The sequence below is a fragment of the Prosthecobacter sp. Pr1 genome, assembly GCF_057652315.1.
On sequence record NZ_JBYFBS010000021.1, the window covers coordinates 56,131 to 112,328 of the forward strand.

The window sequence follows — 56,198 nt, forward strand, 5'->3', positions numbered from 1 at the left end:
CGGGCATCCAGGGGTCCACCACGACGACTTTGCGCGGGTCATTCACCTGCACCCTGCGGTCTCTTTCATCGGAGATCGTCACCGCATCTGGCTCGGCGATGAAGACGTAGGTGTGGTCGATCTGGTTGCCACAGGCGAGGATGATGAGGCTGCCATCCGGGATGTCCACGCCCAGGCTCTGCAGTGACTGCGGGTCTGTGAGCAGTGCAAAGCTCGTGTAGGCATGCTCGGCGCACTTGCCCGTGCCTGTGGCGGCGGATTTGTAGCAGTCTGTGAGGACGCTGGAGCTGTCCTCGCCATAGTGGAGCATTTCCTCCACGTCGATGCCGCTTTTTTGCTTCCGCTCATGGTCCACTGCGACGAGCTGCTTGTAGCGGCTGTAGTATTTTGGACCGAGGTGCTGGCCGTTGAGGTCATTGTCCTCTGACTTGGCCACATTGAAGAGTTCTTCGCGTTTGTTGTAGAGCAGGACGTTTCTGCCGGAGGTGCGAAGCACGTCCGGGGCCTGGTTGGGCGCGCCGTCAGTGATGACGGACTTCACGGCGGCATTCACCGCCTGGGCGCAGTGCAGACTCTGCATCGTCTGCGGGCTCACCTCCAGATTGCGGGCCTCTGCCGGGCGGATGTCGATGCAGTCGAAGGACACGTGTGGCTCTGGCTCCAGCCCGGGCCGCAGCTCCTTCAGGCTCTGGCCGACGATCTGATGGATGGTGCCGGGATTCTGCTGCATGTTCTGGAGCATCTGGGCCGCGCGCTCCGGCGGCGCGTGCAGCAGGTGATCCCGCAGCGCCTTGAGCCCCTCCCAGTCTGGCACCGGCTCCGGGTCTGCGGCGGCGGCGGCCACCAGGATGGCGCTGATCTGCTTGCATTTTTTCCGCTCCATGAGGCTCTCTTTGAATGAGACCTCAAACTTGAGCAGAGGCTCCAGCCCCTGCTCGGTGCGCGGGTCCGCCCTCATGACCGGGCCGCCCTGCTCTGCGGTGAGCGGGCCCAGCGCCTTCCAGATCTTGTCCTCAGAGATTTTGACTTTCATAGCACACAGTTTTTTTGGGGGTGGGTGGGGGCGCACAGGCGCAGCCGCGCATGCAGTGCCGGGGAGGGAGCGCCTTGCGTGGGTGATCAGGATGTCACGTGAGATTATTTAAGAATAAACCACGGCATTCCAAGTCATTTTTCACAAGCCGGTGATGAAAGTGACCCACGCAGAGGCGCAGGGTGCTGACGGTGATGCATGCGGGTGCGCCGAGGAAATGGGCGCGTGTGGTGATCCAAGGAATCGCGGAGCACGGGGTGCGGGCCCGGCTGTGCGGCGGGAGTGTGCGGGTGAGGGATGATCCCCCGCGTCCCAGGTGCGATGGGTGGGTGCGATTTTTTTCGCCTGTCATTTTCGCCTGCCTCCGCCACTTTCGCTGACTTATGACGCCGACTCCCGAATCTTATGCGCAGATCGTGCGTGACCTCGCGACGCTGCGTGCCTCGGTGCCCATGGCCTTTGAGAGTGATGAGGCGGAGTATGAGTGCAGTGCGGTGATGACGGAGGCGGAGGTGCTGGAGTTTGAGAGGGCGCATGGGGTGCGGCTGCCGGAGGAGTACCGGGCGTTTCTCATGTGCGTGGGAAAGGGCGGCGCGGGGCCGGGCTATGGGGTGTTTGACCTGGGCGAGTGCGATGAGGGGTTTGATTTCCGCGCGTGGCAGGAGGGGGATGGTTTCGTGGGCACCTTGCGGGTCCCCTTCCCTCACGCGGCGGCGTGGAATGATCTGTCGGGCATGCCGGAGGATGCGCTTTCTGAAACGGACGAGGCGGCGTATGAGCGGCAGCGGGCGGCGTTTGAGGAACGCTACTTTGCGCCGCTGGACGGGGCCATCCCGATCTGCCATCTGGGCTGCGCGCTGCGCCAGTGGCTCATCGTGTCCGGCCCGGAGGCGGGCCATGTGTGGGAGGACCGGCGCGCGGATGATGAGGGGCTCTCGCCGCTGCAAACGCGTGGAGGGGAGAGGGTGAGTTTTTATATGTGGTATCGCGGGTGGCTGGATGAGGAGATGGGGAAGTGGGTGAGGTAGGGGGAGGGAACGTGGGTGTGCGGGGTGTGTGCTGGGAGCGCCGACATTTTGTCGGCTCTGGGTGCCGCTCCGCCGCAGGAGGGAGCGCTGTGTTTTCGCGGGGCTTTGGGTGAAGGCGGTGTGGCGGGGACGTTCGCCGGAGCCGACAGCATGTCGGCGCTCCCAGTGATGAGCGCTGTGTTTGCGCGGGGCTTCGGGCGGGGTCGGTGTGGCGGGGACGTTCGCCGGAAGCCGACAGCATGTCGGCGCTCCCAGTGATGAGTGCTGTGGTTTCGCGGGGCTTTGGGTGAGGGCGGTGTGGCGGGGACGCTCGCCGGAGCCGACAGCATGTCGGCGCTCCCAGTGATGAGTGCTGTGTTTGCGCGGGGCTTTGGGTGAGGGCGGTGTGGCGGGGACGTTCGCCAGAGCCGACAGCATGTCGGCGCTCCCAGTGATGAGCGCTGTGTTTGCGCGGGGCTTTGGGTGAGGGCGGTGTGGCGGGGACGTTCGCCGGGGCCGACAGCATGTCGGCGCTCCCAGTGATGAGTGCTGTGGTTTCGCGGGGCTTTGGGTGAAGGCGGTGTGGCAGGGACGCGCGACGGAGCCGACAGCATGTCGGCGCTCCCAGTGATGAGTGCTGTGGTTTCGCGGGGCTTTGGGTGAGGGCGGTGTGGCAGGGACGTTCGCCGGGGCCGACAGCATGTCGGCGCTCCCAGTGATGAGTGCTGTGGTTTCGCGGGGCTTTGGGTGAGGGCGGTGTGGCGGGGACGCGCGACGGAGCCGACAGCATGTCGGCGCTCCCAGTGATGAGTGCTGTGTTTGCGCGGGGCTTTGTGTGAAGGCGGTGTGGCGGGGACGTTCGCCGGAGCCGACAGCATGTCGGCGCTCCCAGTGATGAGGGGCGCTCAGCCATGAGCTTTGCCTGGCGCTGCGTTCCTCCAAACGAGGGCCTTATTTCCTGCCCGCGCTGCTCCACCGCCATGCTTTGGCTTCCGCACACAGCCCTGCTTTCACGGGGTTTTGTTCGATGTACCGCGTCACGTTCGCCAGATGCTCCGCATCTCGAATGTAGCGGTCATGATAGTCGCGCTGCCAGACGGTGCCGGTGCGTCTGAGATGGGCATTGATTTGCCTGGCGGTCCACGTCTTCCATGATTGCACGATGCCGCCCAGCGGCCAGCCCTCCTGCGTTTCAATCAGGACATGCACATGATTGGGCATGATGGACCACGCGAGCAGCCGGTAGCGTGCAGGGTCGAAATGCAGGAGGGCGTCTTCGACGATGTGTGCCATCGCATCCTCACGCAGCCAGCAGGCGCCATGCCCGGCATCGATCCAGGCCTCCATGCGACGCTTCTTTTCCAAATCACGCACGAGGTCGGTTTCATGCGCCAGCTCCAGCTCCCAGCGCTGAAGCTTCTCGGCGGGCAGCGCATCGGCGAGACGAAAGGTGACCGCCTGGATCAAGCCGGGCTGATCCAAATGCGGCAGGTAATCGCGGGAGTGCCAGCCACGATGAGATCCAAGAAGCATCGGCCATGGATGCCGCTTGAGGAAGGGGTTTCAACTGGCTTTGGTGCTTCTTTCATGGTGCCCGTTCTACACTGGGAGCGCCGTGCGGCGCGGTGCTGGAGTCTGTACTGGGAGCGCCGACATTTTGTCGGCTCTGGGTGTGGCTCCGCCGCAGGAGGGAGCGCTGTGGTTTCGCGGGGCTTTGGGTGAGGGCGGTGTGGCGGGGACGCGCGACGGAGCCGACAGCATGTCGGCGCTCCCAGTGATGAGTGCTGTGTTTGCGCGGGGCTTTGGGTGAGGGCGGTGTGGCGGGGACGCTCGCCGGAGCCGACAGCATGTCGGCGCTCCCAGTGATGAGGTGCCTGAACAAAACGGATGCAGGCCAAGGCGTGTATGGCATGTGTGCGACATCGAAGGCTTCACACAAGCTGTCGCCTGAGCTATGACGTCCGGCTTCACAACCCATCCCCTGCCCTTTTTCCGACCATGCTGACTCAGGCCGTCATCAAGCGCCGCAAGGATTGCTCCGTGCTGATGTTTATCGCGTTCATGCTGATCCTTGAAGCGGTGATCGCGCTGCCGGGATTTCTGTATTTCTATTTTTGGGAGGGAGCCGGGCTGCCGTTTTCCGCCTTCATCGGATTGCTGCTGGGGAATATGGTGCTGTCTCTGCTGGAGGGACTGGGTGAGGTGGTGGCGTTCGTGCGTGGGATGTTCCGCCGCCCTGACAGGACGAAGGCAGGCAAGGCGAAGTCCAACCACGGAGGTGCAGATGCCCCTGTGTAACGATCAGGCGCCGCACCCGGCGGGCGCAGGCGGAGGCAGCCCGTACGCCCGTGCCATGCTGGAGTGCTGGCGGGGCGATGTGAAGGCGACGTACACGATCCTCCGCGACGATGGCTTCCAGGCAGCGGTGCCCGTGGCGGCGGCTTTTGCGGGGCCGCCCTTCAGTCCGCTGGAGCAGCTGGCCATGGAGCGCTGCTGCGGAAGCATTCTCGATGTGGGCGCGGGTGCGGGGCGTCATGCGCTGTTTTTGCAGCAGCAGGGCCATGACGTGACCGCGCTGGAGCTGGAGCCTGAGCTGGCGGGTGTTTTGTCTGAGCGTGGCGTGATCAAGACGCGGACGGGGAGTGTGTTGACGCTGGCGGGAGGACCGTTCGACACGCTCCTCATGCTGATGAACGGCTTTGGGATGGTGGGCACGGTGGGGGGTGCGGCGGCGTTCTTTAAGAATGCGCGGAAGCTTCTGGCGAAGGACGGGCAGATTTTATGCGACTCGCTGGATGTGCGGCAGACGCTGAACCCGGTGCACCTGGCTTATCAGGAGAGGAACCTGCGCGAGGGCCGCCCTCCGGGGCAGATGCGTTTCTGCATCGAGCATCAAGGCTGGCGCGGCGAGGCGTTTGACTGGCTGCACCTGGACTTCGACAGCCTGCGCGATCTGGCGCGGGGCCACGGCTGGTACGCCGAAGTGCTGGCGCGCGAGGACGATGGGCACTATCTGGCGCGGCTGCGACTGATGTGAGGTGTTCGTCCTGCTACAAAATTTCTTCCACCCAAAACCCCCATGAATCCAGCACCATCACCAACATCACCACCGACACCTGCGCCGGAAAGTCCTTCAGCCGTGTGGAAGTTTGAGCGTGCGGGGATGCTCATTTTCTTCAGCGTCCTCATGGTGTCGCTCTACGCTGCGCATGCGTGTCAAGAGCCGGTGATGCAGTGGCTGGGGCTGCACGGGGGAAGCCCGGGGGATGCTCCGCCGTGGTATTTCATCACACGAGATTTTGCGCAGGGGATCTGCAGCGGCGGGGCCCTGCTGCTGTGCGTGCTGGTGGCGGCGTTCATGTGGCGATGGTGGCCAGGCTACGCCGCCATGCTGGTGTGGATGCCGCTGCTGTGGCTGGGGCAGGACGTGGCCCGGAGCTGGATCATCCATCAGGCATGCCCGGGGCTGCTGGAGGGCCAGCGCATCACCAGCCGGTGGCCCACGTTTCAAAGCTACCTGTACGATCATGACATCGCAGGGGCGAACACTGCGGTGATGGCCGGCGCGCTCTTGCTTTCCGTTGTCCTTTCGCTGGGGGATGTTTATGTGCGGCGCAGGCTTGCGGCGCGGAGAGCCACACGAGCCTGAAACGAAACCTGCGCCCATGAAACCGCACGCCCCGCTGATGCTGCTCCTCACGGGGATGGCGCGCCTTGGCAGGCGAATTTCCGCGTGTGAGAGCATCGGTGCATTTTGTCAAGTTTTTGCACACTGACCCCATTTTTCCCGGCGAATTTCCGCGTGTGAGTGCATCGGTGCATTTTGTCAAGTTTTTGCACACTGCCCCCCTTTTTCCTGGCGGCGGATGTACGCGGTGTTTGCGGTACGGGAGTGATGGAGTGGGGAACGGGACAGAGGTCTCAACCGCTGATGAGATGTTAAGAAGAGCTGATCAAGGCAGTCAGAAAATCCGGATTCATTATCAGTGTCATGTCAGTGGTTAAGATCTGAATTTTGACCACGGAATACACGGAATCAGATTCAAACTCAGGTTCCGTGTATTCTGTGTGTTCCGTGGTTGAACCACTCTGGCGGCTGACGAGGGGCGCGTGATGCGCTCCACGGCTCAGAGGTTCTTCGCTTTGTCTTTGCCGCTGAGGGCTTCGGTGGCGGAGATGTCGCGGACGTAGATCCAGTCGTCGTGGCCTTCCTGGCGGCCGGCCATGAGTTTTTTGTCGCTGCTCTTGAAGCAATTGTCGCGGGTGGACCAGGAGAAGCGGACGTCTTTGCGGTAGACTTTGAGCAGGGCCTTGATGTCGTCATCGGTCATCAGGGTGTCGGTGCGGTGGAAGAACTCGAGGACGGTGATGTTGTTGCGCAGGCTGGCCTGGATGATGTAGCCGTCTTTTGTCCACTCGTACTGCTCGGTGTTGGCCATGCGGGGGGAGACGGATTTGCCTTCGCCGTAGCGGGCTTTGAGCTCGGCGAGGGTCTCGCCAATGCGGGCGTGTGTGGTGGCGGTGATGGCGAGGAAGAGGCCGAGGGATGCGAGGAGGTGTTTCATGGGGTGTGGGTGCAGGATGAAGGGGCGGAAGAAAGAAGACCGCCTGCCTGAGGACTGATCCTAGGCGTATGGACGGCTGATTTTAACTGCATGGCATGGGGTGTCCAGATGTATGTCCAGGGTGGCTGATGCAGGACGTGCTAGGCATGGTGCTTAGCGCCCACCTCATCAATTCAGCGTGGTGTGGGCGGGGCGGCGGGCGCTGATGCTGGGGCGGCGGCGGTGGTGAGATCGAGGTGCAGGGGCGGGGCGGCGCTGGGGATGAGGAGGTGGGGCGGGCCGGACTGCTGCACGAGGTAGTCGGAGTCTTTCAAGGCGGGGAATTTTTCGCGCTCGGCGGTGGTGACGGGGCGCAGGATGAAGCCGGCGGGGAGCGGCGGGAAGACGAGGGCGGCGATTTCCTGCGGGGTCTTGCCGGGCATGGTGAGGCGCAGCTCGTTCAGCTTCACGACGTGGGCGATGGCGGTCTTGCCATCCTGGCTGACGCTTTCTTCATATACCTGCAACTGGCGGTCGGCGTGCAGTTTGGCGGCGAGGTAAACGAACGCGGCGGGGACGGTGACGACGAGGAGGATGAAAAGGGAGGTCGAGCGGAAGGTCGATTTTTTCATGCGAGTGGGGTGGTGGTGTGGCGTGGGTGCGCTGAGCGTGGCCGGCGGGCGGGGGGATTGTAAACTGGGAACTGAAAACTGAGAATTGAAAATTGGCGGGAGCAGGGGTGAGGCCAGGACATGGGTGGCTCGCTCCCCCGCCCTGGCGGCGCATCTTTTGCAGTTGTTTGAACAAATCGGTTGAACTTTCGAAAGTGGGACCCAATCGGTTATGGTAGTCCGTGGCATGTTTCTTCGGCTACCAGATCATACCACACCCACACTTTCCCAGACCATGGCTCTTTCTTCTTCTGCAAAAGCCCGCTCAGGCGGGGGCGTGACGCGCAGGCGTGGGAAGTCGCCGAAGAAGGGGGCGGAGGGCGCGGGCTTGGGAGCTGCGGATCGGGTGATGGGTGAGGAGCAGGTGACGGCGGCGGATGCGGCGGGGCGGGAGGATGAGTCCTTCACGGCCTGCTCGTCTGCTGCAGCGGAGGCGAATGCGGCGGGGCTGGGGCAAGCGGGTGCCGGGGCAACGGCCACGGCAACGGCTTCGGGGGTGGGTGCTGCGGGCGGGAGTGTGGGTGCGGGAGCGACGGGGGTTCCTGCGTGTTTGCGACTGTGGCTGGCGCGGGCGCGGGCGCTGGGGCTGACGGAGCCGCAGGTGGTCTTTGAGCTGCATGTGCGCCAGGGGCTGCCGCTGCTGGACGTGGCGCGGGTGCTGGGCCTGGGGGTGGAGGCGGTGCGTGAGCTGTGGCTGCAAAGCCGTGCGGCACGCGCCGCGCTGGCTCCGCAGTCGGAGCTGGATTTCACGTCGATCCGCGAGCACATCGGCGCGGCGCTGTGGCAGACGGTGGAGGCGACGTTTCCGGATGTGATGTCGATGGCGGACGCGGATGAGGACGCTGATCCGCCGGGGGCTTCGTCCCCGCCCATGCTGTCGGTGCGCCTGAAGGCGCTGGATCAGATCGCGAAGCTCTACGACATCACGCTGGAACAACGACCTGCGGCTTTTGCTCCCCTGCCCTACGCGACGCCGGATGACATCGCGGATGATGTGAGGATGAGGGTGCTGGAGATGCACCGGAGGGGGGAATGATGAGCGCGGAGCTTTTTCGTGCCCGGCCTGCTGCGCGGCTGGATCTGCACCGCGCGAGGAGGGGGATCAGCGCATGCCATGGCAGGAGGGCATGCAGGAGGGTGGTGGTGCCGGGCTGGAGTTCGTGGTCTTAATTTTGGGGCATGAGCGAGCACCTTCGGCTGGTGGTTTTATTAATGATAGTTTCCGGTGCATTCCGCAATTGAGCGCAGCTGCTGGAATGATTTGTTGCAGGATGTTTCATTGACTTTTGCCAGTGAAAGTTTTTTTATCAAAACACCCCGGTTACTTTGTCAGCTTTTTATTTAAAGGTATGAAGCAGTCTGATTCCACATTTACCTCTTCATCATGTCATGAATAGCAATTCAGCTCCTAGTGCAGAGACCCAAGATGGAAAGCCTAAACTGCCGGAGCCAGGGAAGGCGCCCCGGGAGCCCTTTTCGCCGCCAAAGCCGCCGTACCGCAGCCTGCAGGGCTACACGATTGATCCAAGCCTGGAGACGCACCTGGACACGCGGCTGGTGAGCCATGTGACCTTTCATGTGCCGTGGGAGGAGCTGCAGCGCGGGCCCTGCGGGGAGTATGTGGAGGTGATCGATGTGGATCCGGCGAGCCGCTGCTACTACGAGCCGGTGGATCTGGACCACCCGCGGCTGCTCGCGCAGGGCGGCTTCCCTCCCAGCGAGGGCACGCCGCAGTTTCACCAGCAGATGGTGTATGCGGTGGCGAGCCTGACGATCCACAACTTTGAGCATGCGCTGGGGCGGCGCACGCTGTGGCGGCATGTGCCCAATCCGGACAACGAGTTCGATGACAAGCAGTTCTGCCAGCGGCTGCGCATCTACCCGCATGCGCTGCGGGAGCGCAATGCCTACTACACGCCGCAGCGGGTGGCGCTGCTGTTTGGGTATTTCAAAGCTTCCAGCGATGACCCCAGCGACCACATGGGAGGCAGCATGGTCTTCAGCTGCCTGTCTCATGACATCGTGGCGCATGAGACGACGCATGCGCTGCTGGACGGGATGAACCGCAATTTCCTCAATCCGAGCAACCCTGATGTGCATGCCTTTCATGAGGCGTTTGCAGACATCGTGGCGGTGTTTCAGCACTTCACCTTTCCGGAGATCCTGCGCCACCAGATCATGGCCACGCGTGGTGAGATAGCGCTGAAGGACAGCCTGCTGAGCGAGCTGGCGGGCCAGTTTGGCCGCAGCATTGGCAACCGTGGCGCGCTGCGCAAATTCATCGGCCAGCCGCCGAATCCCGCCGACTACCTGAACACGACGAACCCTGACTTTCAGGAACCGCACAACCGCGGGGCGCTGCTGGTGGCGGCGGTGTTTGACGCGTTCCTTTCCATCTACAACCGCCGCACGGCCGATCTGCTGCGCATCGCCACGGGCGGCAGCGGCATCTTGAAGCCTGGCGCGATCCATCCGGACCTGGCGCAGCGGCTGGCCGATGAGGCGGCCAAGTCTGCGAGCCATGTGCTGACGATGTGCGTGCGCGCGATCGACTACTGCCCGCCGGTGGACATCACCTTTGGCGAGTTTTTGCGCGCGGTGATCACGGCGGACCTGGATGTGGTGGCGGATGATGACCTGGGGTACCGGATCGCCTTCATCCAGGCCTTCCGCCGGCGGGGCATCTACCCGCGCAGCGTGCGTACGCTGAGCGTGGAAAGCCTGCGCTGGCGGGGGCCGCACTCGGGAGACTATGCCTCCAAGAAACTGGACAGCGTGCTGTTGAAGTTTCGCGAGGAGTTTTCGGACAGCATTTATGTGAAGTCCCGGAAGGAGCTCTTTGGTCTTGAGGTGCGCATGCGGGCCAAGATCCATGAGATGCTGAAGCACCACTTTCAAAATGGGGCGGATGGAAGGGCGGACGCGGCCTATCTGGGCATCGACCTGAGCCTGCCGGGCTTTGAAGTGCGGACGGCGCGCTTTGCCTTCCGCATCAATCCGGATGGCGGCACCTTGCCGCAGCTCATCATCGGGCTCTACCAATACCGGAAGGAGCCCGTGGACCCCGACCAGCGCACTGGGGCCGAGCACCTCTTTGAGGGAGGCAGCACGCTGGTGGTGGATCTGCGGGAGGACACGGTCAACCTGCGGGCGGTCACCATCAAATACTGCGTGCGCAAATCGCTGGCGAGCGGTGCGCGCTCTGACCGCCAGCGCAGCTTTGCGGAGTCTGACGCCGGCAGCCTGCGCTACACCTACTTTGGCCACGGGCTGGGTTCCGAGGCTGAACCCATCGCCGCGATCCACCGCTGCTAACTTCATCATTCTGCCAACCGGAGTCCTCCCATGCCCACCAAATCCGCCAAGTCCGCCCCGAAGAAAGCAGCCAGGAAGGCTGCACCAAAGGCTGCCAAGAAAGCTGTGGCCAAGAAAGCTGCGAGCAAGAAAGACACAGGCAAACACACGCCGGTGCGCGTGCGCATGTACCGGCAGGGTCTGGGGGACTGCTTCCTGCTGACCTTTGATCCCGATGGGAATGAGGTGCACATGCTCATCGACTGCGGGAGCCTGGGGGCTGAAACGACGGGCAACGAGATGAAGGACATCGTGGCGCACATCCGCGCCACCACGAAAGACCACATTCACCTGCTCATCGCCACGCATGAGCATCAGGATCACGTGAGCGGCTTTCACACGCTGAAGAAGGAGTTTCAGGAGATCTCCGTGGAAAATGTGTGGCTGGCGTGGACGGAGAACCCCGCTGACAAGGACGCGCAGGATCTGGAAAAGCGCAAAGGAGACCTGGGCCGGGCCGTGGCACTGGCGGTGAAGGCTCTCTCCCAAAATGCTGCCGCGGGGTCCCAGGCAGCGGCCATTGGCGATGCGATGAAATCCCTGCTGGGATTCACCGGCAGCGCGGATGAAATCCTGGGCGCTGCTGCGGCCAAGAAGCTGGCCAAGACCGTGGATGATGGCATGACCTTTGTGCGCACGGGCCAGCGCACCAAATCCGGCGAGGAGGTGAAAGCCGACTACCTCAGCCCCGGCGGACGCGCCATCGAGCCCGCGTGGCTGCCGGGCTTCCGCTTCTACGTGCTGGGGCCGCCGCGTGACCTGGCCAGCCTGAAGGACATGGGGGAGGACGGCAGCTCCGAGATCTACGGCATCTCCGCCAGCCTCAGGGCGGCGGCCGCAGACCTGCCTGACGCCACGACGGCTCAGGACGACACGGTGATGCCCTTTGACGCACGCTTCCGCCGCGATGAAACGGACCCCGTGGTGAGCGCGGGATACGCGGAGTACTTCAAAGCAGAAAACCAATGGCGGCGGGTGGACATGGAATGGCTCTACGGCAGCGCTGACCTGGCGCTGCAGCTGGATGACATAACAAACAACACCAGCCTGGCCCTGGCGATCGAGCGCATCAGCGATGGCAAAGTGCTGCTCTTTCCAGCAGATGCGCAGGAGGGGCACTGGCTCTCCTGGCACGAGCCGAAGGTGCCCTTCAGCTATGTGCAGAACGGCGCCACGCACACCACCACTGCGGAGAAGCTGCTGAACAAAACGGTGTTTTACAAAGTGGGCCACCACTCCAGCCACAACGCCACGGCCAAAGCCAAGGGCCTGGAAATGATGACCAGCGAGAATGAGCTGGTGGCCTTCATCCCGGTGGACCGCAAGGTGGCGCTGAAGCGCAGCCCGAAAGGCACGTGGAAAATGCCTGCCAAGGCCCTGTACCGGCGCCTGCTGGAAAAGTGCCAGGGCCGCGTGGCGCGGTCTGACATCGGCTGGGCGGACGACCCCAAAAACGCCGAGCACAAAGACGTGGAGGCGAACTTCAAGGACACGGCCACGGCGGCGGAATGGGCGCAGTGGCGGCAGTCCCAGGCGGCGGCCCCGGTCACCATCGACCCCGGCGCCCAATCGCTCTACATCGACTACACGCTCTCCTGAAGCAGCCAGCCGCCGGGACGTCCCACCACATTTCACCACACCTCAACATATCCTACCACAACCCGTGCCTGCGCTCCCACGCTGCCTGACGCCCTCCAAGCCCAGAAGAAACGCCATGAAACTGCACCTCCTCCTGCTCTGCACGCTGTGCTGCCTTTCCCTGCCCGGCCATGCTGAAACGACGCCAGCGACCAGCGGGCTCTCCGAGGCCGCCAAGGGCGCCCTGCAGGGGGCGGTCACGGCGGCGAAGAAAGACCTGTCTGAGAAAAACGCCGCCCTCACCGCCGCTCTGAAAGCCAAAACGGACGCCATAGCGGCGCGCGACGCGGGTGCTGAAAAGATCAAGGCACTGGAGGAGGCTGCGACCAGGAGCACCGATGCAGCGGCCAAGGCGGCCGCACAGCAAGCACTGCCGGCGGCGGCGCTCAGCCAGCTGGCATTTCAGAAAGCGGCTGAGGAAAAGACGCTGGCAGCCGATGCCGCGCAGAACGCGCAGATTGCGGCGGAAAACACGCTCAACAGCCTGCTGGGCACCGGCTCCGCCACAGACAATCCCCTCACCTTGGGAAATGACAGGATCTACCAGGCCTCCCTGGCGGCGCTGACGAAGATCTTCGTGGTGGCGGTGCTGCTGGAAAGCGGGCTGGCCCTGCTGTTTACCTGGTCGGTGTTTCTGGCCTTCTTGAACCGGCGGGCATGGCGGCCAGTCATCATGTTCTTCGCCGCTCTGATTCTGGTCTGGGGTTTTGACCTCGACATCGTGGCGCAGCTGATCGCCATCTACAATGCGACTCCGGCCGGAAACGCGACCGTGACGGGCTTTGCCAGCTGGGCCTCGATGTTCATCAGCGCCACGGTTCTGGCAGGAGGGAGCGCCGGAGTCTTCAACATGATGGCGGCCCTCGGCTTCCGCAGCAAGCAGGAGCGCGACAGTTCGCCGCCCCCGCCCGGGGCGGACCAGGCCTGGGTGTCGATCCGTCTGACCCGCTTCAACGGCGCCACGCACAACATCAAAGTGAACATTGAAGAGATCACCGATGCGAGCAAGCTCCCCAGTCCGCCACCGGCGGCCACCGCAGGCACCATCTCCGGCAAGACTCCTGCTTTGGGCGATCTTTTCATGTCGATCAAAGACCGCTTCCCGCCAACGGCCGGCTACACGGTGAAAGCAGGCACGTATTACAAGATTCAGGTCATGGACGGAGAGAAGGACCTCATGGAAGACAAAGGTTTCTACAAATTCGCCCCAAGAGCCATCGTTGACCTGGTGGTGCCCTGCCCCGCCTAGCGCCATCAGCAGCCCCTCCAGTCTGGCGGGCCGATGCAGCAAAGATTTGAGGGAGATCAGAACATGCCCCAGGAAACCCATCCTTTATGACACCCGCCACCGCATTTCACCCACGGTTTGCCGAAGCCAGCAGCGGATTCAGCTTTGCAGGGTTTCAGCAAACCTTTCATGATGCCTGGGGATTTGTTTTTCCCAATGGCATGCTGCTGCTGCTGTGTGTGGCCGTGGCGTGGTATGTGGGGCGCGTGAAAATTCCGAGCCTGCGCATGCCGGTGGACCGCACGAAAGAAGGGGTGGCGGCACTGGCCAAGTTTTTGGAGGAGTCGAACCTCTTTGGCTCCAAGCTGTTTCCGGCCTTGGTCCTGCTGATGCTCGTGCTGGCGGCACTGAATGTCTTTTCGGTGCTGCGCTTCGCCTCTTACAACGTGCTGCCGCCGCAGCTGACCACCATGCCCAGCCACCTATACCAGCGCATGGTGGATCCTGAACTATTTCTGCAAGTCCTGGCCAAGGAGCCTGGCATCAAGTACCCCGGCGACTTGTATCGCAGGTTTCACGACCATGAGCAGGACCTCCGGCGTGAAGCCGAGGAGAACCACAGCATCGGCACCTACTACTGGGAACGCGATGCGGGCGAGTGGGCCGGGTTTGCCGGGGACATCAAGCTGCTGACCGCTGTGGCCGTGATCTCATGCCTGTTTGGCCTCAGGCACAAGCGGTGGGGGTCGATCCCGCGCTGCCTGCTCGCAGTCGTGCTGCTGGCCGCAGGGTATGCGTACTGCCTGGCCAAAGAACTGTATTGCCGGGAGCAGATAGCCTATACCGTCATCTCCTCCTACCGGGAAAAAATTCTGGAAGATGGGAAACAAGATGCGTCCCAGCTCCTGGAGCAAGGCGTGGCCATCGTGGACAAGCACCCGGAATGGCTGCTCACCACCACCAATGCCTCAACGGCCTGGTGGTCACTGCGCTGGATCAACGTGGAATTCTACACCCGGGCCGTGGAATTGTTTCGCGGCGGGATCGATGACTCCGGCGGCAAAATGCACCCCGAGTTTTCCAAGGAGAGGTTTCTGAGCATCAAGGAGCGCCTGGAATGGGAGAAGAAACAGAATCCCCCTGCGCCACCTCCACCCGCCAGTGCCGCCCCGAAGCCTGATATCCGCGACGCGGGAAAAGAGAGTGCGAAGTGAGGCAACAGGCAGCGCCCATGCCGCCGCTGCGCCTGAAGGCGCTGGATGAGATCGCGAAGCTCTACGACATCCCCTTGGAACAACGCCCCGCCGCCTTCGCCCCCCTGCCCTACGCGACGCCGGATGATATTGCGGATGATGTGCGGATGAGGGTGCTGGAGATGCACCGGAGGGGGTGAGGGGGGCTCGTCCCGCCAGCTCTTGCTCGTCATCGACCATAGCGCTCCGCTGGGCTTTATCACTCGCTCGGCTTGTTGTTTGTATTTGCTTATTGGCAATTGGCCCCATAGTACCTACCCACGAGCCCAAAAATCATCCATGATGCCTCCTTTTAAAGAAGCCAAGACTGCGCAGGCAGCTGCGCTCTTGCTCCAGATGGCGGGCGGTCAGATGAGCTACATGAAGCTCATCAAACTGCTGTATCTGGCGGATCGTCATGCCCTAGTGACCTGGGGCAGACCAGTGACATGTGACCGCTGGGTGTCGATGAAGAACGGGCCCGTGCTCAGCAACACGCTCAACCTCATCAAACAGCATCCGCCGGGTGAATGGAGGCAGCTGGTCAGCAAGGCGACCGACTACGATGTCAGGCTCAAAGTCGCTGAACCACCTCAGGACCGCCTGTCCGAGGCTGAGGTGAAGCTGCTGAAGCAGGTGCATCGCAAATTTGGCGCTGTAGGAAAATGGAAGCTGGTGGAGATGGTCCACACGCTGCCTGAGTGGCGTGATCCGGGGCAGTCGATGTTCCCCATCAGTCCGGAGGACATTCTGCGTGCTGAGAAATGGTCTGATGAAGACATCAAAGCGGTGTTGTGTGAGCTGGATGCCGTAGCGCACAGTGAAAGAGTCCTTGAGCCAGTCGCATGAACCTTGGGAATGCGGCATCAGGCTCTGCTCTCGGCAAAGCCGGTGATGCGTTCATGCTTCCACGCGGCAAGGACAACATCCCGCATCTCCATACCGTGGTGCTAGCCTCAGACAAGGCAACGGCGCAATGCATCGTGGTCAATTTCACCACCAAGCGCCGAGGCGTGGAGCAGACTCTGGTGCTGGATGATGGGGACCACCCTTTCATCAAGCATGAATCCTGTGCTTTGTTCAGTGATGCCAAAGTGGTTTCTCTGAGCGCCCTGCAACAAGGGGAAGCCGCAGGAACCGTCGTTCGTCAGCCGCGATTCTCCGCAGCAGTTCTCAAAAAAATTCAAGACGGCATGATGAAGTCATCCTTCACACCGCAGATCGTGAAAGAGAAGTATCATGCCTGGACGCGGGCAGCGGCCAATCCGCCGCCGAGGCGGACGTAGTCGAATTTGGGCGGATTGAGCGAGACGCGCCATGCAGGATGATGCGTTCGGCTGAAATCGACGCAGGCTTGTCCTTGAGCTCCGGGGTAGGCGGCAATGCTGAAATTGCTCATGGGTTGTGATTATTTGAGATATCAATTCATATAAACGGCAATACATGCGGGCAACTGAATAGCATTAAACCTTCAGCTTGAAACGAGACGCTGCCTTCGCATGAATGAAATCTCTCCGTAGGAATTTCACGACATGGCACCCACATCTCCAGCATGATTGATTCTGCCTTTGAGCTCCGGTGGCAGCCGGGCACCTGGCAAAGACGCCCAACCACTTTTTTGAAAACTTATGCCGACGTCCGCACCTTTACCTCCGCTCGTTTACATCAGCTACAGTCGAGCTGATCGCATCTGGCGAGATCGCATTGTTGAGTGTCTCAACACGCTGGTCGTCAATGGCACAATTCGCCTTTGGGATGAACTTAGCATCAACCCCGGTGATAAATGGCAGGATGTGTCAGAGCAAGCCATGGAGGATGCTCAGATGGCGCTGCTTCTGGTCAGTGCTGAATCGCTTAAATCGACATTCATCACCGAGGTCGAGGCTCCTCATTTCCTGAACCGAGGCAAACCCGTGCTCCCAGTGCTGATAAGTCCATGCGCATGGCACGACGTGCCATGGCTTGCCAGCATTCAAATATTTCCGCGGAATGCGCATCCGTTGGAAGGTCTGCCTGAGAGTGGGTGGGTCGTAGAACTGGCTGACCTCCTTCTGGTGGTGGGCAAGATTGTGAAGAGCCTGCCACCGCAGCGGCCACTGCCGCCACCCGCGCCACAGGTGCGTTTACCGCAGTCGCAGCGGCCATCGCAGGCTAAATCCACCCAAGGTCCGCCCGCGAAAGCGAGCCGCGAGGTGGGACGTGTTTTCGGCACTGAGCGTGAGGCGGTTCCAATCGATGAACTGAGCAACCCCGCGGAATTTGAAGAGATCAAGCAGAAACTGATTACCTTTGCCGGTTCAAACATTGTGGGAATCCACGGTAGGCGTGGCATCGATAAATCGACGCTGGCACTCACACTCGCCCATGATGCTCAGGTAAAGCACAGGTTTCCTGATGGGATCTACTACATCCCGACACCAGGAAGCAAGGGGGCGTTGCTGGAGCAAGTGCGGCAAATTCTGGGTGAGGGCCTACCTGAAGCACCAGGCTTAGACGATAAGAAGCTGAAATTGTTTCTCGCTGACCGGAAGGTATTGCTGATATTTGATGAGCCGAATCTTGATGAGAGCAGCCGGGCTGAGATCTCCGATCTGGCACGACAAAACCGGATATTGGTCACCACCCACGACAGAGCGAGCCTACAAAAGCTGGGCGCAATCGTTCACGAGCATGTCCCCTCACGTGCAGTGGAGACGCAGGGAGGGCGCAGCGAAGGAGCACCTGTCAGTTCTACGGGTGAACGTCAGGATGAAGAGCCCCCCCGCAGTGAGGAGAGTGACGTCATCATCAGGGCGATGATTGATGGAAATGAGGAGCAGCGTTCTGCGGCGCTGGGCCAGAGCTATGGCTTGGACCCCGAGCAAAAGATTGAACTGGCGCATCATTTGCGCGTGGAGATCGAAGGACGTTTCAGTCCGCAAGCTGAAGCAGAGTTCTCAATGGCAGCACGTGATCCAAAAAAGATGCCCACGATCCGGTCATGGATGCTGAGCCTGCTCATCAGAGTGGATGCGGAAGGAGAAAGCAGCCGCAGATGCATCCGCAAGCATTTGCAAAGCGAGCATGAAAACGACAGGAATGTGAGGTTTTGGACCCTGGCAGGTTTGTATCGCGTAGAGGCATCCTATCTGGCTGAGGCTGTGGAGATGTGCGCAGACGATGGCATGCCTGAAGTGGCCGCGCTGGCGGCCGCAATCTCATCGCCTGGTGATGAGCGGCTCCATGATGAGTTCAGGAGAAAGATGAACTCGGCCAAGTTTGAGGAGATATGGCATGTTCTTCGGGTTCTGCGTGTGATTTCCATTCCGGCGCTTGCCGAGAATGTATGCGCTCTTCTCGGACGGTCAGTTCAAGGAAAGACTCTGGCCTATGATGCACTCTACGCTCTGGCAGACCCCGAGATGGGGTCGGTGGCGGCCAGGGCGCTGGCCCTCAATCCTGGAGTGGCGGGGGTAGTGGCGCTGATCATCCGCGAAGTGCAGGACGCGAATGTGAATGCGGCCAAAGGCTTTTCGATCCTGCTTGCCCAATTTGTGGCAGCAGATGTGAACCGAGCACTGCAAGAGGCGAGGGAGAAAAGCGAGACTCGCAGGTCTGCGAGCATGCTGGAGGATTTCTTGAAGACCTACCGTGAGGCGATCAGGAAAAGAAACGTGCGACCCGCGAAGAATGAAGCGCCCCACCAGAGCAACTACTCGAACTTCGCCCCTGATCGTGCCGCCTATGGGCGACGAGCGCCGAATGCTTTGCTGGAAGATGCGCTGGGGGTCAGGGATTATGCCAGGCATCTGGCGCAGCTCATTGCAGCCAAGGACACTGCGATGCCGCTTTCCATCGGCCTGTTCGGTGCGTGGGGCGCAGGGAAGTCGCATTTCATTGATCTGCTGGACGAACATCTCCGCACGCTCACCGGTGGTGGTCAGGGCAAGGCTTTTCATGAGCAGATCGTGCAGATCCGGTTCAATGCGTGGCACTATCTGGACGCGAATCTGTGGGCGAACCTGGTCTGCGAAATTTTCGACCAACTGTTTGCGAAGCTGAACAAAGATGCCAGTGCGGAAAAGAAGCAGCAGGTGGAAAATTTGAAGGATGCGCTGGCCGCGCAAAGCGCGCTGAAAGCCGCGGCGGACGAGGAGCTGAAGACGGCGGAAAAAGCACGGCAGAAGGCGGCGGACGACCTGCGCGTGGCGGTGCAGAAAAGGCAGGAAGAAGAAGACAAGGTCAGCGGCATGCTGGACACACTTAAAAACCTGCTGAAAAACGATCAAACCGTGCTCAAGGAACTGCATGGAGTGGCCAAGGGTCTGGGACTGCCTGAGGTGGAAAAATCCTTTGCCGAACTGGAGGCGCGCGCGGCGGAGGTACGCTCTCTGGGTGGGCGCTTCAAGGCGATAGTGCTGGCGGTGGTCACGGGACGCGGATGGTGGTGGCGTGGGCTGTTGCTGATGGTGGCTCTGGCGGTGCCCTTTGTGGTGTCCTGGTTGATGGATTCTGCCATGCTCAAAGGTCTTCTGGATGAAGCCGGGCGTATGGTTGCGCAGGTGCTGGCGGCACTGATGGCGGTTTCGACCTGGATTTCGGTCCAGGTCAAGTCAGGCGGCGCACTGGTCAGCAAGCTGGAGAATGCCTATGAAAAGGTGAAGCGGGCGCGCGCCAATCGCGAGGCTGAGGACCGCGATACAATAGCGGCGCAAAAAGCACTGGCGGAGAAGCAGCAGGCGGAGGAGGCGGCGCGACATACGCTACACGAGGCTGAGGCGAAAATAAATGCGATCAGTGCGGAGATCGCAGAACTGGCGCCAGGCCGTCAACTGATCCGCTTTCTCAAGGAACGTGCTTCAGGAGAGGACTACCGACGGCACCTGGGGTTGGTAAGCCTGGTACGGCGGGACTTTGAGCAACTCAGCAATCTGATGACTGAAGCGAGTGAAGAAAGAGCCAAAGCCGAAGCAGGCGAAGGTGAAGGTGAAGTAAAGACCAGCGGGGGTGATGCAAAGAGTGGTCTGGAGGCAGCAGCCAAGCCTGAACTGCCACCGATCGACCGCATCGTGCTTTACATCGACGATCTTGATCGGTGCCGCGCGGACCGGGTGATCGAAGTGCTGGAGGCTGTACATCTGCTGCTGGCGTTTCCACTTTTTGCAGTGGTGGTGGCAGTGGATCCACGCTGGCTGAGGCAGAGCCTGCTGGATCATTATCCGCGCCTGCTAGGCGGTGCGGATGAAGCAGACGCTGCCATGAGAGGCCCCAGACATGGGCGGCCTGCCACACCCCAGGACTATCTGGAGAAGATATTTCAGGTACCGTTTCATTTGCAGGCGCTGGAGCAAAAAGGGTATGTGGCGCTGGTGAAGAAGCTTTTCTCCATCGAGAAGGCAGACTCGAAGAAAGCCCCATCTGTGATCGTGCCTCTTGATGGTGCTACGACTCTTGGTAGTAATGCTGTGACTCCTGATGGTGGCGCGACTTCTGGTGGTGCTGCCACTTCTGGTGGTGCTGCCACTTCTGGTGGCGCTGCCACTTCTGGTGGCGCTGCCACTTCTGGTGGTGCTGCCACTTCTGGTGTAACGCGGCAGACCGATCCGCAACGGATGGTGCTTACTGCGCACGAAGTGAATGATGTACAATTTTTCCAGCCACTGTTCCAAACACCGCGCGCACTGAAGCGGTTGGCGAACACCTATAGCCTTGTCAGGGTGGGCGTGGAAAAGAATGAGTGGGGGGACTACCTCGGCTCTGCCGAGGCGCCCGGCATCTATCGAGTGCCCATGCTTTTGCTGGCCGTGACTTCGGCGTTTCCAGCTCTGGCCCGCCCTTGGCTGCTCTGGTTGCGGGAATCAAACCGAACTCAATGGGAGTTCTCGGAACAGGACGTGGTATACCTTGCCAAAAAACATGCCGACACAACTGACAGGGAGGACTGGCAGAGGCTGGCCAGCGCCATGACATCATTCACTCAGTCGTTGGACGATCCCGAAATAGTGGGCTGGCCTGCGCCAGATGAGGAACTGCTCGATACATGGGTGCCTAAAGTAGCGCGCTACTCGTTCTGACACGGCTGTGAACAGCCCGTGCGATGGATTTCGATGCACGGGGTATATCGCCCATCAAGAATAATTGCTTCTGCTTTTGCGCGGTTTTTTTTAGTGCTGCCACGAACGTCATTGCCCGCCTTGCCTGCCTTGCAAATTGGGAGGAGATTGCGAGTGCTTTTTGCTGGAAGGACTACGGAAAAAAGTTGGCGGGCGTGGCGGCATAGCCCAATGCCTGCTGGATGCCCGCGCCCACGGAGTAGTTGTTGTCCTTTGCCTCGATGACGACGATGGGGATGTCGGGGTCGGAACCCGGAACGAGCTCAAGATCGAGAGTACTTTGATTTTTTTCGCAGGTAAAAAACATTTTCGCTTGCGGTTTGAAATTTGGGCCCAAGACTTGTTAGCAGACAGCCTGACGGAGTGGAGAACTCGGAGGGGAATTCAAAATGATTTTTTGGACCTCGATTTTTCCTTTTTCTTCGCATGCCTCTGCTCCCCTCTCCTCCCTCTGCCGCGGGCTCTTCTGCGGCTTCTGGTTCCTCGCCTGCGCGGGGTTCTGCTGCTGACATCCTGGCGGCGCTGCGCGCGAAGGCGGCGCTGGTGCGCAAACGGAAGAAGACGCCGCTGGAGGATGCGCTGGCGGCGGATGGGGGCACGCGTGCGGTGCGGCTGGTGCAGTGGGCGCGGACGCAGAAGGCGGGCTATGATGCGGGGCTGGTGCAATGGCGGGCGAACCGCCTGAAGTGGAGCCAGGAGGCGCAGGATATTTTTGACCACCGGGCGCGTGCACGACGTGAGAAGGCGGAGGTGGAGGATGCGCTGAGCATTTTCGAGATGGCGAATGATTCGGTGAACATCGTGGCTTCGCTGGCGGAGTTCGCGGCGGCGCAGGCGGAGCAGGACATCTATGGCGGGGAGCCGTGGTTCGCGGCGAACCCGGTGGGCCAGGCGGATACGAAGCTGGCGGATGACATCCAGCACCACCTGCAGTGGACGTTTCGCGATGGGAGATTTGTGGATGCGCAGTGTCTGGGGATCGACCAGGCGGTGACGCTGGGGGAGTGCTTTATCAAGACGCTGTATGCGACGGATGTGGATGAGCATGAGGCGGCGACGCCGTGCCTGCATGCGGACGGGCAGCCGGTGGTGGATGCGCTGGGCGAGTATGTGACGAGTGATGCGCAGGTGAAGAAAATGGGCCGCCGACTGAAGGGGAAGCTGGAGTGGAAGGAGGTGTATGAGACGCGCCAGACGATCATCCGCCAGGGGGTGGAGGCGGTGCCGATCCACTTCAATGACATCAGCTTCCGTGAGGATGCGCCGGAGCTGGATCTGCGGCATACGAATGTGTATGTGAGCGTGGAGATGAGCACGTTTGAGGCGATGCGGCGCTTTCACCTTTCGAAGGAGGATGCGGTGCGGCTGGCGCGCTGCGCGGAGACGCGGATCTGCAGTGATGAGGAGGCGCAGCGTGAGCGGACGGCGGATGCGACGGTGACGTGCGCGCCGGCGGATGAGCCGCTGGGCGAGGTGGAGGCGGAGCAGCTGCTGAACACTCGCGTGAGACTGATCGAGGCGTACATCCGTGCGGATGTGACGGGCACGGGCAAGGAGGCGCGGATGTGCATGGTCTTCCCGCCTTACCATGAGGACTGGATCATCTGGGCGGATTACCTGGCGAACATTTCGCCGAAGGCTGAGCTGCCGATCAAGTGTGATGTGTGGGAGCCTGTGCCGCACCGGCTTTATGGTCGGGGGTTTTTCGCGAAGTATGCGTACCTGCAGACGGCGACGGACAATCTGTGGAATCAGGTGAACTTCCGCAATGAGATGCATGCGAATCCGCTGACGGCGGTGCATGAGGAGAATCTGCAAACGGATGAGGACGGTGGCGAGATGGTGATCGGCCCGGGGAAGACACTCAAGCCAAAGGCTGGGAAGCGGCTGGGGGATTGCATTGAGTTTGCGATTTTGCCGGATGCGGACAATCGCAGTCTGGAGCTGTTTCAAACGGGGATGCAGCTGGCGCAGTTGAGGAGCGGGATCACGAGTGCGAGCCAGGGGGATCTTTCGAGCGTGCCGGAATCGAACACGGCGACGGGGATCAAGTCTTTGATCAGTCGTGCGGCGGTGCTGCTGAAGAAGCCGATCCGGAGGCTGCGGAGATCGAAGGGCCGGGGCTTCAGCTATGCGGTGAAGCTGCACTACGCGAACTTTGACCGCGCGGAGGCCTTTGTGTGGGGCGAGGGGCACAACAAGGAGCTGGTGACCATCACCCCGGAGCATGTGCGTGACCTGGACATTGATGTGGAGATGCTGCTGACACAGGAGCAGAACCAGAACAAGCTGCAGGGCGCGCAGGTGATGATGCAGCAGCTGCAGGGCTACTCGGGCATGCCGGAGACGGACAAGGCGGGGGCACGCGTGGGCGTGGTGCAGGCGTTGAAGGCGCTGGAATTCTCCAACGCGGAGGAGATGGTGCGCAAGCCGGTGGTGACGCTGGAGAGCTGCCTGCCGCTGCTGCCGCCCGAGGAGGCGGAGAAGCTGAAGGGCCTGATCGCGCTGCAACAGCAGCAGGAACAAGCGGCCGCGCAGCAGCAGCAGGCGCCGGGTGCGGCACCGGATCAAGGTGCCACGCCGGGTGCGCCGCCGATGCCAGGGGCTGGTATGGCGGGTGCGCCGGGGATGATGCCGCCGGGGGCGGGCATGCCGGGTGGTGCGCCGATGCCGCAGAGAGCGGGTGCGCCGATGAACGTGCAGGGACAATGAGACAGCCAGACTATCAGACTATGAGACATTCAGTTTTCAAGACTCTAGGACTGCTTCTGGCGGATAAAGCCTGCGGCGCGCAGTGATCGAGGACGAGCAGGAGAACGAGGACGATTTTCAGATAACAAAGAACCAAGGACGAAAAACACAAAACACACTACTACCATGAAGAAGCACACTATGCTATTGTTTGTCATCGCCGCCGCCATTGCCACGACCGCCCTGGCGGTGGACAGCGTGGATGTGATGCTGCGGAAGATTTTCGGCACGGAGACCGCACCGATCGCGCCGCCGCTGTCGCTCACGAGCCATGCGCTGGTGGGCAGGGACAACCGCGTGGTGGTCAATGCCTACCATGGTGCGCTGGAGTTTCAGGGCAGCACGTTTGACAGCAAGGCGACGACCCTGGCGATCACGAACCCGAGCGCGAGCCGCACGGTGACCTTTCCGGATGGCAGCGGCACGGTGGCGCTGAACGGCACGGCGGCGCTGACGGCGGGTAGCACGGTGAGCTTTGCGCCGGCATCCAGCGTCTCTTGTTACACGCTGACGCCAGGGGAGGACGAGACGATCAACGCGGTGACGACGGGGGCGGTGTCGGGGAGGACTTACTCTTTGGTGATCACCACCAGCGGGACGACGAGCCGCACGCTGACGTTTTCCACGAACTTCAAGACGACGGGCACGCTGGCCACGGGGACGACGAGCGCGAAGAAGTTCGTCATCACCTTCATCTTTGACGGCACCTCCTTCAACGAGGTGAGCCGCACGACGGCGATGTGAGCTGCCATGCGCCGCCCGGCACTCATCATTTAACACGCACCACTCTACTACTTCGATAATCCAGCACTCCGATGCTCCACGACTTCCCAGCCCAACTCCCGTCGGGATTGCGACACGCAATGATCGAGGACGAGTTCGAGTAGGAGGACGAGGACGATCACTAGATAAAGCCCCTCATTATTCCGCATTCCGCACTCCACATTTTTTCAATCCTAACACCCATCGCACACCATGCCTGCCTCACGACGCCGCACACCGCTTGATCCCATGTCCATCCCCGGAGCCCTCCAGGAGATGGTGCCAAACTCGTCCTTTCGCGCGGTCACGCCGTCTGACACCTCCCCCATCAAAGGGGGCCCGGCGCGCGCGCTCTATGTGGGCGGCACGGGCGATGTGGTGGCCATCAACGAAAACGGAGCGGCCGTGAAATTTGCGGGCGTGCCGGCAGGCGCCGTGCTGCCCATCGCGACCTCCCGCGTGAACGCCACGAACACCACGGCAACGAACATTGTTGCGCTGTGATATTATGATCGGACTCGGACTCGCACTGCCACTCTTTCAGCCGCCGCGTGACATCACGCCGGGTGGCGCCACGGACGTCTGGGAGTGGGAGGCCGGCCTGGGCATGCAGTGGGAGACGAATATGAACACCCCCGTCGAATAAAAATATTATGGCTGACCTTCCCATCTCAAGCGCCGCCCCTCTGGACCACTCCACGATAGCGACTGGCGATCTTTTACCCGTGGTAGACATCTCCGCCTCCTCCGGCAGCAAGGGGAGCAGGATCACCGTGGGAGAACTGACGACGACAGTGAACGGCACCCTGCTCGGAGCCTCGAACATCTTCACCGCGAGCGGAGCGGCCTCCTCCCCTGCCCTCTCGCTGACGGGCTCCATTTTCACGGGCGGGACCTCGACGACGACGAAGCCGCTGTTTTTGGTGGAGCCGCAGGGGACGACGAGCAACAACTGGAAGACAAATGGCACTCTGTTTGGCCTCAATGCGTCAAGTGGCTTTGGCGGCAATTTAATCGATTTGCAAGTTTCCGGGGCAAGTAAGTTCGCGGTCAATGCAGCGGGAACAATCATCGGCCCGACTGGGGGGTGGCAGGTGTTTAGCAGCGGCTCTCTCCAGTTTGAATTAATCAACTATGGAACGTCATTTGGATTCCTAGGAGCGGGAATAATCATAGGCGGTCTACATGCCCTTACTTGGACGTCATACAACGGGGGGGCGAGCATCATTCCAGTTGAAGGGGGCGGTTGCATGAGGTTGTCGGGCAGTGATTACAGCTATGTGCAAAAGCCGTTCACTCTCCACTTATCAGGCTGGTACCAGGATGATTCCAATTATGAACGCCTTGCTCTGACAACAGCTTCCGGCCCCTATCAAATCAAGCCAGAGGCTGCGGGCACGGGCACGCTACGGGATTTGAGCCTTGGTGCCAGCGGAGGCAGAACATTGATTCAAAGCTCCATACTCCAGTTTGGTGGCACCACCTCCTCATACCCTGCACTTGCTACTGAGAGTGGCGTTTTGCAGGTTCTTCTAGCCGATGGATCCGGCTATGCCCCCCTCGACGCTCAGGGGTATTCGGTCGGTGGAACTCCAGGAGCGTCTGGTTCGGCCACCGGGGCAAACACCTTGACCATTGTAAATGGCATCATCACCAACATTTCATAATGACTGACCCTTTCATGAACAAACCCGACACCAACACCCAGCGCAGCATCATTGAAAACGCGATCAAGGCCATCGAGGCCGAGAGCTATTCGCTCACGCTCTCCGGCGAGGCGATGAAGACCATCGGCATGGTCGAGAAGGCGACCGAACTCGGCGAGCAACTGGCGAAGTCCATGAAGTTGCATGCCTTCTACACCGCAAAGCTCCATGAACTGGCCTGAGCCAGGCAACACGTTCACCTCCAGCAGACCTTGAACGCGACACCTCCGGAGAGGCCCATCGCTCCTGCACGCTCGAACGCCACCAACAACACCGCCACGAACACCAACATCGCAGCTCATTGATTTTATGATCGCACTCGGACTGGCCCTGCCTCTTTCACAAACACGCGACTCCACGCCGGGCGGCGCGGAGGATGTGCTGCTGCTGGCGGACGGCTCCGGCGGCCTGCTGCTGGCGGACGGCTCCAGTTTTCTGCTGCTTTCCCACTGAATACCACACCCTATTACTTTATGGCTGACAAAACACTCGCTTCACTGACCGCTGCCTCCCCTGCCACGGGAGGGCTGATTTATGGCACTCAAGGTGGCGCTGATCGGAAATTCACGCTGACGGCGGCGGGGGCGGCGGTGCTGGAGTCCAGCACGACGGCGGAGCAGCAGACAGCTCTGGGATTGGGGGCGCTGGCCACACAAAACAGCATCACCCCGGGCAGCACCGCCACCAGCGGCGCGAGTGCGGGGGATCTTCTGACGAGCGACGGCAGCGTGGTTCAGAATCTCACCCCGGGAGCCGGAGTGAACACAGCGATTGGCAACGCTGTGAATGACAGCGGTGGCCTGCTGACGCATGACATCATCGGCACCAGTGGAGCCAAGCTGCCGCTGTTGTCTGAGGCGAACACCTTTGGCCAGGAGCAATCCATTGATGTCGTGTCAGGCCGCCTTTTGACGCTCAAGCTGGCAGGCACAGACTACACTTACATCACCGACGAAGGACTCTTCCTTGGGATGCCTGGAGTCTCTGGCTACCAGGCGAGAATCTGCTCGAACTGGGGAGCACTTGGCCTGTGGGGCAATTGCATAAGCTACAACTACGGTCTCCATTACCGAGCCACTGGTTGGTCAGGTGAGATTGACTATTTCAATTTGTGGGACACCGGTGCGGCCAATCAGATGGATTTGCGGAACGGCACTTCTGCCCAGGTGCTGCGCATTACCAACACTTACACGAGCACAACCAACTGGGAGGCTTTCGTGATCGACTGGCAGACGACAGCCAATACAGTACGTCTGGGCACCGAGGTGGGCAGCGGCGGTGGAACGGCGCGTGAATTACAGTTCATCCGAGGCGGCGTCGTCAAGGCCACCATCGGGGCAAACACCACCGACCATGCACAGCCGGTGAAGCTGCCGAGCTACACGGTCAGCAGCCTGCCTTCGGCCTCCACCTGCGGTGCGGGCAGCATGGCCTTCGCCACGGATGCGACCAGCACCACCGCCTACACCACAGCCGCAGGTGGTGGCAGCAGCAAGGTGCTGGTCATCAGCGACGGCACCAACTGGGTCATTCATTGATTTCCCACCTCATGATCTCCGGCACTGCAGCGTCCAGAAACGAATGCCCTCGCCTGCTTCCGCCGGGAGCTTCTGGCATGCCCCCGCCACCACCCGCATTCCTCAGCCCGCTTACTTCCGCCAGCATGCATGAACCTCTACCATCTGCTCCGCTTCCATACCGCGCTGTCCAGCATGGCCGGGCCATCGCCCGCCTTCATGCAGGGAGAGGCGCTCAGGCGGCACACGGTTTCACCAGCGCGACGCAACACCTGGCGGCGCGGAGGAGGTGCCGCTTCCTGCGGAAGGCGCCAGTTTCCTGATTCTTTCCCGCTGAACACCACACTCTACCACCTCATGGCTGACCAAACACTCGCTTCCTTGACCGCCGCAACTCCTGCCACGGGAGGGCTGATTTATGGCACGCAGGGCGGTTCGGACCGGAAATTTACGGTGACTGCAGCGGGGGCGGCACTCATTGAGTCCACGACAGGCATCAAATATCCAGAAATGGCGTTTGTATATGAGGCCAGCGGGAATGACACGAGCGGCGCAGTTGGAGACCCGGCCAGGCCTTTTGCAACAATCCAAGCCGCTTACAATGCTGGAGCGAAAAACTTCTCCATAATTGGAACGGTGGGCGATTTGCTTCTAGGCTCTTCGGACTCTTTGGCTTTCTTTGGAGTCAATTCAGACACCTCGAAGATCGGAACAATTTCATGCATTCAAGGTGTCGGATATGCCAATCTCCGTGGCAATGGAAGGGACATGGTTTCCATTGATCAAATCACTTTTACAGGAGATCCAGGAATGATTGGTACAAGTGTTGGGATGGATGGGACTGATGGAGTTACTTCGCCAAGTTTTGCTCTTTATGGTGTGAGTGTTACAGCCATAACCCTTGTCGGTGGCACTGGAGGAACTGGCTCGACTGGAACTACCGATCCAGGCAGTGGTGATGGTTATGCAGGAGGCAATGCTGGAAGTGGCGGGGGCGCTGGGGATGTTTCGCTTTATGACTGTTCGCTAATTGGAAACGTCTCCTTGACGGGTGGGAATGGTGGAATTGGAGGCACTGGTGGAGATGCTGGGAGCACGAATAATTCTGCCGGTCAGGGTGGAGTCGGCGGAAATGGAGGCAGCAGTGGGAGTGTTTATCTCAGCCGCACTCATGTTCTTGCCACCTCCATTGTCCAAACTGCGGGGCAAATGGGGGCAGGAGGCGGTGGTGGCTCGGGGCCTTCCGGCGGAGGAAACGGCGCTGACGGTTCGCCAGGCTATAACGGCGGAATGCAGGCTCATTGGTGTGAATTTGCATCCAGCTCAGCAACGAGCTCAATGACCCTCGTGGCTTGTATTTCAGAAGGGGTCTTCTCGGCATGATGAGAGCATCCAACAATGTCACATTGAAACCCCATGAAACTCCCGCTCGACCCCTCCCACTTTGATGTACCCCTCTCGCTGGCCACCTGCATCCTCGGTGCGGCGGTGAGCGCGCTGGGCATTGTGGCGGCCACGGTGGCGGGGTGGTATGTGCGGCTGGCGAGCATTGACCCGCAGGAGCTGGCGATCCAGCCGCTGCATGTGGTGCTCATCGGGTTCATCATCGCGCTGGCGGGGTTCATCGTGCTGATTCTGCGCGCGGTGTGGGGCAAGGGCATCGAGACGGTGAACCGCTTCAGCGATGCGCTGAACAACCAGGCGCAGCAGATCGCGGAGCTCATCGACCTGCAGACGAAGCGGGTGGAGAAGCTGGAGACGCTGAGCTTTGACGCCCTGCGGGACGCCGCCATGCAGGCCAGCAATACCATAACACACCACAAACCATGAACACGCGCACCTGCTACATCGCCATCAACGGCATTCGCAACAACCCCGGTGACGCGGAGGGGTGGACGGACCGGTTTGTGACGTGGATCAACACGCGGCTGCCGGACGGGGTGGTGGCGGAGAAGTTTGAGTATGCGTGCAGTGCGCTGCTGCGGCGGCTGCGCCAGAGGGAGCGGGCGGATGAGATTTCCAAGAAGGTGGGCTACTACCGGCGTGCGGGCTACCGCCTGGTGCTGGTGGGGCACAGCAACGGGTGCGACCTCATCGCCCGCGTGCTGGAGGCCTGCGGGGCGGAGATTGATGCGGCGCACCTCATCGCTCCGGCGGCGGATGAGGAGGACTTTGCCGAGGCCATCCGCGAGGGGCTGATCCGCCGCATTCACATCTACGGCAGCCGGCAGGATGGGGCGCTGCGCTTTGCCGCCGCCACGCGTCCGCTGATCGGCTGGCTGGGCCTGGGCTACGGCTCGCTGGGCCTGCGCGGGCGGGAGTTTGCCGCGCTCTTTCCGGAGGTGGTGCAGGACCACAGCGACGACTCCTGCGGACACTCCACCTGGCTGCAGCGCGGCGCGCAGTTTGAGGCGCTGATGCAGGCCATCAGCAAGAACGATCTCGCAGACCACCGAATACCATATACCACCATTCTTCACGGTGAAGAGTGGAGGCCTGGAGAGCGGGGCATGAATGACGAAACCAAGAACCAAGAACTAATCCCATGAAAACCCACGCACCCCTCCTTGTCACCACCGTCATCGCGGCCGTCCTGAGCCTCGGCTCCTGCACGAATCCGGCCATCCTGAAAATCACCACGCCGGCCGTGCAGGCGCAGATCATCGGAGATGTGGAGAAGGATCTCCTGGCCGGTGGCGGCGCGCTGCTCATCTCCGGTGGCAGCACCAGCGCCGCTGTGGCGGCCATGACCGCGCAGGAGCTGCGAAACATCCCTGCGCTGCAGCAGGCGCTTTCCCCGCAGGCTTCAGCCAAAAGTCCCGCTGCGGCGGTGACGCCATGAATGTGCTGCTCGGCATCGCCGCCGTGGGTCTGCTCCTGTGGGGCATGCACCTGCTGCTGAGCCACAAACCACCGCCGCCCGGCTCCAGTGAACTCTTCTGACACCCTCACACGAACCAAGAAAACACGCCCATGAAACTGACCCCCACCATCGAGCAAATGATCGAGGAAGCGCCCGCTCCCATTGAGCCCCGGCACTTCATGCGGCGGCTGCTGGAGTTCCTGAAGAACGGGCTGCACCTCTCCGCGCCAGCGCTGCCTTATGGCGCGGACTACTGCGCTCTCACCTACTCCGGGGCCTTTGTCACCACGGCCGTGTACAAAACCGGCGGCAGTGGCGGCACCATCCTCAAGACGCTGACCTTTGGCAACGACGGCACCAACATCACCTCCATCACCGCCACCTGACATGATCTTCAATCCTTTCACCGGGCAGCTCGACTCCACGGGCGGAGCCGTGCCACCCAGCACGCTGGCCTTTGCCTCCACACTCACCATCAATGCCTCCAGCGAGCGCTTCCACCGCATCTCCCTCACCGGAGACCTGACGCTGGCCGCGCCCACCAGCGGGACCGATGGCGTGCGCGTACGCCTGTGGCTGGTCGCCAGCGGCGGCACGCGCACCGTCACGCTGGATCCCGCCATCGTCATTCCCACCACGTCCACACTCACCAGCCCATTCACCGTGGCCTCCGGCACCAAGACCAAGCTGCTGCTAGAGTACGATGCGGGCCGCAGCGCGTGGGAAGTCACCAGCTACATCGCAGGCTACTAACCTTTTTCTCTTATGGCAGACATCTACTTCGGCGATGGCGTCAGCAGCACCGACGGCGACTGGAATTCCACCAGCAACTGGTATTCCAGCAAAGGCTTCTACTGCTGCGGCTATGACTACCCAGGCACGCTCATGGGCCGCCTGCCGGTGGACGGAACAGACACCGTCCACATCGTGGCTCCCGTCACAACCAACACTCCGGCAGTGTGGAATGGCGACATTGTCATCGAAGCAGGGATCCATTACCCCACCTCCCCCGTTGGCAAGATCAGCAGCGGCGTGTGGAATGGTACGGTCACAGGCGGGGGCGGTGGGCAGTACGGCTCAAGTCGTTGCGAGCTCTCGGGCGGCATCTTCAATGGCACAGTCACCTGCCAGGTGCTGCGGATCAGCTCCGGCACTTTCGCCGCCGCAGTCACGCTGGTGGGTGGCGGGACCTCCACCCAGAATCAGATCACCGGCGGAATCTTCAATGCACCAGTGGTCATTGAAGGCAAAGCCGCAAGTGTTGAAAACAGCTACCTCAAGCTGCCAGACAGCCTTGTCTCCGCCGGCACCTTCAATTCCACGGTGGACTTGAAGGGTGCCAAGGTGACAGGCGGCACCTTTTACGGCACCGTCACCAGCAACATGCCCTTCCCTGCGGGAGACAAGGAAGGCGGCGGCCAGGAAAGCAGCTACGTGCACACCCGCATCGCAGGCGGCACCTACATGCCGCTGGCCACCGTGGCGCTGATCAAATCGGGCGGCGCATGGACGCTGGACCCCGCCACGCTGCCGCTTGATCCAGGCTTCAAGCAGGGCGGCGGCACCTTTGCACCACGCATCACACTCACGGGCCTGCCCGACATCCTGGGGGCCGGACTATGATCGACCCCGCGCTCATCATCCCCTGCAACCAGGTGCCGTTTGAGCAAAACGGCGTGCTCATCACGCGCCTCACCTTGGGCGGCCATTACGAGTTCACCCAAACGGCCTGCGCCATTCCTGAGCACACGCACACGGCGGACACCGCGCATGACACGCTGATCCTCAAAGGCTGCTTCAAGCTCACGCTCGGCGGCGTGATCAAGCTGGTGCAGGCAGGAGACATTCTGGATCTGCCGCCCGGCGTGCCTCACTCCTTCATGGCGCTCGAGGATGGAGCCACGCTGGTCAACGTGAACAAACAACGCAGCCGCATGGATCCTGCCTGCACGGACGAATCACGTACACCGCCCCCGCTTTGAATCTCACACACCGCACACCGCACACCGCACATCCAGCATCCAGCATCCAGCATCCAGCATCCAGCATCCAAACTTTCCACTCCCCACTCATGAGCACCCTATCCGACACCTACGCCGCGCAGTTTCACGCGTGCAGCATCAAGACCGAACACGCCGCCGAGGTGCACGCGGAGGCGGAGCGCATCCGCCTTCACCGCCAGCGCTACGCAGCCGTGGCGGCGCAGTTTCCCGGCATGCCCTGGTGGGTGCCGGGCATCCTGCACTCCCTGGAGTGCGGGCTGAGCTTTCACCAGCACCTGCACAATGGAGACCCGCTCTCCGCGCGCACCGTGCAGGTGCCGAAAGGCCGGCCCAAGAAAGGCACGCCGCCCTTCACCTGGGAGGAGAGCGCGCGCGATGCCCTCATCTGCGACGGCCTGGATCAAATCTCCGACTGGAGCCCCAGCGCGGCGCTGGTGGCCTTTGAAAACTACAACGGCACCGGCTACCGCAGGCGCGGCGTCCCCTCCCCCTACCTCTGGTCCTTCACCGACCAGTACCGCTGCGGCAAATACACCGCCGACGGCAGGTACGACCCCCTGGCGGTCAGCCGCCAGTGCGGCTGCGCGGCGCTGCTGAAAATTATTTTTTAATCATCCGCTTGACTATTCAAATCCGGACCCAATACCATAGTATGACATTATTCAATACAGCTCCCCGGACCCTCCTCAAAGGAGTCCGTGACACCGAAGGCGGCCGCCGCGCCGCCGGAAAAGAGCCGCCCCCTCCGCAGGAGCCCGGAGCCGGGCAGGCCGCGGCCCGCCCGGGCGCACCCATGAACGACGCCGCATGACCTTTTTCATCTCACCTAATACCACTAAATACCACTAACTTTACCGATCATGTCAGCTCCCACCGTCTCCTCCATCTCCCCGTCCAGCGGCCCGCTCAGCGGCGGCGTCAGCGTGACGATCACCGGAACCAGCTTCACCGGGGCCACCGGCGTCACCATCGGCGGCGCGGCGGCCACAGACCTCGTCGTGGTGAGCGACACCAGCATCACCTGCACCACCCCGGCGGGCAGCGCCGGCACGGCGAGCGTGGTCGTCACGACAACGGCTGGCAGCAACGCGAACAACAGCCTCTTCACCTATGGGCCCACGGTCACCAGCGTCTCCCCGTCCAGAGGCCCGGCCATCGGCAGCACCAGCGTGACGATCACCGGGACCAACTTCACCGGAGCCACGGGCGTCACCATCGGCGGCGTGGCGGCCACCGGCATCACCGTGGTGAATGCCACCACCATCACCTGTACCACCCCGGCGGGCAGCGCAGGTCCGGCCAGCGTGCTGGTCACGGCCCCCTACGGCACGAATGCGGCCAACACCCTGTACACCTATGGGCCCACGATCACCAGCATCCTGCCAGCCAGCGGCCTGCCCAGTGGCGGCACTCCGGTGACGATCACCGGCCTTGGCTTCGCGGGCGCCAGTGGCGTGACCATCGGCGGCGTCGCGGCCACCGGTTTCACCCTGAGCACGGATAAAACCCAGATCACCTGCATCACCCCTTCCGGCAGTCTGGGCAGCGCGAGCGTGGTCGTCACAGCCACCATCGGCTCCAATGCGGACAACAGCCTCTTTACCTATGCCCTGGCACCCACAGTCACCAGCATCTCTCCAGACACGGGCTCGACGTTGGGCGGTATCAGTGTGACGATCACCGGCACCGATTTCAACGGCGCCACCGGCGTTACCATCGGCGGCGTGGCTGCGACGAATGTCGTCGTGGTAGATAATACCACCATCACCTGCACCACCGGGCCGGGCATTGCAGGCACGGCCAGCGTCCTCGTCACCACCCCCAGCGGCACGAATGCGGCCAACACCCTCTATACCAATGTGGCGCCGCCCACGGTCACCAGCATCTCCCCGCCCACCGGTCTGCCCATGGGCGGTGCCAGTGTGACGATCACCGGCACCCACTTCACCGGAGCCACCAGCGTCACCATCGGCGGCACGCCGGCCACCGATGTCATTGTGACCGACACCACCATCACCTGCACCACCCCGGTGGGCAGTGGAGCGGCCAGCGTGCTGGTCACCACCCTCGGTGGCACGAATGCGGCCAACACCCTCTTTACCTACCAGCCACCACCAGCAGTCACCAGCGTCTCGCCGCCCATCGGCGCGTCCACAGGCGGCACCAGTGTGACGATCACCGGCGCAAACTTCATCGGCGCCACCGGCGTCACCATCGGCGGCACGGCGGCCACGGGGTTCACCGTGGTCAATGCCACCACCATCACCTGCACCACGCCTGCGAAAAGCGCAGGCACAGCCAGCGTGCTGGTCACCACAGACGCCGGCACGAATGCGGCCAACAGCCTGTTTTTGTATGTGGTGGCAGCGCCCACAGACACCTACATCTATCTCAAAGGCGGGCGCGGCGACGGCTTTGTGCCGCTCTGGACCGGGACACTGGCCGAGGAGGGCATGGTCAGCGACACCGGCAGCGCCCAGGGAACCGCCGGCAAGGAAGTCAGCGAGCCGTACCGTGACATCCACAACTACTCCACCACCGTCAAAGCGGCGGTGCAGACACCTTACAACTACTCGATCACCGCAGGGGACCTGGTGCTGAACGGCACCGCCTTCAAAGCCACCAGCGCAGCCCCCTCCGCCCTCTCAGGACTCGTCAACATGTATGGCCTCCCCGCTGCCGGCATTTACTCAGCCTACGACAAGCTTGGAGTCAGTGCTGTTCCGACCACTGGATCTGCCAGCATGGCGCTGACGGGCATCACCCCGCAGGTGTCAGACGAGGTGGCGCATGAAAAGCCCCGGCAGTACGCCCGGGTGGCCACCTGGCTGATCTTCATCTCTCAGAACGGGCTGCCCTACAAATTCCGCAAGGACTCCGTCCTCGGCTGGGGCTCCAAACCACGCAGCGAATAACCCGCCCACCGCCATGCCCTCCATCAACACCAACTTCGACTGGGTGGACACACCCAATCCCACCGAGCGCGCCTTCTCCATCACCGCGAAGGAAGGAGTGGGGGACATGATCCCCGACTTCCTCAACAACATCGTGCTCTGGAGCGACTGCCCCGCGTGGATCAAAAACGCCGAGACCATCCCCGAACACCTGCAGGGCTACACCCTGGTGAGCGCCACCAAGGCAGACTACCAGAAGCGCACCTTCATCTTCGGCAAGACCCGCACCCTGGAGGAGCGCAACAAGCCCTACCACGTGGAGTGGGAGCTCCGCCCCATGGCCTGGCCCACCGTGCTCTACAAGCTCTGGTTTGAAGAAGGCAAAATCCCCATCTCCGGCACGGACAGCAACGGCAACATCCAGAGCACCAAGAGCCTGCTGGAGCGCTCCAAATTCCGCCGCGGCGCCGTCTATCCCACCTGGCACAAGATCAGCCGCTTCCTGGCCGAGCGCCCCTTTGCCAAGACGCAGCACCTCACCCCCATCACCGACACCATCAATTACTCCTTTGATGGCATCAGCGGCAGCTACCCCGACTGCCTGCACCCCGACTGCAGCTTCCCGCAGATCCAGGGCAGCAGCAAAGTCATCTTCGGCGCCGGCACCACCGGCGTGGAGATCGGCGGAGACCTCATCGCGCAGTTCTATCCCGCCACCAACATGACCGACTGGGAAAAGCACGTCATCGAAGACTCCCGCTACCCCGTCACCGGCATGTACTTCCGCCAGCTCGTGGAAGCCTACCCGCCCATCGACGACCGCGAAATCCAGGGGTGAGCACTGCATTCCCGCCGTGTGGCTCCACCTCAATCTATACCATATGTTACCAGCAAGAAGCATCTAGAAATCCTCCCACCTCCTCGCGCTTGCGGCACGCAATGATCGAGGAGGAGTAGGAGAACGAGAACGATTCCAAGAAGCTCCGCATCCGGCATCCGGCATCCGGCATCCGGCATCCAGCATCCAGTCATGCAATCCGACCACCCCACGCCCCCCTCTGACCACTGGCTCGCCAGCCCCGTGACCGTCTCACAGGACGGCATCCAGACGACCACCGGCATCGGTCAGAACAACACCATCATCCGCCAGCCCGCGCAGCCCATGGTAAATTACAGGAGCAGCAGCGGCGGCAGCTCCAGCACCCAGATCAACCTCCCCCCTCCTACGAAGGGAGTCATCGGCGACCTGTGGACAAACTTCTTCGTCAGCCTGGGCCTGGATCCCAACACGAATCCGGGCGGAGGCGGGAGTGGGGGGGGAGGTGAAAATCCGACGCCGCATCCGCATCCGCATCCGCATCCGCATCCGCATCCGCATCCGCACCCGCATCCGCATCCGCATCCGCATCCGCATCCGCACCCGCACCCGCATCCGCATCCGCATCCGCATCCGCATCCGCATCCGCATCCGCATCCGCATCCGCATCCGCATCCGCACCCGCACCCGCACCCGCATCCGCATCCGCATCCGCATCCGCACCCAGAACCACATCCGCACCCGCACCCAGAACCACATCCGCATCCACCTGCACCTCATCCGCATCCACCTGCGCCTCATCCGCATCCACCTGCACCTCATCCGCATCCACCTGCGCCTCATCCGCATCCACCTGCGCCTCATCCGCATCCACCTGCGCCTCATCCGCATCCACCTGCGCCTCATCCGCATCCAACAACGACAACAACAACGACAACGACAACGACGACCACAACGCCTACTCCAACCACCACGACTACGACCACAACCACGCCTCCTCCGACTACGACCACAACCACGCCTCCTCCGACTACGACCACAACCACGCCTCCTCCGACTACGACCACAACCACGCCTCCTCCCACTACGACCACAACCACACCTCCTCCGACTACGACCACAACCACGCATCCTCCGACTACGACCACGACCACACCTCCTCCGACCACCACAACTACGCCTCCTCCGACCACCACGACCACACCTCCATGAAGGTCACCTGCATCATGACTGGCAACGACTCCAGCCTGCGCGATCTCGTTCTGAGATCAGGACTCGGCGTGCATGAGTGGGCGCTGAGATTCAACGGATTCTCGCTTGGGGCACCTGCCTCACCTACCGTGCCACGCAGCCACCTGCCGTTTACGGCTCGCTCAGCATGGCCGTCATGTTTTCGGCTGCTTATGCCATGGGGCCCACCAGCCGCAGAAAGGAACCGGCATTTCTCATGAACCGATCCTTGACCATCGGCATGCTGACGTATGACGACTTCGACGGCGTCTATTTCACCGTGCAAAGCCTGAGACTGCACCACCCGGAGGCAATGGAACAGGTAGAGTTTCTCATCCTCGACAACCACAGCGAAAGCGCGCACGGGAAGGCGGTCAAAGATCTGACGGCATGGGTGCGCCAGCCGCTGCGTTACATGCCAGTCACTGGGCGCACGGGCACAGCCCTGCGGGACATGATCTTTGAGCATGCTCAGACTCCGCACGTCCTATGCCTGGACTCACACGTGATGCTGGCCCCCGGAGCGCTGACAAGACTCATCGCCTTCATGGACGCCGGCCATGATGCCGGCAACCTGCTGCAGGGCCCCTTGATCATGGACAATCTGGACCAGGTGCAGACGCACATGGAGCCTGTTTGGCGCGCAGGCATGTGGGGCATCTGGGCGCATGACAAACGAGGCGATGACATGAAATCCCCCCCCTTTGAAATTCCCGCCCATGGCATGGGTCTGTTCGCCTGCCGCAAAGACGCCTGGCTGGGGTTCAACACAGACTTCCGGGGGTTTGGCGGAGAGGAATGCTACATCCATGAAAAGTTCCGCCAGGCAGGCCGCAAGACGTTATGCCTGCCCTTCCTGCGCTGGCTGCACCGCTTCGCCAGGCCGGCCGGCGTCCCCTACCCCAATTGCTGGAAAGACCGCATTCACAACTACCTGCTGGGCCATGCCGAACTGGGGCTGGATCCAGAGCCCGTGATCAAACACTTCCGCAGTCATCTTGGCGATGCCTTGGTCGATTCGGCCCTCCCTTCCATCACCTAGCCGCTTTGAAAGCATGATTTTTCACCAACATAAAGCGGTCTTTTTCCACATCCCCAAAACCGCCGGTTACGCCATGGAGCAACACTTCGCCCCAGGCGATCTGGACTACACAGTCTATGACTCCGGATGCGTCTTTGGCATGAAGGACAGCCTGATGACGCAGCATTTCCCTTACTCAGAGATGATCAAACTCGTGTCCCAGGACCTCATGCGGGAGTACTTCAAGTTCGCCTTCGTCCGCAATCCATGGGACCGCCTGTTCAGCGCCTACGCCTATTTGAAAACGCTGCATGACAAACTGTACGGCGGCTTTGAACAATGGCTGAGCTTTGTCTGTGCTCAGGTTCGTGAACGCACATACGAGCCCGGCGCGCATCACGCACCGCAGTCCGACTATCTGCTGCATGAAGGCAGCGAGGTGCTGGACTTTGTGGGGAGGTATGAAAACCTTCAGCAGGATTTTGCCTCAGTCTGCTCCAGGCTGGGCATTGCCAGCGGCCAGCTACCCGTGCTAAACAAGACCCTCCTGAAGACGGGGCATTACAGCGAGTTTTACAACCGTTCCATGGTTGAACTCGTGGGCGCGACTTATCACCAAGAAATCGCCTTGCTTGATTACTCTTTTGAGCCAGCCCCATTGTCCGAACAAGCGGCCCAGACGGGCACGGAATCAACATCCCAGATAACGCCTCAATCGAATGGACGGCCTAAAAATCTGAGGATTGCGGAACTGCCTGGAGACTTGTCATTTCATTCAAATTCCTCCGCCTGTTCGGCCGAAAAGCGCGGACACACCCACTCGCAAATTCCCCATCTTAAACCATGAGCCCGACACTGCCCATTCGTGGTATTGAGACAAAGCCAATGGTTATATCACCACCAGCGGTGCCCTTGGAGATTCCGCTACACCATACCGTATGCCTTGTAGGAAACGGCCCCGGAGTCCTTCACTGCTCAGGTGCTGATATTGATGCACATGACGTGGTCATTCGCTTCAACAGATTCCGGCTGGCAGGTTTTGAGCAGCATACCGGAGTAAAAACCACGATATGGAGCACCTTCGGCCATGGGTGCCTGCCCGGAGACGAAGATCAGAGACCCAAGCGCATGATCTTTGCGTACGGTGAAACCGGGGAGCCAGCCTACACACCTGATGTCATTCATCGTCTTCCCCGTGCGTTCTATCGGGCCGTTCAACAAAGGGTCAGGGAACACTCCCAACGCACTGGGGAGAGGCTAGAACGCATGGGAATGACCAGCGGGTTGGTAGTTGCCGTCTGGCTGCTGGAATCCATTGGCGTTTCTTCTTTGTCGCTGGCCGGCTTCGACCACTTCAGCAAAAGCCGGAGCAAATTGCATCACTACTACAATCCCCGGTCTTATGCGCAGCCACCAGAACACGATGGTGATGCGGAGGCCGCCATACTGGCTCCATATGTGGCAAGCGGCAGGGTCCGCTACTTATAGCATATCTTGGCTATACCATATACCGTCATGAAAATACATGCCGTTGCGCTCATTAACACTAAACTCCACCAAAGTGCGCTGAAAACCTGGGTGGACCAGCGCTGTCAAGCGGCAGGCATTGAAGTACGGTGGGAAGTAGTGACAGTAGGGCATACCGAACATTACAAGCCTTTGTTTCTCGCCCATTCAAATGTCCTAACATGGAGCTTCCGGATGCCCCACGCATGGATGGCAGCACGCGGCAAGAATATTCTCTACATGCAGACGAGTCTGATCCATCAGCCAGCCGGTGTTTTTGTGGATCATGGCGGCTTTTTTGCAGACTCCAACTTGTGCCGTAAGCAGACATGGCGGGAAACTCATGACGTGGACCTAGAGGCAGCGGCAAGACGGTGGTTTGGCTGGCAGTTGGGGTCTGGGGGCAAAGAAGATGGTCCTCTTTTGGTGGCATTACAGACACGCATGGACGCTTCCATGCGTCACTATTACCCATCAGCTGCTTCAGAAGCAGATAAAGTGGTGCATACTTTGAAACTGCTTAAAGAGTATCTCCCATGCGAAAGACGAGTCCTTATTCGACCTCACCCATCTGAAAGGAAATTGTTCAACACAGATTTTGACTCTGCCACACGCGGTCAGTGGCGGAAAAGCTGGGAACTAGATCTGGAAGCCACGCTGGCTGAGCGCCTGCCACAGTGCTCTGCCCTGGTGACAGTAAACTCGACATGCGCTAGCGAGGCAGCACTGCTAGGCATTCCCACCGCAACACTCGGACTTTCTGCCTTCACTGGTAGCGGGGTAACTCTGGAATGCTCAGACAATCCTTCACGGCTGCGTGAGCTAGCGTCCTGGCGTCCTGATATGAAAAGATGCACGGCCTATGCGCAAGCCGTGCTCGGGAGGCATTTTCTTCCATATGACGCCCAAGGAGCCGTTTCAGCAGAGTTCGATGCATGGCTGAAAAAGACCGGAGCAGCGCCTCCCATGCCGGTATGATTTTTTGTGCGCACTCAAGATATTCCCTCCTCATAAGCGTCATCCAAAAACTCAGTCAGTTGTATGATCCTGAAAACCCTCATCTCAGACACCACCAGTCCTAACGACTTATCCCAAGCCATGAATGCGGAGCACGAACGAGCCAAATACCACGACCTCTATCATCATAAGGCATATGCCTTCTATGGACATAGCAATCATGGGCATAAAGCTCATGATTTGGTTTCTAACATGATGAACGAGGCACAAAATAAATCTCTCTTGGATGTAGGATGCGGCTGGAATGAATTTGTACAGCAGTTTCGCGAACGCCACCCTGACAAGAGGGCACTTGGAGCAGACTTTGCCTGTCCAGGCGCCGACTTGATTGCATGCGCCACAAGACTTCCTCTGGAAGCCAAATCAATTGGCGTTCTCACAGCTTTTGATATGCTCGAGCACCTTCTGCCAGAGCAAGTCCCCTTCGTCTTGGCTGAGTTTGCGCGAGTTGCAGAGAATTTTGTCTTTTCCATTTCCCATGCTCCCAGCCACGTCAAGTGGAAGGGGGAAACACTGCATCCAACAGTCCAGCCAGTTGAATGGTGGTTATCTCAAATCATGTGGGCGGGTGGTTGTGGTATAAGGCAAATCCAAGGGTTCATCACTGGCAAATGGGGAAATGCAGTTTGAATACCTTATTGATCTGTAAACTTGTATAGCCGAGGCAGAGACGCCCTGACTGAATGGTTCTTGTGCATGCTTAGAGCCTGTTATTAACTTTAAAAAGTGCTGTACACCGGTGAGGGTCAAAGCAATAAGCTTGGGATGGAACCTTCGACCGACAAACCAAGAACTGCCTACACAAGTGATGTCAGCGATGCAGAATGGGATTTTTGCCGTCCCTACCTGGTGCTGATGAAGGAAGATGCGCCCCAGCGGGACTATCCGCTGCGCGAGCTGTTCAACGCGTTGCGTTACATTGTGCGCTGCGGCTGCCAGTGGCGCATGATGCCTCATGACCTGCCACCCTGGCAGAGCGTTTACCAGCAAGCGCAGCGCTGGATGAAGGCATGCTGCTTCGAAGCCATGGCCCATGATCTGCGTGAACTCTCGCGCCTGGCCAAGGGACGCAAGGCCCAGCCCACAGCGGCCATCATGGATGGACGCACACTTCAGTCCTCGCCAGAGAGCGGCGGCCGGGCGGGCTATGATGGCTACAAGCGCCGCAAAGGCAGCAAGGTGCACATTGCGGTGGATACTCTCGGGCATCTGCTGGCGGTGAAAGTGACGGCCGCCAACGAGCAGGAGCGTGCGCAGGTCGGCGAGCTTGCAGCGCACATCCAGCAGTCCACCGGAGAGAATGTGGAGCTGGCCTATGTGGATCAAGGTTACACCGGTGAGGAGCCTGCACGACAGGCACAACAGCACGGCATCAAGCTGGAGGTGGTCAAGCTCTCGGAAGCCAAGATGGGCTTTGTGCTGCTGCCAAAACGCTGGGTTGTGGAGCGCAGTTTTGGCTGGGCGGCACGCTTCAAACGCCTCTCCCGGGACTACGAGCGTCTGGCTTCGACTCTGACTGGCATGCACTGGCTCGCTTTCGCGACCCTCATGCTCTCTTCTCTATTCGGCAAAAGTTAATAACAGGCTCTAGGGTGCTTTCACTCGCATGTAACGCCGTCCGACATCCCGGTCCAATGTAGCGCTAGTGCCTGTGATCTCCATCAGCCAGTCCTTTGCCCCCTTCCCCAAATCGTCCATTTTAATGGCTATTTTGTCACCTTTCTTGTTTGATTTCCAATGCCCTAAGCGCGGGCTTTTATTTTGCCCGCTTTCAAGCATCTGGAGTGTGCCATCAGGCATGAAATGAATTTCTCCATAAATGGCACCACCGATTTTTTCAATTGCATGGAGGGTCCACACTGGAGCCATCGGAATAGCAGGCCCGCTGATTTTGTTGAGTTCGATCTCCTCCCTTACTTTGCCAAGTTCCGTGACGGTTTCGAGCTTCGCTCCTCCAGCAGTTTTGAGCATGCTTTCAATGCGGGCGATGCTTGATTTTTGGATGGGCGCGAGAGCTTTTGCACGCGCCTCATCAAATAAAGAGAAGAGTTGCACAGCATTGGCATGAGGTGCCAACACTGGCTCGCCAGCAAGTTTGTCCTTGATTTGTGCAGTCAGCAGTTCAGCACCTGCTGTATCTCCCTGCTGCACCAGTTTGGTGATCATCGGCGTCGCGGCTTTTTCCAGGGACTGGTTCAGACGCTCCACCGCCTGGGCGGCCTGTTTGCGGTAGTCCTTGAGGATGGCGTCCGGGCTGTCAGCGAGGGCGGAGGAGGAGGCGAACGAGGCCAGCAGGAGGGCGAGGAGCAGTTGTTTCATGAGCACGTGGTTGGGTGCGCGAAAGATACACTTAGGAACATAACTTCAAGCTGAATAGAAGTTTATGATGATCCGTTGAACACCAGATTAAATTCCGTGACAACTACGTGAAACACTTACTGTCGAGTGGCGGCGGGCAGTCACGACCAACCGACATGGAGCTGGAACATGCCTGTGTCTTGGAGCGGGCGGGGGGGGGAGCCGCGTCCTGCCCGGCAGCAGGCAGGCCATTTCCCTCAGGTGAGAGGCGGTGAATCCGGGAGAACTGCAGGGCCAGTTCGGCAGGCCTGGGCGGCTCATGCAGGCACCCGCAGGTCTTTGCCTCCCGCTTGTTTTTGCCATTTAATATTGTAATATACCATATGAAAGCATTACATCAGCTCCATGGCCGGACCTGCGCCGAAACTTGCCATGCAGCGGCAGCCTTGCCCGGTCACTTCTTTGACCAAGGCCCCGCCTCTCTCCATCCGGATGATCCGGGCCTGGCATCACCTCCCTGGATTTTCTCATGACTCCAAACTCCCCCAAACGCGTTTTCTGGCTTTACGGCCTCTCCGGAGCCGGCAAGACGACTCTGGCCAATCAGGTGGCGAAACGGCTTCAGGAGAAGGGACACGCGCCGCTGGTTCTGGATGGCGACGCCCTGCGTTCCGGCCTGTGCCGGGATCTGGGCTTCGCGCCGGAAGACCGCCTGGAAAATGTCCGCCGCACAGCCGAGCTGGCGCGGCTGCTTTCCGCACAGGGGCATCTTGTCATTTCCGCCCTGATGACTCCGCATGAAAGCATGCGCCAGCTTGCCCGCCGCATCATTGGAGACGCCTTGTTTTACGAGGTTTACCTCCGCTGCGACTACAGCACCTGTGCGCGGCGGGACCCTAAAGGCCTCTATGCCAGGGCTGATGCCGGAGTGGCGAAACACCTGCCAGGCAAGGACATGGCCTTTGAAGAGCCGCCACGGCCTGACCTGGTCTTAGAAACGGGCCGCAGATCCGTCCAAGACTGCGTGGAGGCGCTTCATTCCGTGATCACCCTTGAAATGAGCACCCGGTAAAGCGCCGGCTGCGTGGTGTTCACGACCGGAAGCGACACCGGCTTTCGGCAAGCACGGGCAGCCTGCACCAAAGCCACGCCACACACTGCCAGTGCAGCCTGTCGCATGGCCCTGCCTGCCCGGGCGCGTCGCCCCCTTCCCCATGCCTATTTGCCAAAGGTCACCTTGAGAAGAAGGTGTTTCATGTGCGCGTGATTGAGTGGGGCGAACATAAAATGGAGGGCAAGCTGAATCCGGCCCCGGCTGGGAGGGAGGCCGTGCGGCTGGCGCACTAGGCACCGCCCCCCCCCGTTCACTTGGTGAAGACCACCGCGAGTGCCGGGCGCGCTTTTTTCAGGGGCGCGACACCCTCCGGAGTGACCATGGGGGATGTCACGACGAGTTCTTCGAGGTGGCGCAGGCCTGCGAGCCTGCCCATGCCGGCATCGGTGACGCTGGTCCGGCCGATGTGCAGGTATTTGAGGCTCTTCATCTGCCCGATCCATTCCAGATCGGCATCGGTGACGCGGGTGCATCCTGAAAGCCTCAGGTTTTCAAAGGACTTCAGCCCGGTGAGGAAGCGGAGGTGCCGCCCTTCAATGTTCGGCAGCAGATTGAGCGTCAGGGTCTTGAGTGACTTGCACTGCCCGAGGCTCTCAAATCCGGCGCCGGTGACGCCGTCGCCATCGGCTCCAATGTTGAGCGACTCCAGCTTCTCACAGCCGGCCAGATGCTTCAGCCCCTCATCGCTGATGCGGCCCGTGGACCAGAGAAAGAGGCTGGTCAGTTTCTTCATCCCCGCAAAGGCGGCCAGGCCCTCGTCGGTCAGTCCCGTGCCGCCGTTCCAGTTGAAGGTTTTGAGCCGCTTGAAGGCGCCGATCTGCAGCAAATCGGCGGTGGTCAGATTCTTGCTGATAAAGGTGACTTCGTCTCCGTCGCCGCCGCTGATGCAGGTGCCGCCCAGGGCCTTGACGACTTCAGCCAGCGACTTCCCCGCCCCGGCAGCGCTGCCGGTGGAGTTTTGGGCGGTTTCTGCTGCTGCGGCGGGCATGGCCGGGCTGCTGCCGGCCGCTGCGGCTGAATTTCCCGCCTCGATCTCCGCACGCACCTTTCCCAGTTCGGTCACCAGTTCCAGCTTGGGGCTGCCGGCACCTGGCTTGAGCATGGTTTCAATGCGGGAGATGCTGGCCTTCTGCACCGGCTCCAGCGCCTTCGCACGCGCCTGGTCATACTGCGCAAAAAGCAGCGTGGCACTGGCCTGCGGCGTGGGCACGGGCTCCCCGGCCAGCTTGGCCTTGAGCTGGCTTGTCAGCTGCTCCGCACCGGTAGTGTCCCCGTCGGAGATGAGCTTGGCGATGAGCGGCGTGGTGGACTGCTCCAGCGTCTCGTTGAGCTTCGTCACCGCCGCCGCAGCCGCCTTGCGGTAGTCCTCGGCGATCTTCGCCGGCGTATCTGCCAGGGCGGTGGAAAAGGAGACCAGCAGGAGGACGAACGGGAGCAGGTGTTTCATGAGCACGTGAGATGAGCGGACACGTAGATACCCGTAGGTGGATAACTGCAAGCTGAATTGAGATTTATGATGTTCCACCGAACAGATTTACAAAATCCATGGAAACCGGGCGGAATCTTTAGGTTAAGGTGGCAAATGGATTGGTCTGGCGTTTCACTGGGGATCTCTCAAGCCTTGGCGGCTCCTTTCTGCCGCTGACGCCCAGATGCCTGGCATCCCCTCAACACCCACACCGCAACAACTCCGCCAACACCGAGCCCTGAGGTTGAGAATGAACGGTGTGCGCCACTTGGGTTCACCGATGCCCGGCATCTTTTATCGAAGTGATCGAGCACGCGAAAACCACCCTGCCTCCCCCGCGCCTCTTTGCTGCTGCCGCCCCCTGCCTCCGCTTCATCAGACAGTGCCGTGACGACACCTTCCCCGCCAATGTCGGCATGGATGTCTTGACAAAAGGCGGCACGGTCAACGAGGCTCTGAAAGCCGTGAATGAAGTCGTTGACCGAGACAACCGAAGCAAGCTCGACGAGGAAGACATGCAGATGCCTTTCACGTCCGTGTTCAAGGACGGCCTCCATGGTCACTGCATCCTTGGAGACCTGCGCAGGCACAATGCCCGGATCAACGACGAGCGAAAAGCCGGCATGAAGAAAGCGGGGGCGCCTGTGCCATGAAGCGCCATCTGTTTCAGTTCGGCGCTCTTCTGATCCTCATCATCGTGATGGGGGCGTTCGGCTGGCTGCCGCTGCGCTGGAGTGATCCGGCCGCCGATCAAAGCCGTGCTGCGGCGTATTATGCGAAAGGCCTGAGCTGCCAAAAGGGCGGCGGCACAGCCGAGGCGCTGCGCTGGTTCCGCCAGGCTGCCGACCTGGGGCACGCAGGTGCGCAGGCCAAGGTGGGCACGGCCTATGCCACCGGCTCCGGATTGCCCGAGGACCCCAAGGAGGCGCTGCGCTGGTGGCGCAAGGCCGCCGCCCAAGGCGATGCTGAAGGCCAGTATGGGCTCGCGCTGGCACAGCTCTCCGGCTCCCTCATTCCGCAGGACAAGGAGGCCGGAGTGAAATCTCTGCAACAGGCCGCCAGCCAGGACTTTGCCCCGGCCCAGCACCGGCTGGCTGAGTGCTGCCTCCACGGCGATGGCATCACCGAGGACCCCGCCGAGGCCGCGTGCTGGTACCGTCGCGCTGCTGAAAATGGGCATGCCGATGCGCAGGTGGAATTCGGCTTCATCTGCAAACGCGGACGCTGGGGAGTGGCGCAGGACGCTGCACAGGCCGTGCAATGGTTTCAAAAAGCCGCCGCGCAAAAGGATGCGCGGGCGCAGTATCAGCTCGGCAAGTGCTACGCAGACGGCACCGGTGTGCCAAAGGATCTGGTGGAGGCCATGAAATGGTGCCTCCTGGCCTCTTCCACCTTCGGCAACGACGCCGCCGAGTGGATCGAGACTCACGAAAAAGATCTGACTCCCGGGCAGTACGCGGAAGCCCGCGCCCGGGCGGAGGCATTCCGTTCGCAGCAGCAGAAAAAGTGAAATGCAGGAACCCACGCTGACGCACCCAGGAATCAAACTGCACGGCAAATAAATCCCGCGACGCAGCCAGCCAGCGCCGGGCGTGCCATGAGGCTGCGAATGCAAGGCCTTCGCCGCATGCCATCCGTCTGCCCGGACGCGCTCCGAAAACCAATGTCTATGGTATCATACCACACTTTGGTATTTTTTAATTTTCATTCTCAAATCCGGGCCCAAGTGTTTGCTCATGTCCTTCATTTTCGCCTCCTCCCACCTCCCTGAAACCCGAGCCCAGCGTCCTGATGAATTGGAAGAGGAGGAGGATGACGCACAGCCCATGCTGCACAGCGGCAGCGTCCGTGCCTTCAGCCACCTGCCGGCGAAAAGATTGGCCGCAGATTCTGCCGGGGCCAGCAGCCGGTGGAGAGGGATCGTCCCGATCCCTCCACGCTCCGCCACACCCACCAGCCCCGCGTACTCCACACCGGGGGATCAGGATGATCCCCCTCCGCCAGAACGAGCCCTCGGCCACCCGTTCCAGCGCACTGAGACCCAGGACGCGGCCACGCCTCATGAAGACGGCATTGCCGCCGCCAAGGCCAGCGGCGTCTTCGATGTCGTCCGCCAGCAGTTCAACCGCGACGACTCCCCGCACTTCATGGATGAGGACGGCAACCTCCGCCCGCGTGATGAGGCCCGCCAGCAGGACACCCCTCCCCCCCGTGACCCTCGCAACCCGCTGGGCGTTGCCGGAGCGCCACCCCGTCCCGTGTGGAGCGCCGGGAACGCTGCCGCTGCGAATTCCAGCCGCAGCCCCCGCACCCCTTCGTTTGCGTCCGATGATACCAGACCTTGGTATATGCCGCCCATCACCCCCGAGGATCTCGATCCTCAGCACTCCGATGATGATGACGCCGCCGGTTCCCATTCCGCCCTCATCGGCAGGCCGGGAGTCCAAGACCTCCTGTACCGCACACATGGCGAATCTCCGCCCAAGCTAGAGCTTCAAGATCTCTTGTATCGCTACAAGGGCACCCCGGAGGAGGTGCGCGACCAGCGCAGGTCTTATTTCAAAAATGTGGCTGACGCCCATGGGGCCTCACCTCAGATGGCAGCCAGCGCAACCACCTTGGCACAGAATGGAGGGAAACAGCCGGGCACTGCTCCCATTCAGCCTCTTGATTCCAAGGCTAAAACCCAGCAAACCTCCCCAGCTGGACCTGTTCAGAACGGAAACGATCCCGTGGCCAAGCTAAAAGAACATGCCGCCAAATCACGCAACCCGATTTTCATCAAGGACTACTATGATGAGAAAACACCTCTTGAGGAAAAACTTCTGCTCAAGCAACTCATTCTGTCCTTGAAGGCACCACCTGGTGAAAAACTGCCTCTGCCCATTGCAAACCTGCAGCACTGGCTCAACGTCGAAAACCGCCCTGCAGCAGAAAATGAAGGGCCTCTGGAAATTCCATTTGAGAGCTTGTCAAAATTTGGCGTGATGAAAGATGGAGGTGAGAAACTTCTCAAGTATTTCAGCACGCATCCGGACAAAGTGTTCGAACAAAAAAACATGTTTGACTGGCTGCGTTCTCATCCAGACACCGCTGGCACGGGGGGAACTGTGCCGGATACCTACTGGGATACCTTGGTTTCAGGAAGAGATCCGGGGATCGCCGGATATTTTGGGTATGCAAGCCCTGGAAACGAAGAGTTTTTTTACGGACTGGGTGATGCCACGCTGACAGGCAGCTCTTCTGGAATCAAAGGATCGGTAGACAAGGACAATACGGCGAGAGCGCAAGGCAATATCGTTTACACGCTTAAAGATCGCTATGATTGGAACAAGAATCAAGGTGTCACCATCCCCATCACGATGGAAATGATCCAAAAATACCTGCCGAAGGGCGTGCCTCTCATAACGCCCAAAAGCAAGTCCATCCAAATCAATGATTCGTTCTTCCATGATCTTGAGAAGCGAGGGCATGGAAGAAGCTTCGATGTTCAGTCAAAGAGTCCGCCTCTCAGGTACGAATTTATTCAACCCAAGCCGGGGCAGCCTCCCACGCATCGCTTGATTCCCGCACCATCAACGGGAAATTTGCAGTTTGAGGGCCCGGGAGTTTTACCCTAGCTTCGTTCCATGAAGCCCAGCCTCCGCCGTTCCTGTGTCATTGTCTTCATCTTCCTTGCATGCATGTCCCTGCCAGCTGCTGGCAGGGCGCAAAATACATCTCCCTTTCTGAGCTGGGATGAACTGGCGGCACACGCCGGACTGGTGGGCATCAGCGTGAAAACCAAGGATCAGTTCAGATGCGACGTTTGTTTTGTATCGGCACGTAACATCTCAGTGGTCAAAGCCTCGATCCTGCTCACTCCTGACGAGTGGACCTTCTTCAACTCCAGCATCCCCAATCATCTGCTGCACCCTTGGGATCTGGGCAAGCTGGACATCGACATGTGGAAACACATGGTGTACATCGGGCTTCCCTTTGAGGGAACTGTGAATGTGGACCGCCTCAAGGACGGAGACAAATACACCATCCTTCGCCGCCCGGATCTCCATTCCATTCGCTTGTACATGCTCTCCCCCAATGCAGACGGCAAAAGCGGCATGCTGTTTTACTTCTACAACAAGGATTAGCAGGCGCCCTGAGGTCATCTTCAAAAAACCCAAACCTTGATGCATGCTGACCTGTGATCTAGACCCTCTCGTCATTCAGAGGCTGCAGCAGGAGGCCTTGGCCGGGCAGCCTGTCAGCCGCATGCTGGTGATGCTGCAGGCTGAACTTTCCACCGAGGATTGGGTGGCAAACGGCATGACTTCGAGCAGTTATTTAGAGGAAGCCTTTGGCTGGAGCATCAAGCAGGGTATGGCGATCAGCGCCTGGCATGGCTTCAAAGATATCGCCGCGTCTTGGACGGATGAGATGATCGACGCCCGCTATGCGCCGCTGCTGCAGGAGTGGATACAAAACCCTCCTCCACCACGTCCATCCGAAGCGGAAGAAGATGCGGCTTTGTCTCTGTCCGTCGGCACCCTTTCAGATGACGACGTGGAAGAAACGCTGAACTCGCCAGATTTACAAGGACAAGCCATGGGAAGCTTTGACCAAACCATTACACGAAAAGAGGAATCAAAAATGATCAAAGGAGTCGTTTTTCTCATTGGCAGCGTGATTGCGCTGGGAGCGGGCGCCCTGTCTGTTTGGATGGGGTCGCGCGACAACAATCAGGGGGAGTTCTTCGACCCCGTGACCGGTCAATGGGACTGGGGGACGGTGGCGTTTTATCTCCTCTACCCTCAGGTGCTTTGGTTGCTGCTGTTTGCCCTGTTTGGCGGATTTCGGCGGCGGGAAGAGGGATAAAAAATGCGCCCGGACATGAATGGCATCCCATGCCCTTGGTGCAAAGAATTACAAAGCCCCGCAGCGTTTGTTCTAGGTCAGAAACCTCGTGACGCTTCGATCTCAGCCGTTCATCATGGCATGTCATCACGTACCCGACCCCGTGCCCGCCATGAAGCCGTTTCTATCCTCTGCGTTCTCCTTTGCCCTGCTCTTCTCCGCCATCAGCATGGAGCCCGCACATGCGGCGGAGGGCGGCGAGAAGAAGGCAGTTCAGAAGAGCGCGAACAACGAGGCTGACGGCAAGGCCTTCGCGGCTGCGGAGGCGCTGTATGCGGAGGCCCAATACGCTGAGGCGGAGAAGGCCGCGCAGGCACTGGTGGCGGCGCGCACGCAGGCGCTAGGCGCGGAGGCCCGGGAGACGCTGCGCGCCCGCCTGCTGCTTGCAGACGCCCTGCGCATGCTGGGCAAGGTGAACGAGTCAGAAACGCACCTGCGCGAACTGCTGCCGCTGATGGGAAAAGTCCTCGGCGCGGAGGATCGCGAAACACTGCACTGCCAGTCCGCCTTGCTCGCGGCCACAAGCAGCTTCACCACGGGGGCTGCTACCGAAAACGAGTTCCGCAGCCTCGTGGCCACCCAGACACGGGTGCTCGGCCCTGAGGATCCAGTCACTCTGATGACGCGCCGACGTCTGGCTGAAGGCTGGTACTGGCAGGGAAAACAAAAGGAGGCCGAAGCGGACCTGCGCGAGAGGCTGGTCATTTACGAGCGCAAGCTTGGAGCCGAGGACAGGGAGACACTGCGCTGCCAGTACCATCTCATCCGCGTCTTGTCTGCCCAGAACAAATACGCCGAAGTCGAGGCGCTATGCCGCAGCCTGCTCCCCCTGGAGACGAAGGTGCTCGGAGCTGAGAACGAGGAGACGCTGCACTGCCAGACCTATCTCATCGGAGCCCTGTCTGCCCAGCACAAGCATGCGGAGGTGGAGGAGCAATGCCGCAGCGTGCTCCCGCTCCAGATCAAGGTCTTCGGAGCCGAGAGCAAGGAAGCGCTCGATTGGCAGCTCCATCTCCTCGATGCCCTGATGGCCCAGCACAAGGACGGGGAGGCGGAAAAGCTTTGCCGCAGCCTGCTCCCTATCCAGAATACTCTCATCCAATCCCTGACTTCTCAGAACAAGCATGCGGAAGTGGAGGCGCTGTGCCGCCGCCTGCTGCCGCTCCAGATCAAAGTGCTCGGGGCCGAAAACAAGGACACGCTGCACAGCCAGCTCCAGCTCATCCAAGCCCTGTATCCCCGCAAGATTGCGGAAGTGGAGGAGCTGTGCCGCAGCTTGATCCCGCTGCAGATCAAGGTGCTCGGAGCCGAGAGCGAGGAAACGATGGCCGGTCATCTCCACCTTCTCGGAGCTCTGATTGCCCAGGACAAAGAAGCGGAGGTGGAGGCGCAGTGCCGCATCATGATACCACTCCAAATCAAGGTCTCCGGAGCCGAGAGCAAGGATGCGCTGAACTTGCAGAGCATTCTCCTCCGAGCCCTGGCCGCCCAGGACAAGGACGCGGAGGTGGTGGAGCTGAGCCGCAGCCTGCTGCCGCTGCAGGAGAAGGTGCGCGGCGCGGAAAACAAAGACACTTTGGAAACCCGCAGCCGTCTGGCCCATGCCCTGAGCGAGCAGGAGAAATGGGCGGAGGCCGAGGCGGAATACCGCAGCCTGCTGCCGCTGCAGATCAAGGCGCTGGGAGCAGAAAACAAACGCGTTTTGGACACGCGCAGCGGCCTGGCACGCAGCCTGAGCCAGCAGAAGAAATGGCCGGAGGCCGAGGCGGAATACCGCCAGGTGCTGCAGCTCTGCGAGCGCGTGCTCAAGCCAGAAGACTCGCACATGTTCTCTCTTTACGGGCTGAATGAATTCATCAGAGTCCTGAGCAAGAATGACAAGCTGGAGCTGGCGGAGGAGCTGTGCCGCCGCGTGACCGCTTTTTACTCCAAGCTGCTGGGGCCGGAGAACCAGACGACTTTGGGCCAGCGCGGCGCTCTGGCCGACATCCTGAGTGACGCGAAAAAATTCACGGAAGCCGAGGCCGAATACCGCGAGCTGCTGCCCCTCTTTGACAAGGTGTGCGGCGCGGAGTCTCCGCGCACGATGAGTCAGCGCTGGTCTCTCACCCACATGCTGCTGCAGCAGAAAAGATATGAGGAGGCGAACAAGGAGCTCCGCCAGATGATGGACCTCGCCGCACGCGCGCCCGGCCCGGCGGATGAATCCCCGCTGGAAAAGGTCACATGGCTGATGAGAAGCCTTGAAATGCTGGACCGGCATGCGGATGTGGAGGCGCTGCTGCGCGAGTATCTGCCCGCCTTCATCAAGACCCATGGCCAGGACCACGGCGAAGTCGTGGAATTGCAGCGCATCTTCATCGACGCACTGAAGGAACAGAAGAAAGACACGGAGGCGGAGAAGGAGAGCCGAAGCGTGATCGCCGCCCAGACCCGCGTGCACGGGCCGGAGGCCAAGAAGACCCTGAAGGCCCGCAGCGCGCTGGCAGGCCTGCTCGCTCAAATGGACCGGGATGCCGAGGCGGAAACAGAATACCGCCAGCTTCTGCCACTTTATACCAGGGTGTTTGGCGCGGAGTCGGAGGACACCCTGCGGCAGCGCATGCTTCTTGCCACCCACCTGAGCACTCAGGACAAGAATGCCGAGGCCTGCAAGGAGCTCGGCGAGGTGCTCGACATCTCCCTGCGCGTGCTCGGTGCCGGAGACATGCACACCCAGGCCCAGATCGCGATTCTGCTGTCATGGCGCAAGACGGAGGACCGGGGTGCGGAAGTGACCGCGCAGCTGCGCCAGCACCTGCCCGGCTTCATCCAGACCTATGGCCGGGATCACACCAAGGTCCTGGACCTGCAGCGGGCCATCATCGCCACGCTGGTCACGCTGGAGAACTACGCGGAGGCGGAGAAGGAGAGCCGCAGCCTGATCGCCGCAGAGACCCGCGCCCTCGGGCCGGAGGCCCCGGAGACCCTGGAGTCACGCCGCACGCTGGCCGCCCTGCTCACCCAGCAGCACAAGGAGGCGGAGGCCGAAAAGGAATGCCGCCAGGTGCTGGCCCTCACTGAGCGCACCCTCGGCGCCGAGCATCCGGAGACGCTGTCCACCTGCTACCACCTCGCCGTTTACCTCGGCACGCAGAAGAAGACCCAGGAGGCCCTGAAGTACGCCCAGCGCGCCTACGCAGGCCGCCTGAAGGTGCTGGGCCGGGACCACGAAGACACACGCGAGGCCAATGAACTGGTGGAAGCACTGACCAAGCCCGAGACGAAGGCCTGAGGGGCGGGGCTCCGCCATGTTTCGCGCCAAGCATGCGCATGCCCACCGCGAAGCAGAGCGGCTTGTCCTCAAGCCGCCGTCGCGCGTCGCCACGCGCCGCATTGCTGCATTCCGCTTTGGAAAACGCCGTGTCATCGCAGGCATCGGAAAATGGAAAGACTCAAGTGGCGCAGCAGTCCGTACTGGGAGCGCCGGTTTGGATAGTGTTTCCCGAAACTCATTTCCGAAACGCGCATGGGAGGACCACACTCTACCGTGTCGTTTGAAAATCGGAGGAACGTTCCATTCAGCCGCAGAGGAGCGGAGAGGCAGAGGGAGCAAAGAACAGATTCAATCTCTGCCACCTCTGCCCCTCTGCGGCAAACCGAACATCCTCAGGCTCCACATGCCGGAAATGAGTTTTTGCGAACCGCCATAACCAGCGCCCACACAGCCCGCCACGTGAACACCAAAGACCAAGAACAGAGAACATATATCACATCATACCACACTCCGGTATTTTTTCACTTGCATCCCCAAATCCAGGCCCAAGCTTTCCAGCAAGGCCTTCATCTTCTCCACCTCCCACCTTCCTGAAACCCGAGTCCGCCGCCCTGACCACCTCGAAGACGAGGAGGAGGAAGACGTCATGCAACCCATGCCCCGCGCCGGCGGCGTCCGCGCCTACAGCCACCTGCCGGTGCGTGACAATCCTGCGCCTTCCACCGCCCCGCTCCGGGAAGACAGCCCACGGAGAGAGATCGCCCCGATCCCTCCACGCTCCGCCACACCCGTCGGACGCCCGCGCCCCTATGTCGATCCCGAGGAAGACATCGAGACTGATCACGATCTGGGCACCTCCCACGCCCCCGAGCCGGACTCCGACCACGATGACAATAACGCCCCCCGCTCTCATGATTACCAGGACGACAGTCCCTGGTACATGCCCCGCATCACCGCCCAAGACCTGCCCCCGCAGGCCCACGATGAGGATGTGGGCCGCTCCAGCCTGAACCGCCCCGTCCGCGACTCAGGCTTCGACGACGCGCATTCTGCTGAACGCAGCACCTCCACCACTCGAGACAACGGCTTCTCCCCCTCCCCGCAAGACCTCCGCGACGCCTTCCATTCTCCCACCAGAGAAACCCCCGCTCAAGACAGCCGCCCCGCCCTGACCCGAGGCCGCATCTTTGAAAAGCGCCTGCCTCCCGGCCTCCGAGGTCAGAGCTCAGACCAGTTCCAAAGCCTGGCTGACAAGCCTGAATACCATGATCTGGTGTATCGCCCCAGCAGCCAGGAGGATGAGCAGGATCAGCGCGGAGGATTCTTCCAGAATGTGGCGGACACCCGTACCACAGGGCAGTCTCCATCACACCCTCAGGCACCGCAAACATTCGCGCAGAATGTCAGGCCTGCGGCGCAACCACAAGCCCAGGCTCAACAGCCAGCGGCTAATCCTGCGCAAAATGTGCCTGCAGCAGCACAGTCCCCGGCACCAGCCCCGCCTAAACTTAAAAGCTACTTTGTTTTTCCGAGGGGTGAAAATGTGGTCATCTTATACAACAAAAAGGCTGTCGAAAATCTCTATTGGCAATTCAGCAGCGGCACAGCAATGGAGCAGCAAGGTTTGAGGATTCTTCAGGATTATTCAGGTTCAACTTCGAACCCCAGGCTCATAGACATCTCGGATCCTGGATGGGTCAGGAAACTGGAGGCGCTAGCTGCTGCAAACAAAGACAAAGGCGGCTTCACACACCTGGTGATTATAGACCACGGCACTCGGGGCGATCAACGTTTTGGGGTTTTCCCAGGCTCCTACGAGCACGAAACCGCCCTCACACCGGAATCAGCCGCCTGGCGCATCATATCCAGCGTCATGGCTCCGGATGGACACATTCATTTTGCCGGCTGCTATGTTGGCAGGGCTCAAGCCGGACAGGATTACCTGAACGATCTGCTGCGCTCACTTGGCAAGGGCACCAAGATCACGATTGACGCCGTCACGGGTCCAATGTTCAATCTGAACAACGCCTTCGAGGGTGATCTCATACAGGCGCAGCCAACCGAGCCAACCCAGCCATCCCCCTTGCCGTGAAAATTAAACTGATGATCGCCGTTGCTCTGGTGCAGGCATGCCTGCTCGCCTGCTCCGCAGACGAAGCCGACCCCATTGACCTGCTCGGCAAGGCAATCCTGGATTCTGATGAAGTGAGGATTTTATACAATATTTCAGGCAGGGAGGCGAACCTGACTGGCTACCGGTCCATGACGCTAAAAGGCAAAAAG

General features: G+C 60.6%; 56 protein-coding genes (2 of these 56 only partly in view). 47 read left to right on the top strand and 9 right to left on the bottom strand.

Annotated features, from left to right (window positions below):
• Positions 1 to 1,033, bottom strand: the 5' portion of a protein-coding gene (locus tag AC24GY_RS25160) for a hypothetical protein (protein ID WP_487688610.1). The gene continues 1,097 nt to the left of window position 1, outside the view; 1,033 of the gene's 2,130 nt are visible here — the first part of the coding sequence; it begins with the start codon at positions 1,031 to 1,033; the stop codon falls past the left edge of the window.
• A 383-nt stretch (positions 1,034 to 1,416) separates the two neighbouring features.
• On the opposite strand from AC24GY_RS25160, the gene AC24GY_RS25165 reads away from it, so the two are divergent.
• Positions 1,417 to 2,061 carry an SMI1/KNR4 family protein gene (locus AC24GY_RS25165; protein ID WP_487688612.1) on the top strand — a complete coding sequence of 215 codons (645 nt, stop codon included), beginning with the start codon at positions 1,417 to 1,419 and terminating at the stop codon, positions 2,059 to 2,061.
• Between the two features lie 930 nt (positions 2,062 to 2,991).
• On the opposite strand, the gene AC24GY_RS25170 is transcribed toward AC24GY_RS25165, so the two are convergent.
• Positions 2,992 to 3,573 (bottom strand): REP-associated tyrosine transposase, encoded by a 582-nt coding sequence (locus AC24GY_RS25170; RefSeq protein WP_487688615.1) that lies wholly within the window; start codon positions 3,571 to 3,573, stop codon positions 2,992 to 2,994.
• A 465-nt stretch (positions 3,574 to 4,038) separates the two neighbouring features.
• Here AC24GY_RS25170 and AC24GY_RS25175 point away from each other — a divergent pair, with 465 nt between their 5' ends.
• The 3 genes from AC24GY_RS25175 to AC24GY_RS25185 are packed head-to-tail and all read left to right on the top strand — an operon-like array spanning position 4,039 to position 5,689.
• Entirely contained in the window at positions 4,039 to 4,338 is a 300-nt protein-coding gene (locus AC24GY_RS25175) for a hypothetical protein (RefSeq protein WP_487688618.1), read from the top strand.
• Positions 4,325 to 5,077, top strand: a complete 753-nt coding sequence (locus AC24GY_RS25180) for a class I SAM-dependent methyltransferase (protein ID WP_487688621.1) — start codon at positions 4,325 to 4,327, stop codon at positions 5,075 to 5,077. The genes AC24GY_RS25175 and AC24GY_RS25180 overlap by 14 nt, the downstream gene beginning before the upstream one ends.
• A 42-nt stretch (positions 5,078 to 5,119) precedes the next feature.
• Positions 5,120 to 5,689, top strand: a complete 570-nt coding sequence (locus tag AC24GY_RS25185; RefSeq protein ID WP_487688623.1) for a hypothetical protein — start codon at positions 5,120 to 5,122, stop codon at positions 5,687 to 5,689.
• 478 nt (positions 5,690 to 6,167) lie between these two features.
• On the opposite strand, the gene AC24GY_RS25190 is transcribed toward AC24GY_RS25185, so the two are convergent.
• Both AC24GY_RS25190 and AC24GY_RS25195 read right to left on the bottom strand, forming a co-directional pair.
• Positions 6,168 to 6,605, bottom strand: coding sequence for a hypothetical protein (locus AC24GY_RS25190; RefSeq protein ID WP_487688626.1), 438 nt, complete (start codon positions 6,603 to 6,605; stop codon positions 6,168 to 6,170).
• 173 nt (positions 6,606 to 6,778) lie between these two features.
• On the bottom strand, positions 6,779 to 7,216 hold the full coding sequence (locus tag AC24GY_RS25195) for a hypothetical protein (RefSeq protein ID WP_487688629.1): 438 nt from the start codon (positions 7,214 to 7,216) through the stop codon (positions 6,779 to 6,781).
• A gap of 274 nt (positions 7,217 to 7,490) precedes the next feature.
• Between AC24GY_RS25195 and AC24GY_RS25200 the strand changes: the two genes are divergently transcribed.
• From AC24GY_RS25200 to AC24GY_RS25240, 9 genes are all read left to right on the top strand, one after another.
• The gene (locus tag AC24GY_RS25200) at positions 7,491 to 8,291 is read left to right on the top strand and encodes a hypothetical protein (RefSeq protein WP_487688631.1); all 801 of its coding nucleotides are present in this window, start codon (positions 7,491 to 7,493) and stop codon (positions 8,289 to 8,291) included.
• A 353-nt stretch (positions 8,292 to 8,644) separates the two neighbouring features.
• Entirely contained in the window at positions 8,645 to 10,570 is a 1,926-nt protein-coding gene (locus AC24GY_RS25205) for a hypothetical protein (protein WP_487688634.1), read from the top strand.
• A 30-nt stretch (positions 10,571 to 10,600) separates the two neighbouring features.
• Positions 10,601 to 12,208, top strand: coding sequence for an MBL fold metallo-hydrolase (locus AC24GY_RS25210; RefSeq protein WP_487688637.1), 1,608 nt, complete (start codon positions 10,601 to 10,603; stop codon positions 12,206 to 12,208).
• Positions 12,209 to 12,323: 115 nt separating this feature from the next.
• The gene (locus AC24GY_RS25215; protein WP_487688640.1) at positions 12,324 to 13,496 is read left to right on the top strand and encodes a hypothetical protein; all 1,173 of its coding nucleotides are present in this window, start codon (positions 12,324 to 12,326) and stop codon (positions 13,494 to 13,496) included.
• Positions 13,497 to 13,582: 86 nt separating this feature from the next.
• Positions 13,583 to 14,689 carry a hypothetical protein gene (locus AC24GY_RS25220; RefSeq protein ID WP_487688642.1) on the top strand — a complete coding sequence of 369 codons (1,107 nt, stop codon included), beginning with the start codon at positions 13,583 to 13,585 and terminating at the stop codon, positions 14,687 to 14,689.
• Positions 14,690 to 14,706: 17 nt separating this feature from the next.
• Complete coding sequence (locus AC24GY_RS25225; RefSeq protein WP_487688646.1) at positions 14,707 to 14,868, top strand: hypothetical protein; 162 nt, start codon at positions 14,707 to 14,709, stop codon at positions 14,866 to 14,868.
• A 139-nt stretch (positions 14,869 to 15,007) separates the two neighbouring features.
• Positions 15,008 to 15,556, top strand: coding sequence for a Panacea domain-containing protein (locus tag AC24GY_RS25230; protein WP_487688648.1), 549 nt, complete (start codon positions 15,008 to 15,010; stop codon positions 15,554 to 15,556).
• Positions 15,553 to 15,993, top strand: a complete 441-nt coding sequence (locus tag AC24GY_RS25235; RefSeq protein ID WP_487688651.1) for a hypothetical protein — start codon at positions 15,553 to 15,555, stop codon at positions 15,991 to 15,993. Before AC24GY_RS25230 ends, AC24GY_RS25235 begins: the two co-directional genes overlap by 4 nt.
• 342 nt (positions 15,994 to 16,335) lie before the next feature.
• Positions 16,336 to 20,760 carry a P-loop NTPase fold protein gene (locus tag AC24GY_RS25240; RefSeq protein WP_487688654.1) on the top strand — a complete coding sequence of 1,475 codons (4,425 nt, stop codon included), beginning with the start codon at positions 16,336 to 16,338 and terminating at the stop codon, positions 20,758 to 20,760.
• Positions 20,761 to 20,932: 172 nt separating this feature from the next.
• Here the strand turns inward: AC24GY_RS25240 and AC24GY_RS25245 are convergent, their stop codons facing one another.
• Positions 20,933 to 21,106: a hypothetical protein gene (locus AC24GY_RS25245; protein WP_487688753.1), complete on the bottom strand. Its 174-nt coding sequence runs from the start codon at positions 21,104 to 21,106 to the stop codon at positions 20,933 to 20,935.
• Between the two features lie 119 nt (positions 21,107 to 21,225).
• Between AC24GY_RS25245 and AC24GY_RS25250 the strand changes: the two genes are divergently transcribed.
• The 19 genes from AC24GY_RS25250 to AC24GY_RS25340 all read left to right on the top strand — a co-directional run bounded on the left by AC24GY_RS25250 (position 21,226) and on the right by AC24GY_RS25340 (position 36,133).
• Positions 21,226 to 23,511 (top strand): portal protein, encoded by a 2,286-nt coding sequence (locus AC24GY_RS25250; protein ID WP_487688657.1) that lies wholly within the window; start codon positions 21,226 to 21,228, stop codon positions 23,509 to 23,511.
• Positions 23,512 to 23,676: 165 nt separating this feature from the next.
• A complete protein-coding gene (locus AC24GY_RS25255) occupies positions 23,677 to 24,294 on the top strand; it encodes a hypothetical protein (protein ID WP_487688660.1) in 618 nt (205 codons plus the stop codon).
• A gap of 231 nt (positions 24,295 to 24,525) precedes the next feature.
• Complete coding sequence (locus tag AC24GY_RS25260; protein ID WP_487688663.1) at positions 24,526 to 24,816, top strand: spike base protein, RCAP_Rcc01079 family; 291 nt, start codon at positions 24,526 to 24,528, stop codon at positions 24,814 to 24,816.
• A gap of 4 nt (positions 24,817 to 24,820) precedes the next feature.
• Positions 24,821 to 24,958, top strand: coding sequence for a hypothetical protein (locus AC24GY_RS25265; RefSeq protein WP_422318514.1), 138 nt, complete (start codon positions 24,821 to 24,823; stop codon positions 24,956 to 24,958).
• Between the two features lie 7 nt (positions 24,959 to 24,965).
• Positions 24,966 to 25,979 carry a hypothetical protein gene (locus AC24GY_RS25270; RefSeq protein ID WP_487688666.1) on the top strand — a complete coding sequence of 338 codons (1,014 nt, stop codon included), beginning with the start codon at positions 24,966 to 24,968 and terminating at the stop codon, positions 25,977 to 25,979.
• Positions 25,980 to 25,993: 14 nt separating this feature from the next.
• Entirely contained in the window at positions 25,994 to 26,200 is a 207-nt protein-coding gene (locus AC24GY_RS25275) for a hypothetical protein (RefSeq protein ID WP_487688669.1), read from the top strand.
• 127 nt (positions 26,201 to 26,327) lie between these two features.
• Positions 26,328 to 26,471, top strand: coding sequence for a hypothetical protein (locus AC24GY_RS25280; RefSeq protein ID WP_422318520.1), 144 nt, complete (start codon positions 26,328 to 26,330; stop codon positions 26,469 to 26,471).
• Between the two features lie 20 nt (positions 26,472 to 26,491).
• Positions 26,492 to 27,556 (top strand): hypothetical protein, encoded by a 1,065-nt coding sequence (locus AC24GY_RS25285; RefSeq protein ID WP_487688671.1) that lies wholly within the window; start codon positions 26,492 to 26,494, stop codon positions 27,554 to 27,556.
• 336 nt (positions 27,557 to 27,892) lie between these two features.
• Positions 27,893 to 28,918, top strand: a complete 1,026-nt coding sequence (locus tag AC24GY_RS25290) for a hypothetical protein (RefSeq protein ID WP_422318524.1) — start codon at positions 27,893 to 27,895, stop codon at positions 28,916 to 28,918.
• A gap of 33 nt (positions 28,919 to 28,951) precedes the next feature.
• Positions 28,952 to 29,365 (top strand): hypothetical protein, encoded by a 414-nt coding sequence (locus tag AC24GY_RS25295; protein ID WP_422318526.1) that lies wholly within the window; start codon positions 28,952 to 28,954, stop codon positions 29,363 to 29,365.
• On the top strand, positions 29,362 to 30,084 hold the full coding sequence (locus AC24GY_RS25300; RefSeq protein ID WP_487688674.1) for a hypothetical protein: 723 nt from the start codon (positions 29,362 to 29,364) through the stop codon (positions 30,082 to 30,084). The genes AC24GY_RS25295 and AC24GY_RS25300 overlap by 4 nt, the downstream gene beginning before the upstream one ends.
• Entirely contained in the window at positions 30,081 to 30,377 is a 297-nt protein-coding gene (locus AC24GY_RS25305) for a hypothetical protein (protein ID WP_487688676.1), read from the top strand. Before AC24GY_RS25300 ends, AC24GY_RS25305 begins: the two co-directional genes overlap by 4 nt.
• 131 nt (positions 30,378 to 30,508) lie before the next feature.
• Complete coding sequence (locus AC24GY_RS25310) at positions 30,509 to 30,784, top strand: hypothetical protein (protein WP_487688679.1); 276 nt, start codon at positions 30,509 to 30,511, stop codon at positions 30,782 to 30,784.
• Between the two features lies 1 nt (position 30,785).
• Positions 30,786 to 31,151: a hypothetical protein gene (locus AC24GY_RS25315; protein WP_487688682.1), complete on the top strand. Its 366-nt coding sequence runs from the start codon at positions 30,786 to 30,788 to the stop codon at positions 31,149 to 31,151.
• Between the two features lie 12 nt (positions 31,152 to 31,163).
• A complete protein-coding gene (locus AC24GY_RS25320; protein WP_487688685.1) occupies positions 31,164 to 32,021 on the top strand; it encodes a hypothetical protein in 858 nt (285 codons plus the stop codon).
• Positions 32,018 to 32,380 (top strand): cupin domain-containing protein, encoded by a 363-nt coding sequence (locus tag AC24GY_RS25325; protein WP_487688688.1) that lies wholly within the window; start codon positions 32,018 to 32,020, stop codon positions 32,378 to 32,380. The genes AC24GY_RS25320 and AC24GY_RS25325 overlap by 4 nt, the downstream gene beginning before the upstream one ends.
• An 89-nt stretch (positions 32,381 to 32,469) precedes the next feature.
• Positions 32,470 to 33,012, top strand: a complete 543-nt coding sequence (locus AC24GY_RS25330; protein WP_487688691.1) for a peptidoglycan-binding protein — start codon at positions 32,470 to 32,472, stop codon at positions 33,010 to 33,012.
• A 249-nt stretch (positions 33,013 to 33,261) separates the two neighbouring features.
• Entirely contained in the window at positions 33,262 to 35,316 is a 2,055-nt protein-coding gene (locus tag AC24GY_RS25335) for a beta strand repeat-containing protein (RefSeq protein ID WP_487688693.1), read from the top strand.
• Between the two features lie 13 nt (positions 35,317 to 35,329).
• Complete coding sequence (locus tag AC24GY_RS25340) at positions 35,330 to 36,133, top strand: hypothetical protein (protein ID WP_487688696.1); 804 nt, start codon at positions 35,330 to 35,332, stop codon at positions 36,131 to 36,133.
• Positions 36,134 to 36,560: 427 nt separating this feature from the next.
• Here the strand turns inward: AC24GY_RS25340 and AC24GY_RS25345 are convergent, their stop codons facing one another.
• Both AC24GY_RS25345 and AC24GY_RS25350 read right to left on the bottom strand, forming a co-directional pair.
• The gene (locus AC24GY_RS25345; RefSeq protein WP_487688699.1) at positions 36,561 to 37,037 is read right to left on the bottom strand and encodes an alanine-zipper protein; all 477 of its coding nucleotides are present in this window, start codon (positions 37,035 to 37,037) and stop codon (positions 36,561 to 36,563) included.
• Complete coding sequence (locus AC24GY_RS25350; protein ID WP_487688701.1) at positions 37,015 to 37,308, bottom strand: hypothetical protein; 294 nt, start codon at positions 37,306 to 37,308, stop codon at positions 37,015 to 37,017. Before AC24GY_RS25350 ends, AC24GY_RS25345 begins: the two co-directional genes overlap by 23 nt.
• Positions 37,309 to 37,559: 251 nt before the next feature.
• Here AC24GY_RS25350 and AC24GY_RS25355 point away from each other — a divergent pair, with 251 nt between their 5' ends.
• The 6 genes from AC24GY_RS25355 to AC24GY_RS25380 all read left to right on the top strand — a co-directional run bounded on the left by AC24GY_RS25355 (position 37,560) and on the right by AC24GY_RS25380 (position 42,464).
• Positions 37,560 to 38,384: a glycosyltransferase family A protein gene (locus AC24GY_RS25355; protein ID WP_487688704.1), complete on the top strand. Its 825-nt coding sequence runs from the start codon at positions 37,560 to 37,562 to the stop codon at positions 38,382 to 38,384.
• 13 nt (positions 38,385 to 38,397) lie between these two features.
• On the top strand, positions 38,398 to 39,210 hold the full coding sequence (locus AC24GY_RS25360; RefSeq protein WP_487688706.1) for a sulfotransferase family 2 domain-containing protein: 813 nt from the start codon (positions 38,398 to 38,400) through the stop codon (positions 39,208 to 39,210).
• Positions 39,207 to 39,851, top strand: a complete 645-nt coding sequence (locus tag AC24GY_RS25365; protein WP_487688708.1) for a glycosyltransferase family 29 protein — start codon at positions 39,207 to 39,209, stop codon at positions 39,849 to 39,851. Before AC24GY_RS25360 ends, AC24GY_RS25365 begins: the two co-directional genes overlap by 4 nt.
• 27 nt (positions 39,852 to 39,878) lie before the next feature.
• Positions 39,879 to 40,847 (top strand): capsular polysaccharide export protein, LipB/KpsS family, encoded by a 969-nt coding sequence (locus AC24GY_RS25370; protein ID WP_487688711.1) that lies wholly within the window; start codon positions 39,879 to 39,881, stop codon positions 40,845 to 40,847.
• Positions 40,848 to 40,910: 63 nt separating this feature from the next.
• On the top strand, positions 40,911 to 41,516 hold the full coding sequence (locus AC24GY_RS25375) for a class I SAM-dependent methyltransferase (RefSeq protein ID WP_487688714.1): 606 nt from the start codon (positions 40,911 to 40,913) through the stop codon (positions 41,514 to 41,516).
• Between the two features lie 135 nt (positions 41,517 to 41,651).
• Complete coding sequence (locus AC24GY_RS25380; RefSeq protein WP_487688717.1) at positions 41,652 to 42,464, top strand: IS5 family transposase; 813 nt, start codon at positions 41,652 to 41,654, stop codon at positions 42,462 to 42,464.
• A 9-nt stretch (positions 42,465 to 42,473) separates the two neighbouring features.
• Here the strand turns inward: AC24GY_RS25380 and AC24GY_RS25385 are convergent, their stop codons facing one another.
• Positions 42,474 to 43,052, bottom strand: coding sequence for a hypothetical protein (locus tag AC24GY_RS25385; RefSeq protein WP_487688720.1), 579 nt, complete (start codon positions 43,050 to 43,052; stop codon positions 42,474 to 42,476).
• Between the two features lie 661 nt (positions 43,053 to 43,713).
• On the opposite strand from AC24GY_RS25385, the gene cysC reads away from it, so the two are divergent.
• Positions 43,714 to 44,256 (top strand): adenylyl-sulfate kinase, encoded by a 543-nt coding sequence (gene cysC / locus AC24GY_RS25390; RefSeq protein ID WP_487688722.1) that lies wholly within the window; start codon positions 43,714 to 43,716, stop codon positions 44,254 to 44,256.
• A gap of 292 nt (positions 44,257 to 44,548) precedes the next feature.
• On the opposite strand, the gene AC24GY_RS25395 is transcribed toward cysC, so the two are convergent.
• Positions 44,549 to 45,745: a leucine-rich repeat domain-containing protein gene (locus tag AC24GY_RS25395; protein ID WP_487688725.1), complete on the bottom strand. Its 1,197-nt coding sequence runs from the start codon at positions 45,743 to 45,745 to the stop codon at positions 44,549 to 44,551.
• A 323-nt stretch (positions 45,746 to 46,068) separates the two neighbouring features.
• Between AC24GY_RS25395 and AC24GY_RS25400 the strand changes: the two genes are divergently transcribed.
• The 8 genes from AC24GY_RS25400 to AC24GY_RS25435 all read left to right on the top strand — a co-directional run.
• The gene (locus AC24GY_RS25400; protein WP_487688728.1) at positions 46,069 to 46,419 is read left to right on the top strand and encodes a hypothetical protein; all 351 of its coding nucleotides are present in this window, start codon (positions 46,069 to 46,071) and stop codon (positions 46,417 to 46,419) included.
• On the top strand, positions 46,416 to 47,276 hold the full coding sequence (locus AC24GY_RS25405; RefSeq protein WP_487688730.1) for a tetratricopeptide repeat protein: 861 nt from the start codon (positions 46,416 to 46,418) through the stop codon (positions 47,274 to 47,276). The genes AC24GY_RS25400 and AC24GY_RS25405 overlap by 4 nt, the downstream gene beginning before the upstream one ends.
• Positions 47,277 to 48,114: 838 nt before the next feature.
• On the top strand, positions 48,115 to 49,386 hold the full coding sequence (locus AC24GY_RS25410) for a hypothetical protein (protein ID WP_487688732.1): 1,272 nt from the start codon (positions 48,115 to 48,117) through the stop codon (positions 49,384 to 49,386).
• Positions 49,387 to 49,395: 9 nt separating this feature from the next.
• A complete protein-coding gene (locus AC24GY_RS25415; protein ID WP_487688735.1) occupies positions 49,396 to 49,896 on the top strand; it encodes a hypothetical protein in 501 nt (166 codons plus the stop codon).
• Between the two features lie 43 nt (positions 49,897 to 49,939).
• Complete coding sequence (locus AC24GY_RS25420; protein WP_487688737.1) at positions 49,940 to 50,620, top strand: hypothetical protein; 681 nt, start codon at positions 49,940 to 49,942, stop codon at positions 50,618 to 50,620.
• 151 nt (positions 50,621 to 50,771) lie between these two features.
• A complete protein-coding gene (locus AC24GY_RS25425; RefSeq protein WP_487688740.1) occupies positions 50,772 to 53,933 on the top strand; it encodes a tetratricopeptide repeat protein in 3,162 nt (1,053 codons plus the stop codon).
• 628 nt (positions 53,934 to 54,561) lie between these two features.
• A complete protein-coding gene (locus AC24GY_RS25430; protein ID WP_487688742.1) occupies positions 54,562 to 56,007 on the top strand; it encodes a hypothetical protein in 1,446 nt (481 codons plus the stop codon).
• A protein-coding gene (locus AC24GY_RS25435; protein ID WP_487688745.1) for a hypothetical protein crosses the window boundary here: on the top strand, positions 56,004 to 56,198 show its beginning. It continues 426 nt past the right edge of the window; only the first 195 of its 621 coding nucleotides appear in the window; its start codon is at positions 56,004 to 56,006; the stop codon falls past the right edge of the window. The genes AC24GY_RS25430 and AC24GY_RS25435 overlap by 4 nt, the downstream gene beginning before the upstream one ends.

Excerpts from the sequence above, each read along its gene's own strand:
- AC24GY_RS25280 (WP_422318520.1), top strand. The coding sequence starts at position 26,328 with ATGATCGCACTCGGACTGGCCCTGCCTCTTTCACAAACACGCGACTCC.
- AC24GY_RS25205 (WP_487688634.1), top strand. The coding sequence starts at position 8,645 with ATGAATAGCAATTCAGCTCCTAGTGCAGAGACCCAAGATGGAAAGCCT.
- AC24GY_RS25410 (WP_487688732.1), top strand. The coding sequence starts at position 48,115 with ATGCCGCCCATCACCCCCGAGGATCTCGATCCTCAGCACTCCGATGAT.
- AC24GY_RS25365 (WP_487688708.1), top strand. The coding sequence starts at position 39,207 with ATGAGCCCGACACTGCCCATTCGTGGTATTGAGACAAAGCCAATGGTT.
- cysC (WP_487688722.1), top strand. The coding sequence starts at position 43,714 with ATGACTCCAAACTCCCCCAAACGCGTTTTCTGGCTTTACGGCCTCTCC.
- AC24GY_RS25180 (WP_487688621.1), top strand. The coding sequence starts at position 4,325 with ATGCCCCTGTGTAACGATCAGGCGCCGCACCCGGCGGGCGCAGGCGGA.
- AC24GY_RS25220 (WP_487688642.1), top strand. The coding sequence starts at position 13,583 with ATGACACCCGCCACCGCATTTCACCCACGGTTTGCCGAAGCCAGCAGC.
- AC24GY_RS25305 (WP_487688676.1), top strand. The coding sequence starts at position 30,081 with ATGAAAACCCACGCACCCCTCCTTGTCACCACCGTCATCGCGGCCGTC.
- AC24GY_RS25420 (WP_487688737.1), top strand. The coding sequence starts at position 49,940 with ATGCTGACCTGTGATCTAGACCCTCTCGTCATTCAGAGGCTGCAGCAG.
- AC24GY_RS25190 (WP_487688626.1), bottom strand. The coding sequence starts at position 6,605 with ATGAAACACCTCCTCGCATCCCTCGGCCTCTTCCTCGCCATCACCGCC.
- AC24GY_RS25275 (WP_487688669.1), top strand. The coding sequence starts at position 25,994 with ATGAACAAACCCGACACCAACACCCAGCGCAGCATCATTGAAAACGCG.
- AC24GY_RS25200 (WP_487688631.1), top strand. The coding sequence starts at position 7,491 with ATGGCTCTTTCTTCTTCTGCAAAAGCCCGCTCAGGCGGGGGCGTGACG.
- AC24GY_RS25285 (WP_487688671.1), top strand. The coding sequence starts at position 26,492 with ATGGCTGACAAAACACTCGCTTCACTGACCGCTGCCTCCCCTGCCACG.
- AC24GY_RS25405 (WP_487688730.1), top strand. The coding sequence starts at position 46,416 with ATGAAGCGCCATCTGTTTCAGTTCGGCGCTCTTCTGATCCTCATCATC.
- AC24GY_RS25375 (WP_487688714.1), top strand. The coding sequence starts at position 40,911 with ATGATCCTGAAAACCCTCATCTCAGACACCACCAGTCCTAACGACTTA.
- AC24GY_RS25175 (WP_487688618.1), top strand. The coding sequence starts at position 4,039 with ATGCTGACTCAGGCCGTCATCAAGCGCCGCAAGGATTGCTCCGTGCTG.
- AC24GY_RS25320 (WP_487688685.1), top strand. The coding sequence starts at position 31,164 with ATGGCAGACATCTACTTCGGCGATGGCGTCAGCAGCACCGACGGCGAC.
- AC24GY_RS25255 (WP_487688660.1), top strand. The coding sequence starts at position 23,677 with ATGAAGAAGCACACTATGCTATTGTTTGTCATCGCCGCCGCCATTGCC.
- AC24GY_RS25290 (WP_422318524.1), top strand. The coding sequence starts at position 27,893 with ATGGCTGACCAAACACTCGCTTCCTTGACCGCCGCAACTCCTGCCACG.
- AC24GY_RS25380 (WP_487688717.1), top strand. The coding sequence starts at position 41,652 with ATGGAACCTTCGACCGACAAACCAAGAACTGCCTACACAAGTGATGTC.
- AC24GY_RS25395 (WP_487688725.1), bottom strand. The coding sequence starts at position 45,745 with ATGAAACACCTGCTCCCGTTCGTCCTCCTGCTGGTCTCCTTTTCCACC.
- AC24GY_RS25185 (WP_487688623.1), top strand. The coding sequence starts at position 5,120 with ATGAATCCAGCACCATCACCAACATCACCACCGACACCTGCGCCGGAA.
- AC24GY_RS25210 (WP_487688637.1), top strand. The coding sequence starts at position 10,601 with ATGCCCACCAAATCCGCCAAGTCCGCCCCGAAGAAAGCAGCCAGGAAG.
- AC24GY_RS25170 (WP_487688615.1), bottom strand. The coding sequence starts at position 3,573 with ATGCTTCTTGGATCTCATCGTGGCTGGCACTCCCGCGATTACCTGCCG.
- AC24GY_RS25315 (WP_487688682.1), top strand. The coding sequence starts at position 30,786 with ATGATCTTCAATCCTTTCACCGGGCAGCTCGACTCCACGGGCGGAGCC.
- AC24GY_RS25415 (WP_487688735.1), top strand. The coding sequence starts at position 49,396 with ATGAAGCCCAGCCTCCGCCGTTCCTGTGTCATTGTCTTCATCTTCCTT.
- AC24GY_RS25355 (WP_487688704.1), top strand. The coding sequence starts at position 37,560 with ATGAACCGATCCTTGACCATCGGCATGCTGACGTATGACGACTTCGAC.
- AC24GY_RS25225 (WP_487688646.1), top strand. The coding sequence starts at position 14,707 with ATGCCGCCGCTGCGCCTGAAGGCGCTGGATGAGATCGCGAAGCTCTAC.
- AC24GY_RS25265 (WP_422318514.1), top strand. The coding sequence starts at position 24,821 with ATGATCGGACTCGGACTCGCACTGCCACTCTTTCAGCCGCCGCGTGAC.
- AC24GY_RS25370 (WP_487688711.1), top strand. The coding sequence starts at position 39,879 with ATGAAAATACATGCCGTTGCGCTCATTAACACTAAACTCCACCAAAGT.
- AC24GY_RS25215 (WP_487688640.1), top strand. The coding sequence starts at position 12,324 with ATGAAACTGCACCTCCTCCTGCTCTGCACGCTGTGCTGCCTTTCCCTG.
- AC24GY_RS25300 (WP_487688674.1), top strand. The coding sequence starts at position 29,362 with ATGAACACGCGCACCTGCTACATCGCCATCAACGGCATTCGCAACAAC.
- AC24GY_RS25235 (WP_487688651.1), top strand. The coding sequence starts at position 15,553 with ATGAACCTTGGGAATGCGGCATCAGGCTCTGCTCTCGGCAAAGCCGGT.
- AC24GY_RS25360 (WP_487688706.1), top strand. The coding sequence starts at position 38,398 with ATGATTTTTCACCAACATAAAGCGGTCTTTTTCCACATCCCCAAAACC.
- AC24GY_RS25295 (WP_422318526.1), top strand. The coding sequence starts at position 28,952 with ATGAAACTCCCGCTCGACCCCTCCCACTTTGATGTACCCCTCTCGCTG.
- AC24GY_RS25425 (WP_487688740.1), top strand. The coding sequence starts at position 50,772 with ATGAAGCCGTTTCTATCCTCTGCGTTCTCCTTTGCCCTGCTCTTCTCC.
- AC24GY_RS25270 (WP_487688666.1), top strand. The coding sequence starts at position 24,966 with ATGGCTGACCTTCCCATCTCAAGCGCCGCCCCTCTGGACCACTCCACG.
- AC24GY_RS25240 (WP_487688654.1), top strand. The coding sequence starts at position 16,336 with ATGCCGACGTCCGCACCTTTACCTCCGCTCGTTTACATCAGCTACAGT.
- AC24GY_RS25310 (WP_487688679.1), top strand. The coding sequence starts at position 30,509 with ATGAAACTGACCCCCACCATCGAGCAAATGATCGAGGAAGCGCCCGCT.
- AC24GY_RS25245 (WP_487688753.1), bottom strand. The coding sequence starts at position 21,106 with ATGTTTTTTACCTGCGAAAAAAATCAAAGTACTCTCGATCTTGAGCTC.
- AC24GY_RS25330 (WP_487688691.1), top strand. The coding sequence starts at position 32,470 with ATGAGCACCCTATCCGACACCTACGCCGCGCAGTTTCACGCGTGCAGC.
- AC24GY_RS25385 (WP_487688720.1), bottom strand. The coding sequence starts at position 43,052 with ATGATCACCAAACTGGTGCAGCAGGGAGATACAGCAGGTGCTGAACTG.
- AC24GY_RS25230 (WP_487688648.1), top strand. The coding sequence starts at position 15,008 with ATGATGCCTCCTTTTAAAGAAGCCAAGACTGCGCAGGCAGCTGCGCTC.
- AC24GY_RS25340 (WP_487688696.1), top strand. The coding sequence starts at position 35,330 with ATGCCCTCCATCAACACCAACTTCGACTGGGTGGACACACCCAATCCC.
- AC24GY_RS25325 (WP_487688688.1), top strand. The coding sequence starts at position 32,018 with ATGATCGACCCCGCGCTCATCATCCCCTGCAACCAGGTGCCGTTTGAG.
- AC24GY_RS25195 (WP_487688629.1), bottom strand. The coding sequence starts at position 7,216 with ATGAAAAAATCGACCTTCCGCTCGACCTCCCTTTTCATCCTCCTCGTC.
- AC24GY_RS25260 (WP_487688663.1), top strand. The coding sequence starts at position 24,526 with ATGCCTGCCTCACGACGCCGCACACCGCTTGATCCCATGTCCATCCCC.
- AC24GY_RS25430 (WP_487688742.1), top strand. The coding sequence starts at position 54,562 with ATGCAACCCATGCCCCGCGCCGGCGGCGTCCGCGCCTACAGCCACCTG.
- AC24GY_RS25165 (WP_487688612.1), top strand. The coding sequence starts at position 1,417 with ATGACGCCGACTCCCGAATCTTATGCGCAGATCGTGCGTGACCTCGCG.
- AC24GY_RS25335 (WP_487688693.1), top strand. The coding sequence starts at position 33,262 with ATGTCAGCTCCCACCGTCTCCTCCATCTCCCCGTCCAGCGGCCCGCTC.
- AC24GY_RS25250 (WP_487688657.1), top strand. The coding sequence starts at position 21,226 with ATGCCTCTGCTCCCCTCTCCTCCCTCTGCCGCGGGCTCTTCTGCGGCT.